General features: G+C 70.5%; 56 protein-coding genes (1 of these 56 running past the window's edge). 22 read left to right on the top strand and 34 right to left on the bottom strand.

The window, feature by feature from the left end:
* Nucleotides 1–947, top strand: the 3' portion of a protein-coding gene (locus ACZ561_RS35795) for a hypothetical protein (RefSeq protein ID WP_471003513.1). Its footprint begins 592 nt before the window's first position; the window shows 947 of its 1539 coding nt (coding positions 593–1539); the start codon falls outside the window, past its left edge; it ends in the stop codon at nucleotides 945–947.
* Between the two features lie 62 nt (nucleotides 948–1009).
* Here the strand turns inward: ACZ561_RS35795 and ACZ561_RS35790 are convergent, their stop codons facing one another.
* Nucleotides 1010–1588 carry an RICIN domain-containing protein gene (locus ACZ561_RS35790; RefSeq protein WP_376436340.1) on the bottom strand — a complete coding sequence of 193 codons (579 nt, stop codon included), beginning with the start codon at nucleotides 1586–1588 and terminating at the stop codon, nucleotides 1010–1012.
* Nucleotides 1589–1710: 122 nt separating this feature from the next.
* On the opposite strand from ACZ561_RS35790, the gene ACZ561_RS35785 reads away from it, so the two are divergent.
* Nucleotides 1711–2841 (top strand): sensor histidine kinase, encoded by a 1131-nt coding sequence (locus ACZ561_RS35785; RefSeq protein WP_471003509.1) that lies wholly within the window; start codon nucleotides 1711–1713, stop codon nucleotides 2839–2841.
* Entirely contained in the window at nucleotides 2838–3713 is an 876-nt protein-coding gene (locus ACZ561_RS35780) for a response regulator (protein ID WP_471003506.1), read from the top strand. The genes ACZ561_RS35785 and ACZ561_RS35780 overlap by 4 nt, the downstream gene beginning before the upstream one ends.
* A gap of 13 nt (nucleotides 3714–3726) precedes the next feature.
* On the opposite strand, the gene ACZ561_RS35775 is transcribed toward ACZ561_RS35780, so the two are convergent.
* The 8 genes from ACZ561_RS35775 to hemL form a co-directional block, all read right to left on the bottom strand.
* Nucleotides 3727–4254, bottom strand: a complete 528-nt coding sequence (locus ACZ561_RS35775) for an SRPBCC domain-containing protein (RefSeq protein WP_471003503.1) — start codon at nucleotides 4252–4254, stop codon at nucleotides 3727–3729.
* Between the two features lie 55 nt (nucleotides 4255–4309).
* Nucleotides 4310–5395, bottom strand: a complete 1086-nt coding sequence (gene ccsB, locus ACZ561_RS35770; RefSeq protein ID WP_471003501.1) for a c-type cytochrome biogenesis protein CcsB — start codon at nucleotides 5393–5395, stop codon at nucleotides 4310–4312.
* A gap of 11 nt (nucleotides 5396–5406) precedes the next feature.
* Nucleotides 5407–7083, bottom strand: coding sequence for a cytochrome c biogenesis protein ResB (resB, locus tag ACZ561_RS35765; RefSeq protein ID WP_471003499.1), 1677 nt, complete (start codon nucleotides 7081–7083; stop codon nucleotides 5407–5409).
* Nucleotides 7084–7091: 8 nt separating this feature from the next.
* Nucleotides 7092–7829, bottom strand: coding sequence for a cytochrome c biogenesis CcdA family protein (locus tag ACZ561_RS35760; protein ID WP_471003496.1), 738 nt, complete (start codon nucleotides 7827–7829; stop codon nucleotides 7092–7094).
* A gap of 4 nt (nucleotides 7830–7833) precedes the next feature.
* Entirely contained in the window at nucleotides 7834–8439 is a 606-nt protein-coding gene (locus ACZ561_RS35755; protein WP_471003493.1) for a TlpA family protein disulfide reductase, read from the bottom strand.
* 95 nt (nucleotides 8440–8534) lie between these two features.
* Nucleotides 8535–9782, bottom strand: coding sequence for a polysaccharide deacetylase family protein (locus ACZ561_RS35750; protein ID WP_471003490.1), 1248 nt, complete (start codon nucleotides 9780–9782; stop codon nucleotides 8535–8537).
* Nucleotides 9783–10239: 457 nt separating this feature from the next.
* On the bottom strand, nucleotides 10240–10929 hold the full coding sequence (locus ACZ561_RS35745; protein ID WP_471003724.1) for a histidine phosphatase family protein: 690 nt from the start codon (nucleotides 10927–10929) through the stop codon (nucleotides 10240–10242).
* Between the two features lie 11 nt (nucleotides 10930–10940).
* Entirely contained in the window at nucleotides 10941–12248 is a 1308-nt protein-coding gene (gene hemL, locus ACZ561_RS35740) for a glutamate-1-semialdehyde 2,1-aminomutase (RefSeq protein WP_471003487.1), read from the bottom strand.
* Between the two features lie 256 nt (nucleotides 12249–12504).
* On the opposite strand from hemL, the gene ACZ561_RS35735 reads away from it, so the two are divergent.
* Entirely contained in the window at nucleotides 12505–13089 is a 585-nt protein-coding gene (locus tag ACZ561_RS35735; protein WP_471003484.1) for a hypothetical protein, read from the top strand.
* 17 nt (nucleotides 13090–13106) lie between these two features.
* Here the strand turns inward: ACZ561_RS35735 and ACZ561_RS35730 are convergent, their stop codons facing one another.
* Nucleotides 13107–15068, bottom strand: coding sequence for an APC family permease (locus tag ACZ561_RS35730; protein WP_471003481.1), 1962 nt, complete (start codon nucleotides 15066–15068; stop codon nucleotides 13107–13109).
* Between the two features lie 95 nt (nucleotides 15069–15163).
* Here ACZ561_RS35730 and ACZ561_RS35725 point away from each other — a divergent pair, with 95 nt between their 5' ends.
* Nucleotides 15164–15595, top strand: coding sequence for a MerR family transcriptional regulator (locus ACZ561_RS35725; RefSeq protein ID WP_471003721.1), 432 nt, complete (start codon nucleotides 15164–15166; stop codon nucleotides 15593–15595).
* Here ACZ561_RS35725 and ACZ561_RS35720 read toward each other — a convergent pair.
* Nucleotides 15586–16416 carry a substrate-binding domain-containing protein gene (locus tag ACZ561_RS35720; RefSeq protein WP_471003478.1) on the bottom strand — a complete coding sequence of 277 codons (831 nt, stop codon included), beginning with the start codon at nucleotides 16414–16416 and terminating at the stop codon, nucleotides 15586–15588. The two genes, ACZ561_RS35725 and ACZ561_RS35720, sit on opposite strands and share 10 nt — an antisense overlap.
* Nucleotides 16417–16672: 256 nt before the next feature.
* Between ACZ561_RS35720 and ACZ561_RS35715 the strand changes: the two genes are divergently transcribed.
* Nucleotides 16673–16918: a hypothetical protein gene (locus ACZ561_RS35715; protein ID WP_471003475.1), complete on the top strand. Its 246-nt coding sequence runs from the start codon at nucleotides 16673–16675 to the stop codon at nucleotides 16916–16918.
* A gap of 385 nt (nucleotides 16919–17303) precedes the next feature.
* On the opposite strand, the gene ACZ561_RS35710 is transcribed toward ACZ561_RS35715, so the two are convergent.
* On the bottom strand, nucleotides 17304–17894 hold the full coding sequence (locus ACZ561_RS35710) for a TIGR03086 family metal-binding protein (RefSeq protein ID WP_471003472.1): 591 nt from the start codon (nucleotides 17892–17894) through the stop codon (nucleotides 17304–17306).
* A 78-nt stretch (nucleotides 17895–17972) separates the two neighbouring features.
* On the opposite strand from ACZ561_RS35710, the gene ACZ561_RS35705 reads away from it, so the two are divergent.
* Entirely contained in the window at nucleotides 17973–18815 is an 843-nt protein-coding gene (locus ACZ561_RS35705) for a DUF6597 domain-containing transcriptional factor (protein ID WP_471003470.1), read from the top strand.
* A gap of 14 nt (nucleotides 18816–18829) precedes the next feature.
* Entirely contained in the window at nucleotides 18830–19399 is a 570-nt protein-coding gene (locus tag ACZ561_RS35700) for a GNAT family N-acetyltransferase (RefSeq protein WP_471003467.1), read from the top strand.
* Between the two features lie 52 nt (nucleotides 19400–19451).
* Here the strand turns inward: ACZ561_RS35700 and ACZ561_RS35695 are convergent, their stop codons facing one another.
* Nucleotides 19452–19901, bottom strand: coding sequence for a GNAT family N-acetyltransferase (locus tag ACZ561_RS35695; protein WP_471003464.1), 450 nt, complete (start codon nucleotides 19899–19901; stop codon nucleotides 19452–19454).
* Between the two features lie 159 nt (nucleotides 19902–20060).
* On the opposite strand from ACZ561_RS35695, the gene ACZ561_RS35690 reads away from it, so the two are divergent.
* Both ACZ561_RS35690 and ACZ561_RS35685 read left to right on the top strand, forming a co-directional pair.
* Nucleotides 20061–20912: an NmrA family NAD(P)-binding protein gene (locus ACZ561_RS35690; RefSeq protein ID WP_471003462.1), complete on the top strand. Its 852-nt coding sequence runs from the start codon at nucleotides 20061–20063 to the stop codon at nucleotides 20910–20912.
* A gap of 61 nt (nucleotides 20913–20973) precedes the next feature.
* Nucleotides 20974–21711, top strand: a complete 738-nt coding sequence (locus ACZ561_RS35685; RefSeq protein WP_471003459.1) for a Mut7-C RNAse domain-containing protein — start codon at nucleotides 20974–20976, stop codon at nucleotides 21709–21711.
* 19 nt (nucleotides 21712–21730) lie between these two features.
* On the opposite strand, the gene ACZ561_RS35680 is transcribed toward ACZ561_RS35685, so the two are convergent.
* Both ACZ561_RS35680 and ACZ561_RS35675 read right to left on the bottom strand, forming a co-directional pair.
* Nucleotides 21731–22216 (bottom strand): MarR family winged helix-turn-helix transcriptional regulator, encoded by a 486-nt coding sequence (locus tag ACZ561_RS35680; protein WP_471003456.1) that lies wholly within the window; start codon nucleotides 22214–22216, stop codon nucleotides 21731–21733.
* Nucleotides 22217–22248: 32 nt separating this feature from the next.
* Nucleotides 22249–22809 carry a TetR/AcrR family transcriptional regulator gene (locus tag ACZ561_RS35675; RefSeq protein ID WP_471003454.1) on the bottom strand — a complete coding sequence of 187 codons (561 nt, stop codon included), beginning with the start codon at nucleotides 22807–22809 and terminating at the stop codon, nucleotides 22249–22251.
* Between the two features lie 124 nt (nucleotides 22810–22933).
* Here ACZ561_RS35675 and ACZ561_RS35670 point away from each other — a divergent pair, with 124 nt between their 5' ends.
* From ACZ561_RS35670 to ACZ561_RS35660, 3 genes are all read left to right on the top strand, one after another.
* Nucleotides 22934–24313, top strand: coding sequence for an FAD-dependent monooxygenase (locus ACZ561_RS35670; protein WP_471003451.1), 1380 nt, complete (start codon nucleotides 22934–22936; stop codon nucleotides 24311–24313).
* Nucleotides 24314–24395: 82 nt separating this feature from the next.
* A complete protein-coding gene (locus ACZ561_RS35665) occupies nucleotides 24396–24731 on the top strand; it encodes a YnfA family protein (protein WP_376436269.1) in 336 nt (111 codons plus the stop codon).
* Nucleotides 24732–24797: 66 nt separating this feature from the next.
* Nucleotides 24798–25562, top strand: a complete 765-nt coding sequence (locus tag ACZ561_RS35660; protein WP_471003448.1) for an SDR family NAD(P)-dependent oxidoreductase — start codon at nucleotides 24798–24800, stop codon at nucleotides 25560–25562.
* Between the two features lie 95 nt (nucleotides 25563–25657).
* On the opposite strand, the gene ACZ561_RS35655 is transcribed toward ACZ561_RS35660, so the two are convergent.
* A complete protein-coding gene (locus ACZ561_RS35655; RefSeq protein ID WP_471003445.1) occupies nucleotides 25658–26851 on the bottom strand; it encodes an RtcB family protein in 1194 nt (397 codons plus the stop codon).
* Nucleotides 26852–27025: 174 nt separating this feature from the next.
* Between ACZ561_RS35655 and ACZ561_RS35650 the strand changes: the two genes are divergently transcribed.
* From ACZ561_RS35650 to ACZ561_RS35640, 3 genes are all read left to right on the top strand, one after another.
* Nucleotides 27026–27889 carry a DUF3558 domain-containing protein gene (locus ACZ561_RS35650; RefSeq protein ID WP_471003443.1) on the top strand — a complete coding sequence of 288 codons (864 nt, stop codon included), beginning with the start codon at nucleotides 27026–27028 and terminating at the stop codon, nucleotides 27887–27889.
* Between the two features lie 130 nt (nucleotides 27890–28019).
* A complete protein-coding gene (locus ACZ561_RS35645; RefSeq protein ID WP_471003440.1) occupies nucleotides 28020–28745 on the top strand; it encodes a DUF3558 domain-containing protein in 726 nt (241 codons plus the stop codon).
* 150 nt (nucleotides 28746–28895) lie between these two features.
* Nucleotides 28896–30170 carry a DUF2637 domain-containing protein gene (locus ACZ561_RS35640; protein ID WP_471003438.1) on the top strand — a complete coding sequence of 425 codons (1275 nt, stop codon included), beginning with the start codon at nucleotides 28896–28898 and terminating at the stop codon, nucleotides 30168–30170.
* 18 nt (nucleotides 30171–30188) lie between these two features.
* Here ACZ561_RS35640 and ACZ561_RS35635 read toward each other — a convergent pair whose 3' ends face one another.
* Nucleotides 30189–30395, bottom strand: coding sequence for a hypothetical protein (locus ACZ561_RS35635; protein WP_471003435.1), 207 nt, complete (start codon nucleotides 30393–30395; stop codon nucleotides 30189–30191).
* 175 nt (nucleotides 30396–30570) lie between these two features.
* Nucleotides 30571–32298, bottom strand: coding sequence for a lysine--tRNA ligase (gene lysS, locus ACZ561_RS35630; protein WP_471003433.1), 1728 nt, complete (start codon nucleotides 32296–32298; stop codon nucleotides 30571–30573).
* Between the two features lie 181 nt (nucleotides 32299–32479).
* Here lysS and argS point away from each other — a divergent pair, with 181 nt between their 5' ends.
* Nucleotides 32480–34252 carry an arginine--tRNA ligase gene (gene argS / locus ACZ561_RS35625; protein ID WP_471003430.1) on the top strand — a complete coding sequence of 591 codons (1773 nt, stop codon included), beginning with the start codon at nucleotides 32480–32482 and terminating at the stop codon, nucleotides 34250–34252.
* A 66-nt stretch (nucleotides 34253–34318) separates the two neighbouring features.
* Here the strand turns inward: argS and ACZ561_RS35620 are convergent, their stop codons facing one another.
* Together ACZ561_RS35620 and ACZ561_RS35615 are read right to left on the bottom strand one after the other, a co-directional pair.
* Entirely contained in the window at nucleotides 34319–35782 is a 1464-nt protein-coding gene (locus ACZ561_RS35620; protein ID WP_471003427.1) for a helix-turn-helix domain-containing protein, read from the bottom strand.
* A 309-nt stretch (nucleotides 35783–36091) separates the two neighbouring features.
* Entirely contained in the window at nucleotides 36092–36361 is a 270-nt protein-coding gene (locus ACZ561_RS35615; RefSeq protein WP_376436416.1) for a DUF1876 domain-containing protein, read from the bottom strand.
* A 173-nt stretch (nucleotides 36362–36534) separates the two neighbouring features.
* Here ACZ561_RS35615 and ACZ561_RS35610 point away from each other — a divergent pair, with 173 nt between their 5' ends.
* Nucleotides 36535–37419 (top strand): NAD(P)-dependent oxidoreductase, encoded by an 885-nt coding sequence (locus tag ACZ561_RS35610; protein WP_471003424.1) that lies wholly within the window; start codon nucleotides 36535–36537, stop codon nucleotides 37417–37419.
* 40 nt (nucleotides 37420–37459) lie between these two features.
* The gene (locus ACZ561_RS35605) at nucleotides 37460–38026 is read left to right on the top strand and encodes a hypothetical protein (RefSeq protein ID WP_471003421.1); all 567 of its coding nucleotides are present in this window, start codon (nucleotides 37460–37462) and stop codon (nucleotides 38024–38026) included.
* On the opposite strand, the gene hemB is transcribed toward ACZ561_RS35605, so the two are convergent.
* The 6 genes from hemB to ACZ561_RS35575 form a co-directional block, all read right to left on the bottom strand.
* On the bottom strand, nucleotides 38010–39011 hold the full coding sequence (hemB, locus tag ACZ561_RS35600) for a porphobilinogen synthase (protein WP_376436233.1): 1002 nt from the start codon (nucleotides 39009–39011) through the stop codon (nucleotides 38010–38012). The genes ACZ561_RS35605 and hemB overlap by 17 nt on opposite strands.
* A 228-nt stretch (nucleotides 39012–39239) precedes the next feature.
* Entirely contained in the window at nucleotides 39240–40910 is a 1671-nt protein-coding gene (locus ACZ561_RS35595; RefSeq protein ID WP_471003417.1) for a bifunctional uroporphyrinogen-III C-methyltransferase/uroporphyrinogen-III synthase, read from the bottom strand.
* Nucleotides 40907–41893, bottom strand: a complete 987-nt coding sequence (gene hemC, locus ACZ561_RS35590) for a hydroxymethylbilane synthase (RefSeq protein WP_376436227.1) — start codon at nucleotides 41891–41893, stop codon at nucleotides 40907–40909. Before hemC ends, ACZ561_RS35595 begins: the two co-directional genes overlap by 4 nt.
* Nucleotides 41890–43245, bottom strand: coding sequence for a glutamyl-tRNA reductase (locus tag ACZ561_RS35585; RefSeq protein WP_471003414.1), 1356 nt, complete (start codon nucleotides 43243–43245; stop codon nucleotides 41890–41892). The genes hemC and ACZ561_RS35585 overlap by 4 nt, the downstream gene beginning before the upstream one ends.
* Nucleotides 43242–44033, bottom strand: coding sequence for a redox-sensing transcriptional repressor Rex (locus tag ACZ561_RS35580; protein ID WP_471003412.1), 792 nt, complete (start codon nucleotides 44031–44033; stop codon nucleotides 43242–43244). The genes ACZ561_RS35585 and ACZ561_RS35580 overlap by 4 nt, the downstream gene beginning before the upstream one ends.
* Nucleotides 44034–44305: 272 nt before the next feature.
* Nucleotides 44306–44602, bottom strand: coding sequence for a glutaredoxin family protein (locus ACZ561_RS35575; RefSeq protein WP_471003409.1), 297 nt, complete (start codon nucleotides 44600–44602; stop codon nucleotides 44306–44308).
* Nucleotides 44603–44739: 137 nt separating this feature from the next.
* Here ACZ561_RS35575 and ACZ561_RS35570 point away from each other — a divergent pair, with 137 nt between their 5' ends.
* The 3 genes from ACZ561_RS35570 (at nucleotide 44740) to ACZ561_RS35560 (ending at nucleotide 48433) form a co-directional block, all read left to right on the top strand.
* On the top strand, nucleotides 44740–45690 hold the full coding sequence (locus tag ACZ561_RS35570; RefSeq protein ID WP_471003406.1) for an HAD family hydrolase: 951 nt from the start codon (nucleotides 44740–44742) through the stop codon (nucleotides 45688–45690).
* 453 nt (nucleotides 45691–46143) lie between these two features.
* Complete coding sequence (locus ACZ561_RS35565) at nucleotides 46144–46935, top strand: ECF subfamily RNA polymerase sigma factor, BldN family (protein WP_137988687.1); 792 nt, start codon at nucleotides 46144–46146, stop codon at nucleotides 46933–46935.
* Between the two features lie 298 nt (nucleotides 46936–47233).
* On the top strand, nucleotides 47234–48433 hold the full coding sequence (locus ACZ561_RS35560; RefSeq protein ID WP_471003403.1) for a DUF5667 domain-containing protein: 1200 nt from the start codon (nucleotides 47234–47236) through the stop codon (nucleotides 48431–48433).
* A 99-nt stretch (nucleotides 48434–48532) separates the two neighbouring features.
* On the opposite strand, the gene ACZ561_RS35555 is transcribed toward ACZ561_RS35560, so the two are convergent.
* The 8 genes from ACZ561_RS35555 to ACZ561_RS35520 form a co-directional block, all read right to left on the bottom strand.
* Nucleotides 48533–49567 carry a lysophospholipid acyltransferase family protein gene (locus tag ACZ561_RS35555; RefSeq protein WP_471003400.1) on the bottom strand — a complete coding sequence of 345 codons (1035 nt, stop codon included), beginning with the start codon at nucleotides 49565–49567 and terminating at the stop codon, nucleotides 48533–48535.
* 2 nt (nucleotides 49568–49569) lie between these two features.
* Nucleotides 49570–50610, bottom strand: coding sequence for an NAD-dependent epimerase/dehydratase family protein (locus ACZ561_RS35550; protein ID WP_471003397.1), 1041 nt, complete (start codon nucleotides 50608–50610; stop codon nucleotides 49570–49572).
* A 195-nt stretch (nucleotides 50611–50805) separates the two neighbouring features.
* On the bottom strand, nucleotides 50806–50904 hold the full coding sequence (locus ACZ561_RS35545; protein ID WP_003948845.1) for a 30S ribosomal protein bS22: 99 nt from the start codon (nucleotides 50902–50904) through the stop codon (nucleotides 50806–50808).
* A gap of 132 nt (nucleotides 50905–51036) precedes the next feature.
* A complete protein-coding gene (locus ACZ561_RS35540; protein ID WP_158988220.1) occupies nucleotides 51037–51246 on the bottom strand; it encodes a helix-turn-helix domain-containing protein in 210 nt (69 codons plus the stop codon).
* A 128-nt stretch (nucleotides 51247–51374) separates the two neighbouring features.
* Nucleotides 51375–52190: a phosphatase gene (locus tag ACZ561_RS35535; RefSeq protein WP_376446606.1), complete on the bottom strand. Its 816-nt coding sequence runs from the start codon at nucleotides 52188–52190 to the stop codon at nucleotides 51375–51377.
* A gap of 84 nt (nucleotides 52191–52274) precedes the next feature.
* Nucleotides 52275–53453, bottom strand: a complete 1179-nt coding sequence (locus ACZ561_RS35530; protein ID WP_471003394.1) for an acetoin utilization protein AcuC — start codon at nucleotides 53451–53453, stop codon at nucleotides 52275–52277.
* Nucleotides 53422–54636 (bottom strand): MFS transporter, encoded by a 1215-nt coding sequence (locus ACZ561_RS35525; RefSeq protein ID WP_471003392.1) that lies wholly within the window; start codon nucleotides 54634–54636, stop codon nucleotides 53422–53424. The genes ACZ561_RS35530 and ACZ561_RS35525 overlap by 32 nt, the downstream gene beginning before the upstream one ends.
* 43 nt (nucleotides 54637–54679) lie before the next feature.
* On the bottom strand, nucleotides 54680–55327 hold the full coding sequence (locus ACZ561_RS35520; RefSeq protein WP_471003389.1) for an HAD family hydrolase: 648 nt from the start codon (nucleotides 55325–55327) through the stop codon (nucleotides 54680–54682).
* Nucleotides 55328–55439 lie beyond the last annotated feature (112 nt).

Below are 55439 nucleotides of genomic sequence, written 5' to 3'. Positions count from 1 at the left end.
GCACCACCATCACCGCCGACGACATCGCCAACGGCCCCGGCGCCGGCAACAACCGCTTCCCCGGCCTCGCCCGCGTCTCCCCCACCAACGGCGACGAGGCCAAGGCGCTCGCGCACTTCGGGAAGGTCGAGGCGTCCAAGGCGCTGCTGGTCCAGGACACCCGGACCGGCGACCACTACACGGACACCCTGAAGTCCGCGTTCGCGGCCTCGCTGAAGGGCGCGCCGTACGAACCGCAGCTGTTCACCTCGCCCGCCGACCCGACGGAGGAGGGCACGACGGCGAACACCTTCCGTCAGATCACGCATCTGATCTGCGACACGAACGCGGAGACGGTCTTCTTCGCGGGCCGGCACACCCAGCTGCGGCAGTTCATCAACGCGCTCGGCTCGCGCGGCTGCGCGGAGCGGGCGTTCACGATCCTGACCGGTGACGAGGGCTCGTACCTGGGAGCGGACCGCAAGCTCAACCGGGCCGCGCTGAAGGCGAAGCTGACCGTCCGCTACGCCTCGCTGGCGCACCCGGACGCCTGGAAGCCGGCGCCGGGCCGGCCGGTGCCGGGGACGGGCGGTTCGACGGCCGCGTACGACACGTTCCTGACGGACATCGCCCGCGCCTCGAAGGAGCCGGTCGCGCTCGCCGACGGGCAGGCGATCGTCGCGTACGACGCGATGGCGACGGCGGTGCACGCCATCCGCCAGGCGACCCCGCAGGGCGCGCAGTACCCGGAGCTGGCGGACGTGGTCACCCAGTGGCCCCAGGTCAAGGGCTCGCTCCGGGTCGACGGCGCGAGCGGCTGGATCTGCCTGGACAACTACGGCAACCCCTTCAACAAGGCGGTCCCGATCGTGGAGCTGGCCCAGGACGGCTCGCAGAGATTCGTCCAGATGGCCTGGCCGGAGGGCAAACCGCCCACGAAGAACTGCCTTCCGCCGCAAGGGGGTTGAGGCCTCCGGCCGGATATCGGCCAGCCGCCGGGTACCACCTGGTACCCGGCGGCCGTCTCCGGCTAGAAGCCGCCGGGGTAGTTGAAGTAGCCGTCGAACCTCGGGGTCCACAGGGACGGCCAGGGCTCGCCGACGCCGCCGCAGGCACCGAGCACCACCTGGCTGCGCCGTCCGGTGTCGAGCAGGCACTGACCGGTGCCCACCTCGACCATCTCCCAGTGGTTGGAGCCGCGGTCCTTCCAGCGCAGGGTCAGACAGTTGCCGCCGGTGGCCTGGATGACGCCGGTCCCCGGGGCCTTGCTCGCGTTCGGGGTTCCCAGGCACATGGCGCCGCCGTAGGTGCCGACGGCGAAGTTCTCCCCGCCCATCGGGTAGAAGACGAAGCGCTGGTGGTGCCGGCCCTTGCAGTCGTACCTCTGGATGACCGCGCCGACGCTGGTCGACTCGCCGCGGATGTCCAGGCACTGCCAGCTGTAGGACGCCCGGATCTCGTGGATCGCCGCGTTGTACGGGGAGCTCGTGTAGCGCACGTTCGGGTTGTAGTCGGCGTGTGCCGCGGTCGGGATCAGCAGAGTGAAGAGCGCGACCAGCGAGGCCACGAATCCATGCCTGCCGAGCCGACGGAACGTTCTTCGAGCCACGTTTTCCTCCTGGCTGGGGATTGCCTTGACGCCAAGGAAGCTAGCGAGATCCACTGAGCCCCCGGTACCCGTCTTTTCAGGGGGGTTTGGTGGGGTCAGGGCTGCAACGGGCGCAGCGATTCATGCTTCTTGCCACCGGTCTGTACCGGGCCAGTCATCTGACAGCCGGCATCACCGCCCTCGTACACGCCCCCACCGCCGGGGTTGCCGTCCGGGCGCTTCTCGGCGTGGCGCTGGGCACCAGCCTCCTGCTGTACGGGGCGGGGTACGCGCGGGGAGGGTTCGGCCCCCGTCTCGTGTGGGCCGATGTGCTGCTGACGGGCTGCCTGCTGCCGCACGCGGTGCTGTGGGCGAGCGGCGGGCATGTGGCGGACCCGGGGTTCTGGGCGCTGCTGCTCGGCGGTTCGGCCGCCGCGGCGGCGGCGGCCGGGCTGACGGCGCGGCAGGCGGGTTGCGCGGTGGTGCTGATCCTCGCCGCCCATGTGGCCGCCCAGCTGCAGACGGACGCGGCACGGCCGCTGACCGGGCACCTCGTGTCGGTGGTCTCCTCCGCCGTGATGGCCCGCGTCTTCTGGTGGTACCTGCACCGCCAGGGCACCCTGCTCGACGAGGCGCGCGAGCAGGCGGTACGGGCCGAGGCCGAGCGGGCCCGGCAGGCCGAACGGATGGCCCACCACCGGGCCCTGCACGACACGGTCCTGGCCACGCTGACCACGATCGCCTCCGGCCGGGTGGACGCGAACGCGCCGGGGGTGCGGGAGCGGTGCGCCCGGGAGGCGGCCTATCTCCGCCGGCTGGTCCAGCGGTCGGAGCAGGCGGAGGCGGGAGACGAGAGGGAGGGTGCCGAGGTGCCGGCGGGCGAAGCCCTGGAGGACGTGGTGGCGGCCGCGGAGTGTCTCGGCCTCATGGTCACCGCCCAGTACCACGAACTGCCCCCGCTCCCGAGCCCTGTGGCGGCCGCGCTGACCGCCGCGGTGACGGAGGCGCTGAACAACGTACGGCGCCATGCCGGGACATCGTCCGCGTACCTCACCGCGACCGGGCGGGGCGGCGGCGTCACGGTCACCGTCGTGGACCGCGGCCGGGGCTTCGACACCGAGGCGGTCCTGGTGGGCGGTCGAGGGACGGGAACAGGCACCGGGACCGGGCTGCGGCGGTCGATGCACGCGCGGATGCGGGAGATCGGCGGCGCCGCCGAGGTGGACAGCGCCCCGAGCGAGGGCACCCGGGTCGAGCTGCGGTGGCCGGCATGAGGGACGACACGACGGCCACGACGACCGGCCCGAGTACGGCGGGAGCGTCGGATGGCCCGAGCACGGCGGGGGCGTCGGACGACGCGAGCACGGCGACCGGCCCGAGCGCGGCCGGCGCATCGGACGACCCGAGCACGACGGCCGAGTCGGCCACGTCGGACGACCCGAGCACGGCCGGCTCTCGCGGGGTCGCGGGCGCGACGGGCGGGCCGTGCGGGCCGGTTGTGGCGGGGCGGCCCGTGACCGGCGTGGCGGCGGTCGACGACGACCGGATGCTCCTCGACGGGCTGCGCTCCTGGTTGGAGCCGGTGGCGCACCTGCGGATGCTCGGCTGCGCGGCCACCGTGGACGAGCTGCTCGCCGGCCCCGGCCGCCACGCGGACGTGGTCCTGCTCGACCTGGTGCTCCAGGACGGCTCCGTGGCCGAGGAGAACGTCCGGAGGCTGCGGGCGGCGGGACCGCGGGTTCTCGTCATCAGCACGGTCGCCGACCGGTCCCGTATCGTCGCCGCGTTCTCCGCCGGGGCGGACGGCTATCTGACCAAGGACCATGCCCTGGACTCCCTGGTGACGGCCATCGGGGAGGTCGCCTCGGAAGGTCGTGTGCACTCCGCCGAGCTGGCCTTCGCGCTGGCACACGACACACGGCCCGAGCGGCCCCGACTGGCCCCACGGGAGCTGCAGGTGCTGCTCGACTACGCCTCCGGGCTGACGCTCAAGGCGACGGCCCGCCGAGCCCGGATCAGCCCCAACACCGCCAAGTACTACCTCGATCAGGTCAAGGAGAAGTACCAGCGCGCGGGCCGCCCCGCCCACACCAAGATCGACCTGGCGGTACGGGTCCGCGAGGACGGCCTCGACGCCCTGCCGTGACCCGAGCGGGCGCTCACGGCTCCCACTTGGGCCACGGCGCCTCGTCCCGCTCGTACAGGTCCCGGAGGTGCTGCCAACGCTCGGCGGTCCACTCCCGCCAGTCCGTCGGACGACCGTCCAGCGCCGCCACCAGCCGCTCGAAGTGGTCGTGCCACCCCGCCAGGACGTCCAGCTTCTGCTCCTGCGTCCCACGCATCTCGTTGGTGAAACGCAGCACGGTCGACCCGCCGCGGTCGTCCGGTTCCAGATGGAACCGGATCCGACCGTGCGGCGGATCGACCGTGTACTCGGCCACGAGCTCCGGATCCCAGGCCGTCACCCGCCCCGAGACCACCGTGTCTCCGTTCAGCCAGCGCAGCGTCACCGCTCCGCCGAGCCTCGGCTCCAGCGGATCCGCCGCGCAGAGCCACTGCGGCAGACCCTCGGGAGTCGCGACGGCCGCCCAGACCCGCACCGCCTGGTGCGGGAGATCCACCACGAACCGCAGCAGATGAGCGTCGCCGTCATGGGTCTCGTACCTGCCCCGAGGTATCTCGCTCATACCTCCAGCGTCGCGCCGGGACCGGGGAAGCGCTAGCTCACACGCCCGCGCCCGCTCACACGCCCGCGTAGGAGTGCTTGCTGCTCACGAAGATGTTGACGCCGTAGTAGTTGAAGAGGAAGCAACCGAAGGCGATGAGCGCGATGTACGCGGCCTTGCGGCCCTTCCAGCCGGCCGTCGCGCGGGCGTGCAGATACGCCGCGTAACCGACCCACGTGATGAAGGACCAGACCTCCTTGGCGTCCCAGCCCCAGTAGCGGCCCCACGCGTCGCCGGCCCAGATCGCGCCGGCGATGATCGTGAAGGTCCACAGCGGGAAGATCGCCGCGTTGACCCGGTAGGAGAACTTGTCCAGCGAGGCCGCGGACGGCAGCCGCTCGAGCACGGAGCGGGCGAAGGCACCCGGCTTGCCGCCGGTCGCGAGCTTGTTCTCGTACGAGTCGCGGAAGAGGTACAGCAGGGTGGCGACCGCGCCCAGGTAGAAGACCGCGCCGCAGAAGATCGCGGTGGAGACGTGGATCCACAGCCAGTACGAGTCGAGCGCGGGCACCAGCTGGTCGCTCGGCGTCTTCAGCCAGGTGGTGGCCACACCGAGGTCGAGCAGGACCGTGGTGACCAGCGGCAGACCGAGCCAGCGGACGTTCTTCCCGGCGAAGAGGAAGCCGAGGTACGCGCCGACCGCCACCGTGGAGAAGGTGGTGGAGAACTCGTACATGTTGCCCCAGGGGGCCCGCTGCACGGAGAGCGCGCGGGTGACGACGCCCGCCGCCTCGACGAGGAAGGCGAGCACGGTCAGCGAGACGGCGATACGGCCGTACAGATCGCCCTTGACCGTGCCGCCGGCCGCGCCGGGGCCGTCGGGCACATCGCGGACACCGGCGCCGGACCGGGTGACGACCTTGGGCTTGTCGAGGACGGCGGTGCCGCCGGCCGTCTTGACCTGGACGGTGACGGCGGGGGCGGAGGCCTCCCCGGCCGGCCGGGTCAGCGCGGCGGCCGTACGGCCGACCTTGCTCCGGCTTCCGAGCACCCACTCGGCGATGTGCGCGAAGAAGGCCAAGGTGTAGACGGCCATCGACGAGTAGATGAGCATGTCGCTCATCCGCGCCAGGCTCTCGTTGGTCTCGGCTGCGAGACTCACGGCGGCGAGATTCACTTCTCAGCCCCTTCGGCTTCTGCTGTGGCAGGTTCGGGCGCGGTCGGCGCCTGTGCGTTGAGCGTGACCGCGAGTTCGGCCAGCTCCTCCGGGAGCTTGGCGGACTCGCTCCGGCCAAGACCCGCCATCTCGACGACGGTGACGCCGTCCTTCCCCCGAACGGCCCGGACCCAGACCCGGCGCCGCTGGATGAACAGTGAGCCGGTCAGGCCGGCGATCGCGGCGATCGCGCCCGTGAGAGCGAGACCGTTGCCGGGCTGCTGGGAGACCTGGAAGCTCGCCCACTCCTTGATGTCCTTCTCGAAGGTGATCGAGCCGGCACCGTCGGGCAGCTTCATCGTCTCGCCGGGCAGCAGCCGGTTGGCCGTGCCCGTGCCGCCCTCGACCTCGAACTGGGTCATCTTGGACTTGTCCAGCTGGTACACGTTCTGCGGCAGTCCGGAGTCCACGCGCAGATCGCCGTGGAAGCCGGTGAGCGCCATGACGGGGAAGTCGAGCGCCGGGAACTGCGAGAACATGTCGCCCTTGCCGGCGCCCGCGAAGGTCGGCACGAAGAAGGCCTGGAAGCCCAGCTGCTCCTTCTTGCCGTTCTTGTCGCGGTAGCCGTCCATCACCTTGATCGCGCCGGTGGAGGTGATGTTGTTGTCGAACGGCAGCAGCGGTACGGCGCCGTGGAAGACGACCTTGCCCCGGCCGTCCTTGACGGTGACCACGGGGGCGTACCCGTGGGAGATCAGGTAGACCTTGGAGCCGCCGACCTTCAGCGGCTCGTTGACGCGGATGACCGCCTTCTTCTCGGCGCCGCCCGCCTCGGAGTACGTGACGGCGGCCTCGAAGGTGCGCGGGGTGCCGCGCTGCGGGCCGCTCTTCTCGTACGTACCGGTGAAGCTGTCCAGCTGGAAGCCGAACGGCTCGAGGTCCTCCGTGCTGTACAGCGAGCCGGAACGGAAGTCGTCGTACTGCGTGAGGGTGTTGGAGAAGCCGTCGCCCTCGACGATCAGCTTGCCGCCCTCGGACTTGAACAGCTGCCCCCAGGCGAAGGCGACCAGCATCACGATCAGGGCGATATGGAAGAGCAGGTTTCCGGCCTCGCGCAGATAGCCCTTCTCGGCCGCGACGGCGTCCTTGACGGTGTGCGCGCGGAACCGGCGCCCCTTGAGCAGGGCGAGCGCGGCCTCCCGGACCTGCTCGGGCTCGGCCTCGGTGCGCCACGTCGTGTACGCGGGCAGCCGGGTGAGGCGGCCGGGGGCGCCGGGCGGCAGGCCGCGGAGCTGGCCGACGAACTGCCAGCTGCGCGGCACGATGCAGCCGATGAGGGAGACGAACAGCAGGATGTAGATCGCGGAGAACCACACCGAGCTGTAGACGTCGAAGAGCTGGAGCTTCTCGTAGATCGGCGTGAGCGTCTCGTGGGCTTCCTTGAAGGTCTGCACCTTCAGCTCGTCCGCGCTGGTCTGCGGGATGAGCGAGCCGGGGATCGCGCCGAGGGAGAGCAGGAAGAGCAGGATCAGCGCGACCCGCATCGAGGTCAGCTGCCGCCAGAACCAGCGGATCCAGCCGACGACCCCGAGGGCGGGACCGCCGACGACGGTCTCCTCCTTGGGTGCGGTGGAGAGCTGCGCCCCGGCCTCGCCGAGATTGTCCTGCTCCTGGGTTGTGTCGGTCGTACTCATCGGAAGTCTCAGATCCCCACCGTGAAGCCGCTGGACCAGCCCTGCATCGTGGCGACCATGCTGTCCCACGCTCCTGTGAGCAGCAGGAGACCGGTCAGAATCATCATGCCGCCGCCGATTCTCATCACCCACACATAGTGCTTCTTGACCCAGCCGAAGGTTCCCAGCGCCTTGCGGAAGGCGACCGCGGCGAGGATGAAGGGGACGCCGAGGCCGATGCAGTACGCGACGGTCAGCAGCGCTCCGCGGCCTGCGCTGGCCTCCTGCGCGGCGAGCGCGTTGACGGAGGCGAGCGTCGGGCCGATGCACGGGGTCCAGCCGATGCCGAAGAGCGCGCCGAGCAGCGGAGCGCCGACGAGTCCGGTGACGGGCTTCCTGTGGAAGCGGAACTCCCGCTGGGTGAACCAGGGCATGAGGCCGAGGAAGAAGACACCGAGCGCGATCATCAGCACACCGAGCACGGTGGTGAGCGTGTCGCGGTACTCCTGGAGCGTCGAGCCGAAGTAGCCGAAGAGGGCGCCGCCGGAGACGAAGACGGCGGAGAAGCCGAGGACGAAGAGGGAGGCGCCGAGCGCCATCCGGCCGCGCTTTGCCTCGGCGAGGTCGGTGCCGGTGACGCCGGTCACGTAGCTCAGGTAGCCGGGCACGAGCGGCAGGACGCACGGAGAGAAGAAGGAGACCAGGCCGCCGAGGACGGCGATGGGCAGGGCGAGCAGGAGGGCCCCGCTGAAGACCGTCTCGTTCACCGGATCACTTCTCCGCGAGAAGCGGCTCGATCATCGAGCGGAGCTTCTTCTCGTCGAGGGCCATCAGCGAGCGGGCGGCGATCTTCCCGTCCTTGTCGAGGACGACGGTGGAGGGGATGGCCTGCGGGTTGAGCGTGCCCTTGGGGAAGCCGTTGACGATCAGCTTGCCGGCCGAGTCGTAGAGGCTCGGGTACGGGACTTCGTAGTCCTCTTCGAAGGCGAGCGCGGGCTGCTTGTTGAAGTCGCGGGTGTTGATCCCGACGAACTCCACACCCTTGCCCTTGAGGTCGTTCGCGACCTTGGTGAAGTGCGGGGCCTCGGCGCGGCAGGGCGGGCACCAGGAGCCCCAGACGTTCATCACGACGACCTTGCCCTTGAGGTCGGCGATGTCGAGCCGCTCGCCCTGCAGCGTCTCGCCCGCGATCGTGTTGGTCGCCTTGCGCTCGCCCTTGGCGACCGTGGAGATACCCCCCGTGTTGGTCACGAAGTTGGTTCCACCGCCACCGCCGGACTTGCCGTTGTTGTCCGATGTGCAGGCGGACAGCGCGAGGGCGGCCGACAGCGTTCCGACGGCGAGCAGGGTGCGACGCGAGGCGCGGCTAAGGCTCATGTGAAAAGTTTCGCATGGGCGTTTGGGGGATCTTGGGCACCCCCCTGGGTGCCCGTAAAGCCCCTTGTCAAGGGGGCTTAAGGGACGTACGAGGCCTAAGCGGTCTTCAGGAAGGTGTTCCAGCCGCCCGCGGGCGACTGTCCGACCTCGAGGGTACGGAGCTTGGCGAGGATCTTGGGGTCCTGCACGTCCAGCCAGTCCACGAACTGCCGGAACGAGACGAGCCGGACGTCCTTCTTGCCGGCCATGCCCTTGAGCGCGTCCTCGACGGCGTCCATGTAGATGCCGCCGTTCCACTGCTCGAAGTGGTTGCCGATGAAGAAGGGTGCGCGGTTGGACCCGTAGGCGCGCCGGAAGCCCTCGAGGTACGCCTCGGTGGCCTGCTTGCGCCAGCCCGGGTAGCGCGACGGCATCCCCTTGGTCGTGTTCTTCGACTGGTTGGCGAGGATGTTGTAGTCCATCGAGAGAACCTCGAAGGAGTGGCCGGGGAAGGGCACGGCCTGCAGCGGGAGGTCCCAGATCCCCTGGCGCTTGTCCGGCCACATCTGGCGGCCGCCGGGGGAGCTGGCGTCGTAGCGCCAGCCGAGCCGCTTCGCGGTGGGAAGCAGGTTGTCCTGGCCGAGGAGACACGGGGCGCGGCCGCCGACGAGCTCCTTGCGGTAGTCGAAGGGCAGCGGGTCGAGGTCGGTCCAGCCGCTGTTGGTCTTCCACTCGGTGACGAACTTGGTCGCCTGGTCGATCTCGCTCTGCCACTGGGCCGGGGTCCAGTTGCCGACGGAGCCCGAGCCGGCGCAGAAGTGTCCGTTGAAGTGGGTGCCTATCTCGTGCCCGTCGAGCCAGGCCTGGCGGACGCTCTTGAGGGTGTCCTTGATGTGGTCGTCGGTGAGGTAGCCGATGTCGGAGGCGCCGACGCGGTTGTTCGGCGGGCGGTAGAGGTCCTTCTTCGACTCCGGAAGGAGGTAGATCCCGGAGAGGAAGAAGGTCATCGCGGCGTCGTGACTCCTGGCGAGTTCGAGGAAGCGCGGGAAGAGGCCGTTGCCGACCTCGCCGGCGCCGTCCCAGGAGAAGATCACGAACTGCGGCGGGGTCTGCCCGGGTTCGAGCGGCACGGGGGCGTCGGGCTGGTTCGGCTGCTTTCCGGTGTCGGAGGTGGAACCGTCACCGATGAGCTCGGCCTCCTTCTCGGTGGGTGCGGGCGCACTCGGGGATCCCGAGGCGTCACCACCCTTGCCGGGTATTGAATCGCCCGATTTGCCCTTGTTGTTGGTACTGCACCCGGCCACCCCCAGCGCCGCCGCCCCAACGCCCGCCCCCAGTAGTCCCCTTCGACTGATCCCTCGCATGACGTCCCCATTCGCACTCACGTCTGACCGAATGGTCATCCAAACCGACAATGAGTGAGATGCAGGGAGGAACAAGGAGGTTCCGGGAATTAGCACAAAAATTTCAGGGCGACCAGATGACTTCACGTCATCCGATCGCCCTGGCGGTGTACCCGGCGAACCACGCCTCGAACGTATCGGCGCAGAACCTTCACGCGCCTCCCGCGCCGTCGCGGGCGCACCCGGATCTCGGTGCGCCGAGGGCCGCGACAGGACCTGCCTGCGCCGGCTCGGCCGCGCGGGGGGCGCGGGGAACCGCGTGCGCCTCCCGCGCCGTCGCGGGCGCACCCGGATCTCGGTGCGCCGAGGGCCGCGACAGGACCTGCCTGCGCCGGCTCGGCCGCGCGGGGGGCGCGGGGAACCGCGCGACCGGCTTCGACCGGCCGGCGGCTGTCCTACCACGCTCTCCGTGGAGCGCTCACGCGCCGAAGGCCTTCGCCCCACCCTTGACCGGCTTCGCGCCCGCGAGCAGATGCGCCGGTACGAGATCGCGGGCCGGCTCGCTGTAGCCGACCGAGACGATCTTGTCGCCCTGGTACGTGAACGAGGTCAGCGAGGCCAGCGTGCACTGGCGCCGCCGCGGGTCGTGCCACAGCTTCCGCTTCTCGACGAAGCTGCGCACGATCCAGATCGGCAGCTGGTGGCTGACGCAGACCGCCTCATGGCCACGGGCCGCGTCCTTCGCCGCGTCCAGCGCCCCCATCATCCGTACGACCTGCTCGACGTACGGCTCGCCCCAGGACGGCTTGAACGGGTTGGTGAGGTGCTTCCAGTTGCCCGGCTTCCGCAGGGCCCCGTCGCCGACACCGAAGGTCTTGCCCTCGAAGACGTTGGCGGCCTCGATCAACCGCTCGTCCGTGGCCAGGTCCAGGCCGTGCCCCTTGGCGACCGGCTGCGCCGTCTCCTGGGCACGCTCCAGCGGGGACGACACGACGTACGTGATGTCCCGGGCGGACAGATGCTCGGCGACCCGGTCGGCCATCTGCCGGCCGAGCTCGGACAGGTGGTAGCCCGAGCGGCGGCCGTAGAGCACACCGTCGGGGTTCTCGACCTCGCCGTGGCGCACCAGGTGGACGACGGTGATGTCGTCGCCGTCGGGGCGGCTCATGCCGGTGGCGCTCATGCGGTGGCCTCCGCGGCGGCGCGGGCGGCGGCCGGCAGCGCGGCGGCGATCCGCTCGATCGCACGCTCGTCGTGGGCCGTGGAGACGAACCAGGACTCGAAGGCGGACGGCGGCAGGTAGACCCCGTCGGCCAGCATCGAGTGGAAGAAGGCGTTGAAGCGGAACGCCTCCTGCTTCTTCGCGTCGTCGTAGTTCCGGACCTCGTCGGCCGTGAAGAAGACCGAGAACATGTTGGAGGCGGTCTGCAGCCGGTGCGCGACACCCTCCTTCGTGAGCGCGCCGGTCACCAGCCCCTGGATCTCCTTCGAGACCGCGTCGATCGTGTCGTAGGCGGCGTCGTCGAGCAGGCGCAGCTGCGCGAGGCCTGCGGCGGTCGCGATCGGGTTACCGGAGAGCGTGCCGGCCTGGTAGACCGGGCCCGCCGGGGCGAGGTGCCCCATGACGTCGGCACGGCCGCCGAAGGCAGCGGCCGGGAAGCCGCCGCCCATGACCTTGCCGAAGGTCATCAGGTCCGGCTTCACCCCGTCGACGCCGTACCAGCCGGCGCGGGAGGTACGGAAGCCGGTCATGACCTCGTCGGAGATGTACAGCGCGCCGTTCGCGGAGCAGAGCTCCTTCAGGCCGGCGTTGAAGCCGTCCGCCGGCGGGACGACGCCCATGTTGCCCGGCGAGGCCTCCGTGATCACACAGGCGATCTCGCCCGGGTGCGCGGCGAACGCGGCCCGGACCGCCTCCAGGTCGTTGTACGGCAGGACGATCGTGTCGCCGGCCTGCGCGCCGGTCACTCCGGGCGTGTCGGGCAGGCCGAAGGTGGCCACACCGGAGCCTGCCGCGGCCAGCAGGGCGTCCACGTGCCCGTGGTAGCAGCCGGCGAACTTCACGACCTTCGCCCGGCCCGTGAAGCCTCGGGCGAGCCGGATCGCCGACATCGTGGCTTCCGTACCGGATGAAACCAGCCGAACCTGCTCGACGGGCTCGATACGGGAGACGATCTCCTCCGCGAGGGCGACCTCGCCCTCGCCGGGGGTGCCGAAGGAGGTGCCGCGGGCGACGGCGGCCTGCACCGCGGCGATCACGTCAGGGTGAGAATGGCCGAGGATCATCGGCCCCCACGAGCAGACGAGGTCGACGTACTCACGACCATCCGCATCGGTGAGGTACGGGCCGGTACCGGACACCATGAACCGGGGCGTTCCGCCCACGGCCCGGAAGGCGCGCACCGGTGAGTTCACGCCGCCGGGCGTCACGAGGGACGCGCGGTCGAAAAGCGTCTGTGAGACTGGGGCTTCGTATGAATACGGCACTGTGGTCCTGACCTGCGAGTAAGTCTGCGAGTACGGAGAGAAGGCGTGGGCACCCTGTGAATTACGCCAAGGCGTGGGTCCTCCGCGTCTGCGAAACTGGGGCGTCATAGGGATGGCTCACGGAATCCATGGTGTCAGAGGGCCGGACGTTCTTGCGGACAGGTGTTTCACCGCGAGAGCGTGGGGGAGGTCACTGTCACGATGATCGGGTTGCGCGGCGGGGGTCGTGTTGCCTAAAAAGCAGTCGGGTGGAGATATGCATCGCGGTGGCGGACTGGGTGAGGGGACGGACGATCTGGGTCCCGAGCCTGCCCGGCGGGGGCGGCACCGGCGACGGCGTACGGAAGATCCCATACAGTCCTCGGAAACCACGGGACCCACGACGGGGGGCGGGAGTGGCCGGTTGGGGGTGACGTACAAGTACTTCGGCGCACCCGATGGCGCCACGGCGGCCCGCGTCCCGATCTCGATGCGCCCGGAGGAGCTGGGCGGCGACGAGCTCGGCATGGGCGGCATGTTCACCAAGATCAAGCCCGAGACCATAGCCGCGATGGTCCTCACGGGCATCCAAGGGATGCCCCTGCACAAGGTGCCCCCGCTGGAGCTGGTGGTCCTCCACCCCGACTACGCCGTGGTGAAGCTGCCCATGACCGTGGTCGACCCGCTGCGCGGAATCGGCGAGGAATCGGTCGGCGCGGCGGCCTTCATCTGGTCCACGGTCCCGGACCGCGGCGGCCCGCGCGACGCGTTCAACGTCTACCAGCTGCTCCACGAGTGGCAGGACTTCTCGGTCCGCCTCCACGAGGCGGGGCACCAGCCGTACTGCCTGGTCTGGCCGTAGGGCCCCGGGGCTCGGCTTCACTGCTCCCGTGCGTCCGCGGCGGCCTTCGCGCGCTCGGCCGCGAGTTCGCGGGCCGAGGCGAGCCGGTACGGGACGTCGATGACCACGACGTTCTTCATGAACAGCAGCCGGGTCTTGAGCCGTAGCGCGCTCTGGTTGTGCAGCGGCTGCTCCCACCAGTGACCCACCACGTACTCGGGGATGACGACCGACACGACCGAGTCCCCCGTCCGCTCGGGTGCCTCCCGGATGTGCCGCAGGACCGGCTGCACGATCGAGCGGTACGGGGAGCTGAGCACCCGGAGCGGTACGTCGATGCCATGGGCCACCCAGGTCGCCCTGAGCACCTCCACCTCCGCCGGGTCCTCGGCGACCGTGACCGCGGTCAGCGAGGCGGGCCGCAGGGTCTTCGCGTACGACAGGGCCCGCAGGCTCGGTGCGTTCACCGAGGCCACCAAGACCATGACGTGGTTCTCCGCGAGGGTGCGCGGGTGGGCGCCGGGCTCGACGGCGACCTCGGCGGCCACGGTCTCGTAGTGCCGGCGTACGCCCTTCATCCCGGCGAAGAGCACCGGCATCGCGATCACGACGATCCAGGCGCCGTGCGTGAACTTGGTGATCAGCACGATGACGAGGACGACCGCCGTCAGGCACGCGCCGAAGGCGTTGATGGCCAGACGGGGCATGATCCGGCGCCGGTCGGCGGCGCCCGCCGGCGTGGCGAGTTCTCGCCGCCAGTGCTTGACCATGCCGGCCTGGGACAGAGTGAAGGAGACGAAGACGCCGATGATGTAGAGCTGGATGAGGCGGGTGAGGCTGGCGTCGAAGGCGACGATCAGGGCGATGGCGGCCAGCGCGAGCAGGACGATGCCGTTGGAGTAGACGAGCCGGTCGCCGCGGTGGAAGAGCTGGCGGGGCGCGTAGCGGTCGCGCCCGAGGACGGAGGCGAGCATCGGGAAGCCGTTGAAGGCCGTGTTGGCCGCCATGATCAGGACCGCGGCGGTGACGGCCTGGAGCAGATAGAAGAGGAAGTGCCAGCTGCCGAAGGTGGCGCGGCCGATCTGGGCGAGCGCGGTGGGCATCGCGGTGCCGGGGGCGAGGCCGAGCTCGGTGGGGTCCTCGGCGACATGCACCTCGTAGACCATGGCGAGGGTGGTGATCCCGAAGAACATGGTCACCGCCACCGCGCCCATGATCGCGAGCGTCGTGGCGGCGTTGCGGCTCTTCGGCTTCTCGAAGGCCGGCACGCCGTTGCTGATGGCTTCGACACCCGTCAGCGCCGTACATCCCGAGGCGAAGGCGCGCATGGCGAGCAGCACGAGCGCGAGACCGGTGTAGCTGGAGACCTCATGGATCGGCAGGTCGGCCGATTCGGCGCGGATCGTCGCCCCGGTCGCCATCCGCACCGCCGCCACGGCGAACATCAGGTAGATCGTGGCGATGAAGGCGTACGTCGGGATGGCGAAGTACCGCCCCGACTCGCGGACACCGCGCAGATTGAGCCAGGCCAGGACCGCCACGAAGGTGACCGACATGGCCACCGCGTGTCCGTCGAGCGCGGGCACGGCGGAGGTGATCGCCGCGACGCCGGAGACGACCGAGACGGCGACGGTCATCACGTAGTCGATGAGCAGCGCGCTCGCGGCGGTGAGCGCGGCGGTCTGCCCGAGGTTCTCGGCGGAGACGACATAGGCCCCGCCGCCGCCCGGGTAGGCGTAGCAGGTCTGCCGGTAGGAGGCGACGACGACCACCAGCAGGATGACGATCGCCACCGCCGCGTACCAGGCCAGATGCAGCACGGCGAGCCCGCCGAGGGCGAGGATCAGCAGGATCTCCTCGGTGGCGTACGCGACGGACGAGAGCGGGTCGCTGCAGAAGATCGGCAGGGCGAGCCGCTTGGGCAGAAGGGTCTCGCCGAGCCTGCCGCTGTCCAAAGGGCGCCCCACCAGCAGGCGTTTCGCCGCACTTCCAGCTCTCATAAGTGCTGAAGTTAGGACAAACAGAATGAACGGGGCGGGAGCCGCGCCCGTTGGTGCCAGCACAAGGAAGGACGGACGACGTGAGAAGACTGCGCCTGGCCGGCGAACCCATGCAGATCGGCGAGGTCGCCGCACGGACGGAGCTGTCCCTGCGGTCCATCCGCCAGTACGAGGACACCGGTCTGGTCGTCCCCTCCGCATCCTCCCCGGGCGGATTCCCCCTCTACACCGAAGCCGACGTGGACCGGCTGATGGTGATCGGCCGGATGAAGCCACTCGGCTTCACCCTCGAAGAGACCCGAGAGCTGCTCACGGCGATGGACCGCCTCGCCACGGACCACCCCGGCACGGACGGGGAACTCCCGCCCGACGAGCGGTCCGCCCTGGCCGCACGCGTACGACGCTACGAGCGGGCCGCCACCGAGCGGGTCGCCGAACTGCGTGCCGAGCTGGCCCGCGCCGAGGAGTTCGCCGGCTCCCTGCGGGCCCGCCTGGTCGGCCGCGCCGAAATCCCCGTCTACTCCTGAAGCAAGGCGGCCAGCTCCGCGAAGAAGCGGGCGTACGCCGCCGGGCTCGGCGGAGTCTCCGGATTCCACGGCGCCACCCGCGCGTGCGCAACGGGCGGGAACGCGTCGGGCCCGACGGCGTTGGCGCGGCTGTCGTAGAGCACGAGGCCCGGGTTCAGCCGGGCCGCGTGCTCCCAGTCGGCGGTGAGCCAGTTCGCGCCCGCGCCGGGACCGGGATCGAGCAGGCGGACGCCGAGCTCCTGGAGCCGGGCCAGCTCGGGCCAGGCATGGGGCCGGGCCAGATGGACCTGATCGGGCCCGGCACCGGAGAGAGCGAGGACGGTGACGTCCGAACGCGCGGCGACGGAGCGAAGCACGGCCTCGGGATCCTGGTGCGCGGCGGGAGCCGCCGAGCCCCCGAGCGCCGCCCCCAGCTCACCGAAACGCCCGATGATCGCCGACAGTGTGAGCTCGTTGCCCACGGAGAGCACCAACAACGGCACGCCGAGCCGCTCGGCGACGGCCTCGTCCAGCGCGTACGCGCTCTTCCCGTCGTACGTGACGTCCACGATCAGATCGGGGCGCAGCCCCCGCACGGCTTCCTCGTCCAGGGTCCGCCCCGGCCCCAGATAGGGGACACCGGCCACCGCCAGCTCCCCCGCCTTGACCGGATCGAGCGCCCCGCCGTCGTGCCCGGAGCCGTACACCCCCACGGACGTCACCCCCAGATCCCGCAGCGCCGCCCCGGCCCGCACATAGGCCACGACCCGCTCGGGCGGCTGTACGGCGGTCAGCTCCGTCCCCCTGTCGTCGGTGAACCCCCACACCTCTGCGTCCGACATGCGGCTGCTCCCTCCCCGGCCGGAATGGCTCCCTGTCCCGGCCACCTTGAAGCGCTTCCCCGACCCGCACAAGAGGGCCTCGCGCCCCTCCGGGCCGGGCGGGACTTCGGTCCCGGACCCCCCTGCCGAAAGTCCCCCGCGGTGGTGTTAACTGAACAGGTCGGGAGGAAGCAGTAGGAATCGTCAGCGCCGTGCGCAGGCGCCGTCCCATGCAGGACGTGCCTCCCGTACCGGCCCTCGCGCCCTGGAGTCAGCCATGTCGTCCTTGCCCGGCCAGTTCTCGGACCCCCGTGTGATCACCCTCTTCGGGCTGCTCGCCGTCTCCGCCGCCGTGTGGGTGGCGCTGGGGCTGCGCTCCCGTGCCCGCCGCGCGCAGGCGGACGCGCCGCTGGAGCGGGTCTGGCACCCCCAGGAGACCGTGCCGCTCACCCCGGCCGAGGAGCACGCCTTCGGCCAGGTCGTCTCACGCCTCTCGGTGGGTTCCGCGGGCCGCCTGCGGTAGCCGACCGGATCCGACCGACCGCGGGTCGAGCGGATCCGGCGCGCCCGAGGGCGGCGTCACCGGGCGCCGCAGGTCGGGCGCCGCATGCGATAGCCGACCGGATCCGACCAACCGCGGGTCGGGCGGATCCGGCGCGCCCGAGGGCGGCGTCACCGGGCGCCGCACGTCTGGCGGATCCGGCGCACCTGAGGACTGGGACGCACCTGAGGACTGGAGAGATCCGGCATACCCGGAGGCGGGGCGAGCCACCGCGGGGCGGGCGTCACCGGCTCCCTCACGTCGGGTCGATCCGGCCCAGATGCGGCCCAGGTCCGGCCTAGGCCCGGCCTAGGTCCGGCCCAAATCCGGCCCAGGTCCGGCGGACCAGGCGGCCGCATGGCCAGGGTCACTGCACCGCGGCCGCCCAGTCGCGCGGGTTCCGTCCGGTCGCCGCGAGAAGTCGCTCGAACGCGGAGGCGCCCTCCGGCGGCTCCACCTCCTCGCCGAAGACATTCATCTTCCGGGCCGTCGGAGCCATCTGCTCCACCAACTCCGCCAGGTTCTCCACGACGTCCGGGTCCGGCTCGAAGGACCGGCCGGTGGCCTGGGCGAGGTCCCAGATGTGCACGGTCAGGTCGAGCAGCACCATCGATCCGACGGTGCGGGCCGGCAGCCCCATCCCCGCCGAGACACCCTCCTCCGCACCCGGTGCCGCCCACGCCGCGACGAGCTTCGCCGTCTCGGCATCGAAGCGGGTGCGCCAATCGGCGTCGGCCAGGTAGTCGGGGTTCGAGGCGAAGTCGGCGGGCTGCTTGGCGGCCAGGGCCTGGAAGTTCACGACGATGTGGAAGAGGTGGTTGAGCAGCTCGCGCACGTCGTACTCGGAGCACGGCGTGGGCGCGGCGAAGCTGTCGTCGGCGATACCGCGCACCACGGGGGCGGCCTGGGCGGCAGCGGTACCGAGCAGCTCACTGATGGGTTGCGTACGGTTCGTCATGAATCGACGCTAGGTGATCCTGCCCAGGACGTCTTGAAGAAACACGCCAACGGCAGGTCGGCGCCTACGCTGGGTGGCATGGCTCCCTCCGGTCCGCGCCGCGACACCCGGGGAATCGTCGACCCCGACGAACTCCTCGCCCGCGTCCGCTTCCGCCGTCACGAGCCGGCGCCGGAACTGCGCCCGTATCTGGAGCACTACTGGTTCATCGACTGGGCGCTCTCCGAGCCGTACGCCAGTCATGTCGTCCCGCACCCGTCCGTGAACATCGTCTTCCAGCGGTACGAGGGCGACGGCCAGGAGGTCGTCTTCGGGGAGGTCGCCGGGATCGGGCTCGAACTGTTCACGAAGAAACTCACGGGCGTCGGCCGGGTCTGCGGAGTGCAGTTCCGGCCGGGCGGCTTCCGGCCGTTCGCCCCCGCGTGGCCGGTCTCGGAGTGGACGGGCCGCCGCGCCCCGCTCGACGAGGTGTTCGCGGACGCCGACGAGGCCTCCGTGAAGACCGTGCTCGCCCCGGAGGCCGACCACGCGCGCGTGGCGGCGCTCGACGCCTTCCTGATGGCCCGTGGCCCCGCGCCCGATCCGCAGGCGGCGCAGGCCATGGCGCTGGTGGACCTGGTCCGTACGGACCGTACGATCCGGCGGGTATCCGAACTGGCCCGCGCGGAGGGCCTGTCGAGCCGCTCGCTGCAGCGGCTCTTCTCCAACTGCGTCGGCGTCGGCCCGAAATGGGTCATCCTGCGCTACCGCATCCACGAGGCTCTGGAGCGCGCCGAGGCCGCGGGCGTCGAGGAGCCCCCGGACTGGGCCGGGCTCGCCGCCGAGCTCGGTTACAGCGATCAGGCCCACCTCGTACGGGACTTCACGGCGACGGTCGGAGTGCCGCCGACCGCGTACGCCCGCCAGGTGTCCGACCCCTGACCTACAGTGCGGGCATGGATGCCGACACCACACCCGCCTCGTCATCTTCACCCCCCTCGCCCGCCTCGCCCGCCCGGCCGGTGCGGCTGGAGCCTTGGTCCGAGGACGACTTCGGGCTGTTGCGCGCGATGAACGCACCCGAGTTGATGGAGCACCTCGGCGGCCCCGAGACCGAGGAGGCGCTGATCAAGCGGCATCGACGCTATGTGGATCTGAGTGCCGCGGGTACGAGCGCGGGCCGGATGTTCCGGATCGTGCTGCTCCCCGAGGAGGTCGTGGTCGGCAGCATCGGCTTCTGGGAGCAGACCGCGGACGAGGAGCCGGTCTACGAAACGGGCTGGACGGTACTTCCCGGGTTCCAGGGGCGGGGCGTCGCGACCGCGGCCACGCGCGCCGTCGCGGGGCTGGCGCGCGCCGCGCGCTCGCACCGCTTCCTGCACGCCTTCCCCTCGACGGACAACGGCCCGTCGAACGCGGTGTGCCGCAAGGCCGGCTTCGAGCTGCTCGGGGCGCGCGACTTCGAGTATCCGCCCGGCCATCCGCTGCGCTGCAACGACTGGCGCCTCGACCTGGAGGCCCTCTAGCGCTCGACCGGCCCGCTGTCGGTCCTCCGCCGGCCCCGCCCTCAGCCCTTCCTCAGCTCTCCGCGCCGTCCGTGGGCAGCGACTTGGTGAAGTGGAAGGCCACGATGTCGAGGCGCTCGCGCAGGTAGAAGCGGTGGGCTCCGGTGCGGTGGGTGCCGGAGTCCAGGTTGAGCTCGCGGCAGCCGGCGGCGCGCGCGTGCTCCTCCAAGTGGGCCAGGAGCGCGTGACCGACACCGGTGGAGCGCGCGGTGGCGGCGGTGACCAGGTCGTCGACGTAGAGCTTGCGGACCGAGCTGGTGTTGTCGATGATCCGCCAGCCGGCGGCGCCCACGCAGGTGCCGTCATCGCCGTAGGCCGCGCTGAAGCGCAGGCCCTGCGGCCGGCCGTTGCGGTGGATCTCATGGAAGAGCTCGGGCGTGAGGTGCGGGCGCAGCTCGCGCAGGACGGGGAGCATGTCGGATTCCAGGCGCGGGTCACCCGGCTCGAGGTCGATGATCTTCATGGCGGGACGGTATCCCAGGGTCGGCGCCCCTGACGGGGCCGTCGGGGTTTTATCAGGGTTGACGAACGGGGCACGCTCACGAATAGTTATCTGCGTGACACAGATTATTCTTTGCGCAGCCAACTGCGTGAGGACCGCCTCGACGAAGGGACCCCTGCCATGACCGTCCTTGTCACCGGAAGCCGCGGCCGCGTGGGCTCCGCCCTCCTCGAACTGCTCCACGGCGCCGGCATCAAGGCCAGAGCCGCCTCCAAGAACCCCGCGGCCCTCTCCCCACCCGACGGCATCGACACCGTCCGCTGCGATCTCTCCGATCCGGCGGACTTCGAGGCCGCTCTCGACGGCGTCGACTCCGTCTTCCTGTACGCAGAGCCCTCGCATGTCGACGCCTTCGTCTCGCGAGCCCGGGTGGCCGGCGTCCAGCACATCGCTCTGCTCTCCTCCAGCTCAGTCCTCGCCCCCGACGCCGCCGAGAACCCGATCGCCGCCTCCCACCTGGCCGTCGAGCGGGCCCTCGCGGCCGCGGCGGCCGACGGCACCTTCGAAGCGACCCATCTCCAGCCGGGCGCCTTCGCGACGAACGCCCTGCAGTGGTCGTGGGCGATCAGGTCCGCACGCGCGGTGGAGCTTCCGTATCCCGGGTCGCACAGTGATCCGATCCACGAGAAGGACATCGCCGAGGCCGCGTTCGCGGTCCTGACCGAGCCCACGCTGCGCGGCTCCTCGTATCTGCTGACCGGCCCCGAGTCGCTCGACTTCACCGAGCAACTGGCGATACTCGCCGAGGCGACGGGCCGGCCGACGGCCACAGCCGCCATCCCTCCCGAGCAGTGGAAGCAGTCGGTCGCCGACTACATACCGGAGACCTTCGCCGACGCCCTGCTCTCCTACTGGGCCTCGCACGACGGCCGGCCGGTCACTCCGACCCGGACGGTCGAGGAGCTCACCGGACACCCGGCCCGCACCTTCGCCGAATGGGCCACCGACCACGCGGACGCCTTCCGCCCGTAGGAACGGGAGCCGCGGCCGAATTCCCTGGCCGCCCGGCCGTTCTCGGTGACATCCTGTCCCCGTGAACGGACCGGAGATCCAGATCAGCTTCGCCCCCGACCTGCGGCTCTTTGTCTCGGCGGATCGCCGCCCGGGACGCACGGCCGTCGCGACGGACGGCGCCTCGACGCTCGGCCATGTCGTGGAGTCGCTGGGCGTTCCGCTGACCGAGGTCGGACGGCTGTCGGTGGACGGACGCGCGGTGGAGGTCTCCCACATCCCCGCGGCGGGCGAGACGGTCGAGGTCGAGGGCGTGGAGCGCCCTCAGCAGGTCCCCGGGGCTCCGCTCCGGTTCCTCCTCGACGTGCACCTGGGCACGCTGGCGCGGCGGTTGCGACTGCTCGGGGTGGACGCGGCGTACGAGAGCGAGGACATCGGCGATCCCGCGCTGGCCGCGCTCTCCGCGAAGGAGCAGCGCGTGATGCTCTCCCGGGATCGCGGGCTGCTGCGCCGCCGGGAGCTGTGGGCCGGTGCCTATGTGTACAGCGACCGGCCCGACGACCAACTCCGTGACGTGCTGGAGCGGTTCGCGCCCCCCTTGGCGCCCTGGACCCGCTGCACCGCCTGCAACGGGCAGCTCACTGACGCCGACAAGGACTCGGTGCGCGAGCGGCTGGAGCACGGCACGGAGAAGACGTACGACGTCTTCGCGCGGTGCACGGAGTGCGAGCGGGTGTACTGGCGGGGCGCCCACCACGCCCGCCTGGAGGCGATCGTCACCGACGCGCTGCGGGAGTTCGGCGGCGCGACGACGCGCTGAGCCGGCCGGCGCGGCGGGGTCAGCCGATCTCCCCCTTGCGCAGCCGCTCGACCTGCTCCGCACTGAGCTCGACGGTCCGGCGCATATGGGCGATGAGCAGGGCGACCTCGTCGTCGCTGTAGGCGTCGAACATCGTGCCCCAGGCCCCGTTGAGCCGCCGCCAGAAGGCGCCCAGCTCGGCCATCCGCTCCGGCACGGCGGTGACGAGTACGCGCCGCCTGTCCTCGGCGTCGCGCTCGCGCGTGACGTAGCCGGCCCGCTCCAGCCGGTCGACGAGCCGGGTTGCGGATCCGGTGGTCAGCCCGGTCAGCTCGGCGATCCGGCCGGTGGTGACGGGGCCGGATTCCAGGGAGAGCAGGTTGAGGCACTGCACGTCCGTCGGGTGGAGCTTCAGACGGTCGGCGACGGCCTGGTTGAACAGCGCGTACGCGGCCATGTAGTGGCGGGCCTCGCCGTACAGCTCGGCCATCAGGCCGTCCCGCCGGGCGGAGCTCTTCTGCGTCATGCAGAGATTGTACGAAGCAGCATCCCGCGGCCCTACGGCTCCGGGGCCGTCAGATACCGCTGAACGGTCGGCCCCAGCCAGGCGACGATCTCGTCCGTGGACATCTCGACCGCGGGCGGCAGCCGCAGCACATAGCGGGTGAGCGCCATACCGAGGATCTGCGAGGCGACCAGCGCGGCACGGCGCGGCGCCTCGGCGGGGTCGGGACAGACGCCGCGGGTGATCGGACCGAGCTGCCCGGCGAAGATCGCCTGCATCCGCTCCATACCGGCGGGGTTGGTGACACCGACGCGCAGGAGCGCGGTCAGGACGTCGTCGCGCTCCCAGCGGTCGAGGAAGTGCGTGACCAGAACCACACCGATGTGCCGGGACGGCAGCGCGGCGAGCTCGGGAAGCTCCAGCTCGAAGTCGGACGCCGCGGCGAACAGCCCCTCCTTGCTGCCGTAGTAGCGCATCACCATCGACGGATCGATTCCGGCGTCGCGGGCGATGGCGCGGATGGTGGCACGCTCGTAGCCGTCGGAGGCGAAGCGTTCACGGGCGGCTTCGAGGATCGCGGCGCGGGTGGCGTCGGAGCGGCGGGCGGTCGTCATGCCAACGACTGTAGGCCAACGGGTGTTGACAGTCCATCGGAGGCAGATCTAGCGTTGCCAACAAGCGTTGACCAAGAGGTGTTGGCCAACGATCGTGGGCACCACCTTCGGTCAGGAGTGAGCCATGAACCACCTGGACGCGGACGTCCTCGTCGTGGGCGCGGGCCCCACCGGAATGCTGCTCGCCGGCGATCTCGCCGCCGCCGGTCTGCGCGTCACCCTCGTCGAGCGCCGCCCGCACGGCATCAGCAACATGACCCGCGCCTTCGGAGTGCACGCCCGCACCCTGGAGCAGCTCGACGCCCGCGGCCTCGCCGACGAACTGATCGCAACCGGCACCCCCATCACCGAGCTGCGACTCTTCCGCCGCCTCACCCTCGGCCTGACCCGGCTCCGCTCCCGCTTCCCGTACCTCCTCATCACCCCGCAGTACGAGGTCGAGCGACTCCTCGAACGGCGCGCGCTGTCCACAGGTGTGGATTTCCGGTACAGAACGGAACTGCGCGGACTGAGCCAGGACGGCGATCACGTCACCGCCGAACTCACCGACGCCGACGGCACACCCCTCACCCTCCGGGCGCGCTACCTCGTCGGCACCGACGGGGTGCGGAGCGCCGTACGGACAGCCCTCGGCCTGCCCTTCCCCGGCGCCTCGGTGATCCGCTCCATCGTCCTCGCCGACGTTCGCCTCACCGAGAAGCCCGAAGGACTGCTCACGGTCAACGGCGTCGGGGACGCCTTCGCCTTCATCGCCCCCTTCGGCGACGGCTGGTACCGCGTCATGGGCTGGGACCGCACCCGCCAAGTCCCCGACAGCGAGCCCGTCGACCTCGAAGAGGTCCGCACCATCGCCCGCCGCGCACTCGGCAGCGACTACGGAATGCACGACGCCCGCTGGATCTCCCGCTTCCACAGCGACGAACGCCAGGCCCCGTCCTACCGCATCGGCCGCGTCTTCCTCGCCGGAGACGCCGCCCACGTCCACTCCCCCGCCGGCGGCCAGGGCATGAACACCGGCCTCCAGGACGCCGCCAACCTCTCCTGGAAGCTCGCCGCCGTCCTGCGCGGCGACGCCCCCGACCCCGAGGCCCTGCTCGACAGCTACCAGTCCGAGCGCCACCCCGTCGGTGCCATGGTGCTCCGCAGCAGCGGCGCCATCGTCCGGCTCGCCATGGCCCGCGGCCCGCTCCAGCGCACCGCGCGCGCCCTCGCCGCACGGATCCTCGACACCGTCCCCGCCGCCTCCGCCAAGGCCCTGGGCATGATCAGCGGGCTCGGCATCTCCTACGGCCGAGACACCCGACGCGTCCCCGACCTGAAGCTGCGCGAGGGCAGGCTCTACGAACTGCTACGCAAGGGCGAGTTCGTCCTCGTCGCCCCCGAGGGCACCACACCCGCCCTGCCGACCTCCCCCACCACCCCCGCCCGGCTCGTCCGGGCCACCTGGACCGACCCCACCCGCCGCTCGACGCTCCTGGTCCGCCCCGACGGCTACACCTTCTGACCACACGACCGGAAGCGACCTCTGACTATCCGTCAATCTGCGTGTCCCCTGAACCCCCGACGCCCCATGGCACCCTGGCCCCATGGTGATCGCCCGCTCCGCCGCCCTCTTCGCCGTCGCCGCACTCTTCGAGATCGGCGGAGCCTGGCTCGTCTGGCAGGGAGTCCGCGAGCACCGCGGCTGGATCTGGATCGGCACCGGAGTCCTCGCCCTCGGCATCTACGGCTTCGTCGCCACCCTCCAGCCCGACGCCGAATTCGGCCGGATCCTGGCCGCCTACGGCGGAGTGTTCGTCGCCGGATCCCTCGCGTGGGGCATGGTCGCCGACGGCTACCGCCCCGACCGCTGGGACGTCGTCGGCGCCCTGATCTGCCTCGCCGGCATGGCCGTGATCATGTACGCCCCGCGCGCCCGCTGACCTCCACCCGCCACCTATCCTGACCACGCGATCGACACAATCGACCACACGCGCGAGGAGCACGTCATGACTGCCGCCGGTACCCCCATCGCCGTCGTCACCGGAGCGAGCAGCGGTATCGGCGCCGCGACGGCCAGGCAGCTCGCCGCCGCCGGATACCGGGTGGTCCTCACCGCCCGCCGCAAGGACCGCATCGAGGCACTGGCCGCCGAGATCGTCGAGGCCGGTCACCAGGCGACCGCCTACGCCCTCGACGTCACCGACCGCGAGGCCGTCCAGACCTTCGCAACCGCCTTCCGCACGATCGCCGTCCTCGTCAACAACGCGGGCGGCGCCCTCGGCGCGGACCCCGTAGCCACCGGCGACCCGGACGACTGGCGCCAGATGTACGAGGTCAACGTCATCGGCACCCTCAACATCACCCAGGCCCTGCTCCCCGCCCTCACCGCCAGCGGCGACGGCACGGTCGTCGTCCTCTCCTCCACCGCCGGCCACGCCACCTACGAGGGCGGCGCCGGCTACGTCGCCGCCAAGAACGGCGCCCGCGTCCTCGCCGAAACCCTCCGCCTGGAGATCGTCGGCACCCCGGTCCGCGTCATCGAGATCGCCCCCGGCATGGTGAAGACGGACGAGTTCGCCACCACCCGCTTCCGCGGCGACACCGACAAGGCCGCCAAGGTCTACGCGGGCGTGGCCGAACCCCTCACCGCCGACGACGTCGCCGACACCATCACCTGGGCCTGCACCCGCCCCCCGCACGTCAACATCGACCTCCTGGTCGTCCGCCCGCGCGCCCAGGCCTCCAACACCAAGGTCCACCGCGAGCTGTAGGCGCCGCGGGCAGACACCGACCGGCAAGGCCGGCGAAGAGACACACAGGCGAGGAGGGGCCGACGCCATCGCGTCGGCCCCTCCTCGTACGTCCCTCAGCCCTTCACACAGATGACCTGCTTCAGCTTCGCGACCACCTCGACCAGGTCCCGCTGCTGCTCCATGACCTTCTCGATCGGCTTGTACGCGCCCGGGATCTCGTCGACGACACCGGAGTCCTTGCGGCACTCCACGCCCCGCGTCTGCTCCTCCAGGTCCCGCGTCGAGAAGCGCCGCTTCGCCGCGCTCCGGCTCATCTTCCGGCCGGCGCCGTGCGAGGCCGAGTTGAAGGACGCCTCGTTGCCGAGACCCTTCACGATGTACGAACCGGTGCCCATCGAGCCCGGGATGATCCCGAAGTCGCCGGAGCCGGCCCGGATCGCGCCCTTACGGGTGACGAGCAGGTCCATGCCCTCGTACCGCTCCTCCGCCACGTAGTTGTGGTGGCAGGAGATGACCGGATCGAAGGTCACCTTCGCCTTGCGGAACTCCCGGCGGACGACCTCCTGGAACAGCGCCATCATGATCGCGCGGTTGTACTTCGCGTACTCCTGCGCCCAGAAGAGATCGTTGCGGTACGCGGCCATCTGCGGGGTGTCCGCGACGAAGACCGCCAGGTCCCGGTCGACGAGCCCCTGGTTGTGCGGCAGCTTCTGCGCCTCGCCGATGTGGTGCTCGGCGAGCTCCTTGCCGATGTTCCGGGATCCGGAGTGCAGCATCAACCAGACAGACCCTTGGCCATCGATGCAAAGTTCGCAAAAGTGATTTCCGCTGCCAAGTGTTCCCATCTGCTTCTCCGCCCGCTCCCGCCGGAACTTGACCGGATCGGCGACCGTATCGAAGCCCGCCCAGAAGTCGCCCCACCCCGCCGTAGGGAACTGGTACAACCGCCCCGGGTCCACCATCTCCCGGTGCATCCCCCGCCCCACCGGAATCGCCTGCTCGATCTTCGATCGCAGCCGGGACAGATCCCCCGGCAGGTCGTTCGCCGTCAGCGACGTCTTCACCGCCGACATCCCGCAGCCGATGTCCACACCCACCGCCGCCGGGCACACCGCCCCGCGCATCGCGATCACCGAGCCGACCGTCGCGCCCTTGCCGTAATGCACGTCCGGCATCACGGCCAGGCCCTTGATCCACGGAAGGGTGGCCACGTTGTGGAGCTGGCGCATCGCGCCGTCGTCGATCATGGAAGGATCGGTCCACAGCCGGATGGGCACCTTCGCACCCGGCACCTCTACATACGACATACTTCCTCGATTCCCCCAAAAAGCCTGATAACGCAAAAACCGGCTCCAAGGCCCGTACAGGTGACAACGGACCGGCATCAACGGCAGCGCGTGCGATAGACATTGTGTCCACCCACCGGTCTCCGGCGGCAAACAGTTTTCGGGGAAGTCTTCGGGAGAAGGGAGCCTGGGAGCGTGCAGCGACAGGCGTACGTACCCGGTCTGACAGCGCTCGCGGCGGCGCTCACCTTGGGCCTCACCGGATGCTCCTCGGGCGGTGGAACCGGCGTGGACGCCGTCGACTCCAAGGCCGGCCCCGCCGCCGCCCCCGCCCCGCCCGGCCGCTACCGCACCCTTTTCGAGCCCTGCGGCTCCGTCCCGCAGGCCACGCTCCGGGACCTGCTCCCCGGCGCCGCCCAGCTTCCCGACAAGGAGCGCGAGCAGGCGTACCGCGGTTCGGCCGCCGTCACCTACGACACCGATCGCCGGGTCGGCTGCAGCTGGAAGGCCGACACCCCCGACGCTTCGCACCGGCTGCGTCTCGACATCGAGCGGGTGGTGTCGTACGACTCCGCCGTCAGCGACGACGACCGGGCGCAGGCGGTGTTCTCGGGCAAGCAGATCGCGGCAGACCTCCCCGAGCCCCCGAAGCCCACGCAGGCGCCGCAGAGTCCGCAGACCCCGGCAAGCCCCACGGGCAGCGCAGGCAGTGCAGGCAGTGCAGGCGGGGCCGGCACCACGGCTCCCGCCGTTCCCGCCGACGCCTCTTCCGGTTCGGCCGACCCGACGCCCACCCCGTCCGTCGCCCCCACCACCGGTCTGGAGCCCCGCGTCCTGGAGGGTCTGGGGCAGGTCGCGTTCCTCGACGACGTGCTCAGCTCGGGCGGTCCGAACGGCCGGCACCGCACCGTGAGCGTGGTGTTCCGCACATCCAACGTGATCGTGACGGTCGAGTACGTGGAGCAGACGAGCGGTTCCGCGGAGCCCCCGGACAGCCAGGAACTGCAGGAAAAGGCCCGGAATCTGGCCCGGCTGCTCGCCGAGCGGCTGGAGGAGTAGCGGCGCGGAGCCGCCGTGTGGGGCCCTCGCGGGCCCATCGCGAGCACGTAACGTGTCGGCGTACCGTGGCCGCCGGCCGGACTGTACGACAAGCGACTGCCGGACCGTACGACAAGCGACTGAAGGAACCATGCACCGATCAGCCCCGCGACTCACCCGCATACTCGCCTGCGCAGCCGTCCCGGTGATGCTCGTCGTCGCCGGCTGCTCCTCGGACTCCGACGGTGGTTCGGACACCCCGGACAAGGGCAAGGGCTCGGCGTCGGCCACCCCCGGCGCTCAGCAGTCGACGAAGACGGTCGAGCCGGCGAAGTTCTCGAAGCTGCCCGACGTGTGCAAGTCGATCTCCGCGAAGACGACCGCGAGCCTGGTGCCCAAGGCGAAGGCGAAGAACGGTACGACCGCGCCCTCCAGCGACACCTTGAGTCGTGGTGGCTGCTCGTGGAACGGTCTCGACGACAAGGGTGTGAAGGGCTCGCACTACCGCTGGCTGGATGTGTCGTTCTACCGCTACGAGTCGGACGCCGCGCTGGGCAGTGGCCAGGAGCGGGCCGAGGAGAACTTCACCAAGGAGCTGGCCAAGCTCCAGGCGACCGAGGGTGCGCAGAAGCTGCGTACCACGGACGCGCCGGGCGTCGGTGAGCAGTCGAAGGCCGTCGCGTACGACCTGAAGAAGACGGGTGAGGACTTCAAGTACGCCTCGGTCGTGGCGCGGACCGGGAATGTGCTGGTGCTGCTGACGTACAACGGCGCCGGTTACGCGGGTGCGGCGGCTCCCACGGACAAGGTCGTGATGGACGGCGCCGTGAAGGCCGCGAAGGAGGCTGTCGCGGCGGTCGCCGCCACGGCCGGGTAACAAACTCGCGGCGGCCCCGCGGGCCGTACGTCGCGAACACCCGCATTTGCGCATGTTTTCGAGGAGTCCGTCCCTCCCCCGGGGGCCGGGCTTCTCGCGCATGTGCCACGCTGTGCCCGCGAGATGTGGATTGACGGGAGGGGATCGCGGGTGGCCGCGGTGCAGCTGACACGCACGCACAAGATACTGATCGGTGTGGTGGTCGCCGGTGCGGTGATCATCGCCGGTATCGGTTTCGCGGGTTCGTACGCCGCTGTGCGCGAGCTCGCCGTCGAGAAGGGCTTCGGCGACTTCTCGTACTTCTTCCCCATCGGCATCGACGCCGGCATCTGTGTGCTGCTCGCACTGGACCTGCTGCTGACCTGGATCCGGATCCCGTTCCCGCTGCTTCGGCAGACGGCGTGGGTGCTGACGGCGGCGACGATCGCGTTCAATGGCGCGGCCGCCTGGCCGGACCCGCTGGGTGTGGGTATGCACGCGGTCATTCCGGTGCTGTTCGTGGTCGCGGTGGAGGCGGCGCGGCATGCGGTGGGCCGGATCGCCGACATCACGGCCGACAAGCACATGGAGGGCGTACGGCTCACGCGTTGGCTGTTGTCGCCGATACCGACGTTTCGGCTGTGGCGGCGGATGAAGCTGTGGGAGCTGCGCTCGTATGAGCAGGTCATCAAGCTGGAGCAGGATCGGCTGATCTACCAGGCTCGGCTCCAGGCGCGCTTCGGACGGGCGTGGCGGCGGAAGGCGCCGGTGGAGGCGCTGATGCCGCTGCGGTTGGCGAAGTACGGGGTGCCGCTGGCAGAGACGGCGGCGGCGGGGCTCGCAGCAGCGGGTGTGGAGCCGGCGCTGATACCGGCGCAGCCGACGGTGGCGCAGCCGCAGCCGGTGCAGGCGGTCCAGGCGCCGGTCCAGTTGGCCGCGCAGCCGCAGCCGCAGCTCCCCCAGGGCCAGGGCGAGGGCCGGAGTCAGGGCCAGGCGCCGGGCCAGGGGCCGGTCGGTCCGGAGCTGCCCGCGAACCACGACAGCCCGTGGTTCCACGCGCAGACCCTGCCGCCGGAGGCGTACGAGACGGCCTTCGACCCTCGGTATGTGGAGGGGCTGGAGCCCACGCCCGTGGCGGTGCCGCAGGGTCCGGAGGATGTGGTGATCCCGGGCCCGCGCCAGGAGCAGGGCGCGGAGCAGTTCGAGGAGTACCCGGAGTTCGTCGAGCCGGAGCCGCCCGTGGACGAGTTCTCCGAGGCGGCCTACAAGGCGATGTGGGACTACGTCGAGGAGCGGCAGGACTTCCCCAATGCCGAGCAGCTCGACATATGGCTCAGTGACATGTACGGGGTGCAGCACCCGCGCAGTGCGTCGATCCTGCGGGAGCTGACTCCGCAGCTGCGGCACCGTATCGAGCGGGAGATGGCGGAGAACCACATCCCGTGACCGGCGGCGGGTCGGGGCTCAGGCCTTGGCCCGCTTTTTCGCGGTCTCGCCCCACAGGGCGAGCGCGATTCCGGCGAGGGCCAGGACGACGTAGCCGGGGGTGGGGATGTCCCACCACTGCTGGAGCACTCCCCAGGCCTTGTCCCCGAAGATCTGCCCGCCGGCGCCGAGTCCACCCTGGACGAGGGTGATCCATCCGATGACTGCGATGACTTCGTTCTTCATGCCTTCACGGTCTCCCGCGGGTTCCCCGTTTTCGTCGTGCCCACGTCGGAAGCGGGTCTAGTCCCAAGGATGGAGAAGGGCTGCCGCCGGCCTCGTCCGCGATCCGCGCCGAGGACGGCGAAGGGCCGCCACCCAACCGGGTGGCGGCCCTTGCCGATGACCGATCCGTGTACCGCTACGCGCCCAGCAGCTTGCGCACGCGGTCCGCGCCGACCGCGAGAAGGAGCGTGGGCAGGCGGGGCCCGGTCTCGCGGCTGACGAGGAGCTTGTAGAGCAGGGCGAAGAACGCGCGCTGGGCGATCTTCAGCTCCGGGGTCGGCTTGGCCTCGGGGTCGAGACCGGCCATGACCTTGGGGACGCCGTAGACGAGCGTGGTGAGGCCGTCCAGGGACCAGTGCGTGTCCAGGCCCTCCAGGAGGAGGCGCAGGGATTCGCGGCCCTGGTCGTCGAGGGAGCCGAGGAGCTCGGCGTCGGGCTCGTCGCGGACGATGGTGCGCTGGTCGGCCGGGACCTGGGTGGTGATCCAGTTCTCGGCGCGGTCCAGACGCGGGCGGACCTCGTCCAGGCTGGTGACCGGCTTCTCCGGGTCCAGGTCGGTCAGGATCCGCAGGGTCTGCTCGTCGTGGCCGGCCGTGATGTCCATGACCGAGGCCAGGGTCCGGTAGGACAGCGGCCGCGGCGTGCGGGGCAGCTCGCCGGCGGCGGTGCGGGCGGCGCGCGTGTACGCGGCCGCGTCCGCCGGCAGCACGGAGCCGTCGGCGACCTTGGCCTCGAGCTTGTCCCACTCGTCGTAGAGCCGCTGGATCTCCTGGTCGAAGGCGATCTTGAAGGACTGGTTGGGCTTGCGGCGCGCGTACAGCCAGCGCAGCAGCGGCGCCTCCATGATCTTCAGGGCGTCGGCGGGCGTCGGCACGCCACCCTTCGACGACGACATCTTGGCCATGCCGCTGATGCCGACGAACGCGTACATCGGGCCGATCGGCTGGACGCCGTCGAAGATCTCGCGGACGATCTGGCCGCCGACGACGAAGGACGAGCCGGGCGACGAGTGGTCGACGCCCGAGGGCTCGAAGATCACGCCTTCGTACGCCCAGCGCATCGGCCAGTCGACCTTCCAGACCAGCTTGCCGCGGTTGAACTCGCTCAGCTTGACGGTCTCGGAGAAGCCGCAGGCCGTGCAGGTGTACGCGAGCTCGGTGGTCTCGTCGTCGTACGACGTGACGGCCGTCAGGTCCTTCTCGCACTGCCCGCAGTAGGGCTTGTACGGGAAGTAGCCGCCGCTGCCGCCGGAGCCGTCGTCCTCGTTCGCCGCGCCGGAGCCCTCCTCGGCCTCCAGTTCGGCCTCGTCGAGGGGCTTCTGCGACTGCTTCTTCGGCGCCTTCTTCGTCCGGTACTGGTCGAGGATCGCGTCGATGTCGCCGCGGTGCTTCATGGCGTGCAGGATCTGCTCGCGGTAGGTGCCCGCCGTGTACTGCTCGGTCTGGCTGATCGGGTCGTACTCGACCCCGAGCTCGGCGAGCGACTCGACCATGGCGGCCTTGAAGTGCTCGGCCCAGTTCGGGTGGGCGGACCCGGGCGGGGCCGGGACCGAGGTGAGCGGCTTGCCGATGTGCTGCTCGTAGCCGTCCTTGTCGACACCGGGGATGCCGTTCGGCACCTTGCGGTACCGGTCGTAGTCGTCCCAGGAGATCAGGTGCCGGACCTCGTACCCACGGCGGCGGACCTCGTCGGCGACCAGGTGCGGGGTCATGACCTCGCGGAGGTTGCCCAGGTGGATCGGGCCGGAGGGGGAGAGTCCGGAGGCGACGACGACCGGTTTGCCAGGCGCACGTCGCTCCGACTCGGCGATGACCTCGTCCGCGAAACGGGAGACCCAGTCGGTCTCGGTGCTGCTCTGAGCCACGGTCGGTACGTCCTTCTTCCTTGATTCCCTCGAAAGCCTTGCAGCCTTACGTCAGCCATTCTCCCAGACGGAACGGCGCACTCTGTGGTTGTCCACAGGTGGAGAAAACACGTTGCCCGCCCGTGGGACACTTGACAAGCGATAAAGCCCACCACTGAACCATCGACAGGAACGGAAGCTCATGGCCTCGGTCCCTTCCCTCGCTTCGACCGTGCAGCAGCGTCTCGCGGAAGGTCTCTCGGCAGCACTGCCGGAGGCCGGTTCCGCCGACCCGCTGCTGCGACGAAGCGACCGGGCCGACTTCCAGGCCAACGGCATCCTGGCCCTCGCCAAGAAGCTCAAGGGCAACCCGCGTGAGCTGGCGACGAAGGTCGTCGACGGCATCCCGGCGAACGACGTGCTGCGGGAGATCGAGGTCTCGGGCCCCGGCTTCCTGAACATCACGGTCACCGACCAGGCGATCATCAAGACCCTCGCCGCCCGTGCCGCCGACGACCGTCTCGGCGTGGCGTTCGGGGAGAACGCCGGCACGACGGTGATCGACTACGCGCAGCCGAACGTGGCCAAGGAGATGCACGTCGGCCACCTCCGCTCCGCCGTGATCGGCGCCGCGATGGTCGAGATCCTGGAGTTCACGGGCGAGAAGGTGGTCCGTCGCCACCACATCGGCGACTGGGGCACCCAGTTCGGCATGCTCATCCAGTACCTGGTCGAGCACCCGCACGAGCTGGACCACAAGTCCGAGGACGAGGTCTCCGGCGAGGAGGCCATGTCGAACCTGAACAGGCTCTACAAGGCCTCGCGCGCGCTGTTCGACTCCGACGAGGAGTTCAAGACCCGGGCGCGGGCGCGGGTCGTGGACCTCCAGGCCGGTGACGAGCAGACGCGTGCCATGTGGCAGCGGTTCGTCGACGAGTCGAAGATCTACTTCTACTCGGTCTTCGACAAGCTCGACATGGACATCCACGACCCGGACGTGGTCGGCGAGTCGGGCTACAACGACATGCTGGTGGAGACCTGCCGCATCCTCGAGGAGTCGGGCGTCGCGGTCCGCTCCAACGGTGCGCTGTGCGTGTTCTTCGACGACGTCAAGGGCCCGGACGGCAACCCGACGCCGCTGATCGTCCAGAAGTCCGACGGCGGTTTCGGCTACGCGGCCACGGACCTGTCCGCGATCCGTGACCGGGTGCAGAACCTGAAGGCGACGACCCTGCTGTACGTGGTCGACGCGCGCCAGTCCCTGCACTTCAAGATGGTCTTCGAGACCGCCCGCAGGGCCGGCTGGCTGAACGACGAGGTCAAGGCGGTCCAGCTGGCGTTCGGCACGGTGCTCGGCAAGGACGGCAAGCCGTTCAAGACCCGTGAGGGCGAGACGGTGAGGCTGGTGGACCTGCTGGACGAGGCCGTGGACCGGGCGACCGCCGTGGTCCGGGACAAGGACAAGGACCGCGGCCTGCTCACCGAGCAGGAGATCGTCGAGAACGGCCAGTACGTCGGCATCGGCGCGGTCAAGTACGCCGACCTGTCGACGTCCGCGGCGCGGGACTACAAGTTCGACCTGGACCAGATGGTGTCGCTGAACGGCGACACGTCGGTGTACCTCCAGTACGCGTACGCGCGTATCAGGTCGATCTTCGGCAAGGCGGGCGAGCTCACGCCGCTGGCCCACCCCGAGCTGGAGCTGGCCCCGGCGGAGCGCGCGCTCGGTCTGCATCTGGACCAGTTCGGCGAGACGCTGGCCGAGGTCGCCGAGGAGTACGCCCCGCACAAGCTGGCCGCGTATCTGTACCAGCTGGCGTCGCTGTACACGACGTTCTACGACCAGTGCCCCGTCATCAAGCCGGCGCCGCCGCAGGAGATCGCGGAGAACCGGCTGTTCCTCTGCGACCTGACCGCCCGCACGCTGCACCAGGGCCTGGCCCTGCTGGGCATCCGGACGCCCGAGCGCCTCTGACGACGCGCCACAGCACGACGAAGGCCCCGGCTCCGTTCCGTACGGCGCCGGGGCCTTCGCCTTCGCTCACTGCGGGGCGGCCCACTCGCCCTTCTCGGGCCGGTAGATGTACTCCTTCTTCCCTTCGATCGCGCTCGTACGGAACGGCTTCCCGCCGTCGTCGACGCGTGCCTTCCCGCGCCGCTCGCCGCTGCTCCACTCCACTTCCAGGTACCAGGAGACGGCGTACGACTCGGTGTGCACGTCGAGGTTGAGGACCTGCGGGTCGCTGGTGGAGACCTTGTACGGGAAGTCCTTGGCCGGCACCCGGTGTTCGCCGTCGAGGCCGGCGACCGGCTTCGCGGTGGGGTGCGGGGCGTCGAGGTCGATGTCGAAGGCCTGCGGGGTGATGCCGCCGCCGCAGCCGTCCCCCATGAAGTACGCCGCCCGGTCCAGGGGTGCGGCGCGCTCGACCACCCGTACGCGGACGGCGTTGAGGACCGTGGCCTCCTCGGTGCGGCCGGTGACGGTGAGCTGGAGCTGCATATGGCCGCCGTCGACCCCGCCGAGCGCCCGCGCCCAGCCTCGGCTGTCCTGCGGGGCGGGCGGGGGCGGGACCTGCCCGGGCGGCTGGCCGAGCACGTAGTGCTGGCCGCAGGCCCCGGCCCAGTTGTAGGAGCTGATGCCCACGCTCACGGGGTCGCCCGTCGGCTGTCGGGTCGTCCGGGCGGATGGGTTCGCCCGGGACGCGGTCGCCGGCGCACTCGGCGTCGTGGCGGCGGAGGAGGCGGAGCCCGAGGTGGAGGCGGAGGCCTTCACGTGCGCGGAGATGCTCGCCGCGGGCGGCTCGACGGATCCGTTCGCGTGCTGTCCGGAGGTCTTCGCGTCGTCGGCGCCCTTCTCGTCGGGGCGGCCGACGGCGTACGCCACGGGCACGGCGAGCGCGACGACGGCGGCCGCGGCGACGGCTGTCCGCAGCCGCTTGCGGGCGCGGGCGGACGCACCGGGGGCGTCCGAGGGTCGCGGATGCGCCTGCACGGTCACGACGACCTCGGGCTCGCGGTCGGCTCCGGGTTCGGCTGCGGGCTCAGGGGCTGTGGGCGTCGCGGCGGTGTCCGAGCCGGAGCCCGAGGCGGCGTCCGAGCGGGCATCCGAAACGGCGTCCGGCGCAGCTTCCGGAGCAGTCACCGCCATGGTTTCCGCCGTGGATTCCGCCGTGGTCTCCACTGCGGCTGCCGTCGAGCTTCCCGCCACGGTTTCCGCCGGACCCTGCGGCTCAGGAGCCGCCGGTCCGTTCTTGCCCCGCCGGCGGGCCTCGTCCGCCAGGATCCAGCTACGGTGCAGTGCGATCAGCTCGTCGCGGGAGGCTCCGCACAGCCGCCCCAGTCTCTCCACCGGTGCGAACTCGGCCGGAACGGCGTCGCCGTTGCAGTACCGGTGCAGCGTCGACGTACTGACATGCAGCTTCTTCGCCAACGCCCCGTAGCTGAGCCCGGATCGTTCTTTCAGACCGCGCACCAGCTCCGCGAAACCATCGGCCTCCGTTGCCACCCGCCCCGTCCCCCTCGTCTCGACCGTCCCAGGAACGCATTCCAGGGGTGGGTCATTTCCCCAGGTCACGGCAGGTCCGCGCGTTCCAGCTTCCCCCATTGTCCCGTGACCGTTGCCGCGAGATCACCCCGCCCCGCAGGGTGAGGCCATGCCCAGCAGCCGTCTGACGGACGTCGTAGCCGTCGCAGTCCTGATCACATGCACCGCGATCGTGATCACTCTGATCACCCGAAGCTGACCGCTCTCGCGGCATCGGCGGCGAGGCCGACGCGTTCACGTCGCCCTCGCCGCCGACGTGCTGACGCAATGTCAGCTGATGGGGCGGGATGTCCTGCCCGACACCTCGTCGATCTCCGTGTGCGCCTTCTGCAGCAGCTGCGAGGCGAGATCCATGAGCGCGCGTGCGCCCGCGATCTCCTCGCCGACCCGCAGCTGCTCCGGGTCCGACGGGTGCCGGTGGGCGTTGCCCTGGGCGCGGAACTCGGTGCCGTCACCGAGCCGCACCATGGCGGCCGCCCTCGTCCGGTCGCCCTCCTCCTGGAACTCCATCTCGACGTGCCATCCCACGAGCGTGTGCATCATGAGGACCACCTCCTGAGGTACTTCCAGGGTGCGCCGCCCGGCGCATCCTTACCAATCGGTGCGTAGCTGACGATTAAGTCGGTACTTGTGGGATGAACCGCCCCGGAGAAGGATCGAAAGCGAGCCGCAGGACGGCTCGAACCCCCGATTCCAAGCCCTGGAGCACACTCATGTCCGCAACCGTTCCCGCAGCCGCCTCCGCCCCGGTCTCCGTCCTCGGCCTGGGCATGATGGGCACGGCCCTCGCCACGGCCCTCCTGAACGCGGGCCACCCGGTCACCGTCTGGAACCGTTCCCCGGCCAAGACGGGCCCGCTGGTCGCGCAGGGCGCCCTGCCCGCCGAGACACCGGTGAACGCGGTGGCGGCGAGTCCGCTCGTCGTCCTGTGCCTGCTGACGAACGACAACGTCGACGAACTGTTCACGGCCCTCGGCGACTCCGTGGCCGGAAAGACGCTGGTCAACCTCACGAACGGCACGCCCGAGCAGGCACGGACGCTCTCCGCCCGGGCAGAGAGGCTCGGTGCCCGCTACCTCGACGGCGGGATCATGGCCGTCCCGCAGATGATCGCGGGCCCGGACGCGTACGTCTTCTACAGCGGCGACGAGCAGGCGTACGAGACTCACCGCACGACCCTCGCGGCGCTGGGCGGCACCAAGTGGACAGGCACCGACCCCGGCCTCGCGGCCCTGTACGACCTGGGCCTGCTCACGGGCATGTACGGAATGTTCACCGGCGTCATGCAGGCGCTGGCCCTGGTCCGTACGGAGAACGTCGGCGCCGAGGAGTACGCCGAACTCCTGGTCCCCTGGATCACGGCGATGCTCGGCGGCGTCCCCGAGATCGCCCGGGACATCGATTCCGGGAAGCACCTCACCGATGTCTCCAGCCTTGCCGTGAGCCACGCGGCGTTCCCCAACTTCATCTCGACGTTCGAGGCGCAGGGCGTCAGCACCGAGCTCTTCGAGCCCCTCCAGGGCCTCCTGGACCGCGCGATCGAAGAGGGCTACGCGGCGGACGGCATGTCGCGGCTGGTGGAGATGCTGACGCGATAACCGCTTGCGCGGGAGGCGAGCGCCCCCGAAACTGTTAGTCATGACTAACGATTCATGGGGAACGAAGCTCGTGGAGTCCGACGACCTCCCGGCCTTAGCCAGGCCGGATGCCGGCCTCGTCCTGATCTCGGAGTGGTCCACGCAGGACGCCGAGCGGCAGCGGCTCGTGATGGACGCCGTCATGGACGCCTGGGCCCGGGCCGAGCTGCCGGAGGCGTTCCTCTCCCGCCACTGTCTGATGGGCTCGGACGGCCGCACGATCCTCAACTACGCCCAGTGGACGGACTCGGCCGCCCACTACGCCTTCACCGCCGACCCGGCCAACCAGCGGGCCATCGCCGCCTCCGTGCAGGCCCTGACCGCGGTGGGCCCGCCCGGCCGCTACACCCACGACCGCGTGGTACGGCTCCGGGAGGCTCCCATACGCACCCTCAGCACGACCCGCTCCGACGACGGAGTCGCCCAGTACTTCCACCGCCGCGAGGACAGCAGGCAGCTCCACGTCCTCACGGCCCACGACGACGAAGGGGACGGAACCGCCCTGCGGTTCCGTCCCTATCGAGGAATCGTGCGAGAGATCCGGGAAACCGTCAGACCCCGCGGCTGAGCTTCTGCGCGACCTCGGTCGCCCAGTACGTCAGGATCATCTGCGCACCCGCGCGCCTGATCCCGGTGAGCGTCTCGAAGATGGCCTTGTCGCGGTCGATCCAGCCCTTCTCGGCTGCGGCCTCGACCATCGCGTACTCACCACTGATCTGGTACGCGGCGACCGGCACGTCCACGGCCTCGGCGACCTTCGCCAGCACGTCCAGGTAGGGACCCGCCGGCTTCACCATCACCATGTCGGCGCCCTCCTCCAGGTCCAGCGCCAACTCGCGCAGGGACTCACGCACATTGGCGGGGTCCTGCTGATACGTCTTGCGGTCACCCTGCAGTGAGGACCCGACGGCCTCACGGAACGGCCCGTAGAAGGCGGAGGAGTACTTCGCCGTGTACGCGAGGATCGACACGTCCTCCTTGCCGATGGTGTCCAGCGCGTCCCGGACCACCCCGACCTGGCCGTCCATCATCCCGGAAGGCCCGACGACATGGACACCGGCGTCGGCCTGGACCTGCGCCATCTCGGCGTAACGTTCCAGCGTGGCGTCGTTGTCGACCCGTCCGCTCGCGTCCAGGACCCCGCAGTGCCCGTGGTCGGTGTACTCGTCGAGGCAGAGGTCCGACATGATGACGAGATCGTCGCCGACCTCGGCCTTCACGTCCCGGATCGCGACCTGAAGAATCCCGTCCGGGTCCGTACCCGCGGTACCGGCCGCGTCCTTCTTCTCGTCCTCGGGCACGCCGAACAGCATGATCCCGGAGACACCGGCCTCCAGCGCCTCCACGGCGGCCTTGCGCAGGGTGTCCCGCGAGTGCTGCACCACGCCGGGCATGGCGGTGATCGGCCGGGGCTCGTCGATCCCCTCCCGCACGAACGCGGGAAGGATCAGGTCGGCCGGGCTCAGCCGCGTCTCGGCCACCATCCGCCGCATGGCAGGAGTCGTCCGCAGCCGCCGCGGCCGCGCCCCGGGAAAGGTTCCGTACGAGTTCATAAACCGAGGCTACGCCCGCGAACCCAGTGCCTTTACCGACCGCCTGTGGGCATCACCCCCACCCCGTGCGGCCAATCACCCCGCACCCACCCCACCCGCGTGCGGGCGCCTCCGCCCCGACCGCCCCCACGCACCGGGGGCGGCGCCCTTCGCAAGGCCCCGCCCCAAGCCCCCAACGCACGGGGTGCGGGACCCCAAAAGGCCCCGCACCCCGTGCACCACACACGACTACGTCGTCCGACGCCTCCGCGCCCCCGGCCGCCGCTCCGACGGCCGCGTCACGGGATCCCCCGCCTCCAGCGCCGCCGCCCGCCGCCGCAGACCGAAGTCCGCCAGCGCCTCCGCGAGCTTGTGCACCGACGGCTCGGGCGAGAGCACATCCACCCGCAGCCCGTGCTCCTCCGCCGTCTTCGCGGTCGCAGGGCCGATACAGGCGATGACCGTCACGTTGTGCGGCTTCCCGGCGATACCCACCAGGTTCCGCACCGTCGACGACGAGGTGAAGAGCACGGCGTCGAAGCCGCCGCCCTTGATCGCCTCACGCGTGTCCGCCGGCGGCGGCGACGCCCGGACCGTCCGGTAGGCGGTCACGTCGTCGACCTCCCACCCGAGCTCGATCAGCCCGGCGACCAACGTCTCCGTCGCGATGTCCGCCCGCGGCAGGAAGACACGGTCGATCGGGTCGAAGACCGGGTCGTACGGCGGCCAGTCCTCGAGAAGACCCGCGGCCGACTGCTCGCCGCTCGGCACCAGGTCCGGCTTCACACCGAAGTCGACCAGCGCCGCGGCCGTCTGCTCGCCGACCGCCGCGACCTTGATCCCGGCGAAGGCCCGCGCGTCGAGCCCGTACTCCTCGAACTTCTCCCGCACCGCCTTCACCGCGTTGACCGACGTGAAGGCGATCCACTCGTAGCGGCCGGTCACCAGACCCTTGACCGCACGCTCCATCTGCTGCGGCGTCCGCGGCGGCTCGACGGCGATCGTCGGCACCTCGTGCGGCACCGCACCGTACGAACGCAGTTGGTCGGAGAGCGACGCGGCCTGCTCCTTCGTGCGCGGCACGAGCACCCGCCAGCCGAACAGCGGCTTCGACTCGAACCACGCCAGCTGGTCCCGCTGCGCCGGGGCGCTGCGCTCGCCGACCACGGCTATGACCGGCCGGTGGCCCTCGGGCGAGGGGAGGATCTTCCCCTGCTTGAAGACCTGCGCGATCGTCCCGAGCGTCGCGGTCCAGGTCCGCTGCCGGGTCGTCGTGCCGCCGATGGTCACGGTGAGCGGGGTGTCCGGCTTACGGCCTGCCGCCACCAGTTCACCGGCCGCGGCGGCGACCGAGTCGAGCGAGGTGGACACGACCACCGTGCCGTCCGAGGCGCCGACCTCGGTCCAGCAGCGGTCGTCGGCGGTACGGGCGTCCACGAAGCGCACATCGGTGCCCTGCGCGTCGCGCAGCGGGACACCGGCGTACGCGGGTACGCCGACCGCCGTGGCCACACCGGGCACGACCTCGAAGGGGATGCCCTCGGACGCGCAGGCCAGCATCTCCTGACCTGCGTTTCCGTCGAGGCCGGGGTCGCCGGTCACCGCACGGACGACCCGCTTGCCGCCCCTCGCGGCCTCCATGACAAGATTGGCCGCATCCCTCAACACGGGGACACCGGCGGTTGTTGACGCCTCGTCAACAACCGTCAGCTCAGGCGTGCTCACGCCCGCGCGCGCATGGACGCGAACGACTTCGAGCACCTCCGGCTCGGCGATCAGGACGTCCGCGCCGGCGAGGGCTTCGACTGCCCGGAGGGTCAGCAGTCCTGGATCGCCTGGTCCGGCGCCGAGGAAGGTGACGCTCCCTTGACCGAAGAAGGCCTGGGACGCGGGGCTGGTGGTCGGGCTGGTGGGGCTCAAAGTGCTCGCTCCCCCATAAGACCGGCCGCACCCTTGGCGAGCATCTCGTCCGCGAGTTCGCGTCCGAGCTGCATCGCCTCGTCGTGCGACGCGGGTACGGGACCGGTGGTGGACAGCTGCACCAGCGTCGAGCCGTCGGTGGTACCGACGACGCCGCGCAGGCGCATTTCAGTGACAATCTGCCCGCGGCCGGAATCCTCGGCCAGCAGGTCGGCCAGCGCACCCACGGGTGCGGAGCAGCCGGCCTCCAGAGCGGCGAGCAGGGATCGCTCGGCGGTCACGGCGGCCCGGGTGTCCGGGTCGTCGAGCTCGGCGAGCGCGGCGACGAGGTCGGCGTCGGACGCCACACACTCGATCGCCAGTGCCCCCTGGCCGGGGGCGGGCAGGACGGCGTCGACCGACAGGTGGTCGAGCGACAGGGAGCCGGTGAGCTCCTCCGTTCCGCCGATGCGGTTGAGGCCGGCCGCGGCGAGAACCACCGCGTCCAGCTCTCCACTGCGTACGTATCCGACGCGGGTGTCGATGTTCCCGCGGATCGGCACGGTCTCGATGGTCAGCCCGTGGCTGCGCGCGTACGCGTTGAGCTGAGCGGTCCGGCGCGGCGAACCGGTGCCGATCCGGGCGCCCTGCGGCAGCGTGTCGAGCGTCAGCCCGGCTCGGGCGACCAGCACGTCGCGCGGGTCCTCGCGGCGCGGAATCGCGGCGATGACCAGCTCGGGGTGCTGGGCGGTCGGCAGGTCCTTCAGGGAGTGGACGGCGAAGTCCACCTCACCGGCCAGGAGCGCGTCGCGCAGTGCGGCGACGAACACCCCCGTACCGCCGATCTGCGCGAGGTGCTCACGCGAGACGTCCCCGTACGTCGTGATCTCCACGAGCTCGACGGGTCGGCCGGTCAGCTGCCGCACGGCGTCGGCCACATGCCCGGACTGGGCCATGGCGAGTTTGCTGCGCCTGGTCCCGAGCCTCAGTGCCCTCTCGGTCATACTCGCCCTCGGTTCTTGACGTCGGCGTCATTCAGGTCGGCCCGGGAGACGGAGGCGACCGTCTCCGGGTCGAGGTCGAAGAGTGTCCGCAGCGCGTCGGCGTACCCGGCACCGCCGGGCTCGCTGGCCAGCTGCTTGACCCGCACGGTCGGCGCGTGCAGGAGCTTGTCGACCACCCGGCGCACCGTCTGGGTGATCTCGGCGCGCTGCTTGTCGTCGAGGCCGGGCAGCCGGCCCTCGAGCCGGGCGACCTCGCCCGCGACCACATCGGCGGCCATGGTGCGCAGGGCGACCACGGTCGGGGTGATGTGCGCGGCGCGCTGGGCGGCGCCGAAGGCGGCCACCTCGTCGGAGACGATCGCGCGCACCTGGTCGACGTCGGCGGCCATCGGGGCGTCGGCGGAGGCGTCCGCCAGCGACTCGATGTCGATGAGCCGGACGTTCGTCATGCGGTGGGCGGCGGCGTCGATGTCGCGGGGCATGGCCAGGTCGAGCAGTGCGAGCGGGGCCGTACGGCCCTTCATCGCGGCTTCCACGGCATCGCCGGTCAGGACGAGTCCGGTGGCTCCGGTGCAGGAGACGACGATGTCGGCACGTGTCAGTTCGTCGCCGACGGCAACCATCTCGACCGCGCGTGCGGCCACACCCGCGCCCCCGGGCTCGGTCAGGATCTGCACGAGTCGCTCGGCACGGGCGGTCGTACGGTTGGCGATCACGATCTCGGAGACCCCGACGCGCGCGAGCGTGGCGGCGGCCAGCGAGGACATCGAACCGGCTCCGATGACCAGGGCGCGCTTGCCGGCGGCCCAGGTGTCGACGTCGGTGCCGTCGGCCAGCTGCTCCAGGCCGAAGGTGACGAGCGACTGGCCGGCCCGGTCGATCCCGGTCTCGCTGTGGGCGCGCTTGCCGACCCGCAGCGCCTGCTGGAACAGGTCGTTGAGGAGCCGGCCCGCGGTGTGCAGGTCCTGGCCGAGCGCGAGGGCGTCCTTGATCTGGCCGAGGATCTGGCCCTCGCCGACGACCATGGAGTCGAGCCCGCAGGCCACCGAGAAGAGGTGGTGGACGGCCCGGTCCTCGTAGTGCACGTAGAGATAAGGGGTCAGCTCTTCGAGGCCGACGCCGCTGTGCTGGGCGAGCAGCGTGGACAGCTCGGCGACACCGGCGTGGAACTTGTCCACGTCGGCGTAGAGCTCGATGCGGTTGCAGGTGGCCAGGACGGCTCCCTCGGCGGCCGGTTCGGCGGCGAGGGTGTCCTGGAGCAGCTTGGCCTGGGTGTCCGCGGCGAGCGAGGCTCGCTCGAGGACGCTGACCGGGGCGCTGCGGTGGCTGAGGCCGACGACGAGGAGACTCATGCCGGCATCACGGCGGGGACGTCCCCGTCGGGTCCCTTGCGTCCGGTGCCCTTGCGCGGGGCGTCGCCCGTCGCGCCGAGGGCCGTGGGCGGCGTGGGTGCGGCGGTGGCCTCGGCCTCCGCCTCCTCGCCCGCCTTGCGCTGCTCGTGGAAGGCGAGGATCTGCAGCTCGATGGAGAGGTCGACCTTGCGCACGTCCACGCCGTCGGGCACGGAGAGGACGGTCGGGGCGAAGTTCAGGATGGAGGTGACGCCGGCGGCCACGAGCCGGTCGCAGACCTGCTGGGCGACCCCGGCCGGGGTCGCGATGACTCCGATGGAGACGCCGTCCTCCTCGATGATCTTCTCGAGGTCGTCACTGTGCTGGACGGGGATCCCGGCGACCGGCTTGCCGGTCATGGCGGGGTCGGCGTCGATGAGCGCGGCGACCCGGAAGCCACGGGAGGCGAAGCCGCCGTAGCCGGCGAGCGCGGCGCCGAGGTTACCGATACCGACGATGACGACAGGCCAGTCCTGGGTGAGGCCGAGTTCGCGGGAGATCTGGTAGACGAGGTACTCGACGTCGTAGCCGACACCGCGCGTGCCGTACGAGCCGAGGTAGCTGAAGTCCTTGCGCAGCTTCGCGGAGTTGACCCCCGCGGCGGCTGCGAGCTCCTCGGAGGAGACCGTGGGTACGGAGCGCTCCGACAGTGCGGTGAGCGCACGCAGATACAGCGGAAGCCGGGCGACGGTGGCCTCGGGGATTCCTCGGCTGCGGGTCGCCGGTCGGTGAGTTCGGCCAGTTGCCACGGTGCTCCTGCGGGATGAGCGGGGCTGCAGGCGGCCGTGTGTCCCAGGACCGCCCCGTCGAATGCAGGCTATGTCTTTGTGAACGCGTGCACAAAGATGGTGTCCGTTTTGTCCGGCCAAAGTGACCGGGGTCACGCGGTCGGTTCGCGTCATGACGGAACCGTGGAGCGCGTCAGCCCGTTGAGAACCCGAAGGGGGCAAAACCGCACACTCTCCTCACGATCACACCCCCGAACGTCAACAAAACGTCCACGATGGTAGCCGTCTTCCGCTCAACCACCCAGTTCACGCCGGAGCCGCCCGGCGTCCACACGCCAGAAGGTGTGCTGCTCGCCGTCGACCAGGACCACCGGAATCTGCTCCCAGTAGGCCCGGTGGAGCTCCTCGTCCTGAGTGATGTCCTTCTCCTCCCAGCGCGCCCCGGTCTCGGCGCAGACCGCCTCGATCACGACCCGGGCGTCGTCGCAGAGATGACAGCCCGGCTTCCCGATCAGCGTCACGGTCCGCGAGGCGGCGACGGGAGCGTCGGGGGTGTCCTTCTTCTTCGTCCGTCCAAACATGCCGTCCATTCTGCGCTGCCTCGCGCCGTGCTCCCTCTCTCCAGCTTGCTCCCCCCTTGTCCGTTTAACAGGAGAGTCGCGGAGTGTTCACGCCACCGCATCCCGAGACGTCGGGAAGTACCGAACAGAATGGCTATGCTCACGACATGGCCGCACTGGGATGGCTCACCCCCCGTAGGCGCTCCGCCACCGCGCGCAGCGTTCTGGCAGGCGAGGCCGCCGCCGAGGCGGCGCGCAAGACCTCGCAACAGCTCGAACTGGAACGGGAGCAAGCGGCGCGGGCCGAGCCCGCCGAGCCGTCCGAGCCCGAGTTCCCGGTCGTGGGCGACGCCGAGGCGGCCGCCTTCTTCGATCTCGACAACACCGTCATGCAGGGCGCCGCGATCTTCCACTTCGGTCGGGGCCTGTACAAGCGGAAGTTCTTCCAGCGCCGCGAACTGGCCCGCTTCGCCTGGCAGCAGGCGTGGTTCCGGCTGGCCGGCGTCGAGGACCCCGAGCACATGCAGGACGCCCGCGACAGCGCCCTGTCCATCGTCAAGGGCCACCGCGTCTCCGAACTGATGTCGATCGGCGAGGAGATCTACGACGAGTACATGGCCGACCGCATCTGGCCCGGCACCCGCGCGCTCGCGCAGGCCCATCTCGACGCCGGCCAGAAGGTCTGGCTCGTCACGGCCGCCCCGGTCGAGACGGCCACGATCATCGCCCGGCGGCTCGGCCTGACCGGCGCGCTCGGCACGGTCGCCGAGTCGGTCGACGGCGTCTACACGGGCAAGCTCGTCGGCGAGCCGCTGCACGGACCCGCCAAGGCCGAGGCCGTACGCGCCCTGGCCGCCGCGGAGGGCCTGGACCTGAACCGCTGCGCGGCCTACAGCGACTCGCACAACGACATCCCGATGCTGTCGCTGGTCGGCCATCCGTACGCCATCAACCCGGACACCAAGCTGCGCAAGCACGCCAGGGCGCGCGAATGGCGGCTGCGCGACTACCGCACGGGCCGCAAGGCGGCCAAGGTCGGCATCCCCGCCGCGGCGGGCGTCGGCGCACTGGCGGGCGGCACGGCCGCCGCGGTCGCCCTGCACCGCCGCCGCCGCTGACTTCAGCCGCGGGCGGGCGGCTCCGACCCGCCTGGAACACCCGGGGCGTCGCACACTGCCGATACGTTTCGGCTGCGACCGCCTGAGACAACCCGGGACCAGCGCGCCTCACCCGTACGTGGTCGAACACGACCGCACAGGTCGACTCAGAGGCATTCCCAGCTCCCTACCCAACAGCGGGCCGGATCACTCCCCCACCCGACACTCGGGCACAACAGAGCGCGCACGCAGTCACACCCGGAAGTAATCCGATCAACAATCGGTCACGAAGTGCGAATGATCTCGCCTACAAGCGGTAACAGGTGTGACGGAATCGGTGATTTCCGCAACTGGGTGTAGCGCTGCCTGTACGAAGCGTTATTCTCCTCAAACGCACAACGGAACCCACACGTCGCCACGACGAGTGAACGGTCCCGCACTGCACGTGATGGAAGCTCTGCCTCTGGGAGTCCCGTGTACCCACACGTCGGGGTTGACGCCTCGGGCCTGGCTACGCTGCGCGCAACGGTCCTCGACCACTTGCGCGGCTTCGTCCCCACCGCGTACGCCGGCCCTGTCCCCGCCTTTGCCTTCGCCGCACCGGCACCCGCCGGTCCCTGCTATGCCCTCGCCGAGAGCGGTGCCGCTGTCGGCAGACGGGGCAGCCGCGGCGGCACCGGAACCTCGACCGCCGCCCGCCGCCCCACCGCCGACAGCGACAGCGCCCGCATGATGGACCTCGTCGAGCGCGCCCAGGCCGGTGAGGCCGAGGCCTTCGGCCGCCTGTACGACCAGTACAGCGACACGGTCTATCGCTACATCTACTACCGCGTCGGCGGAAAGGCGACGGCGGAGGATCTCACCAGCGAGACGTTCCTGCGCGCCCTGCGCCGGATCTCCACCTTCACCTGGCAGGGCCGTGACTTCGGTGCCTGGCTGGTCACCATCGCCCGCAACCTGGTCGCGGACCACTTCAAGTCGAGCCGTTTCCGACTGGAAGTGACCACGGGCGAGATGCTCGACGCCAACGAGGTCGAGCGCAGCCCCGAGGACTCCGTCCTGGAGTCCCTCTCCAACGCGGCCCTCCTCGACGCCGTCCGCCGGCTCAATCCCCAGCAGCAGGAGTGCGTCACCCTGCGCTTCCTGCAGGGCCTCTCGGTCGCCGAGACGGCCCGGGTCATGGGCAAGAACGAGGGTGCGATCAAGACCCTCCAGTACCGGGCCGTGCGTACCCTGGCGCGCCTGCTCCCGGACGACGCCCGCTGACCGTTCCGCGCCCCCCACACGCGCCCCCCATCTACCGCGACGCACCCCTCCCCCCGCACCACCCCCCATGTCCCCCGACCCCCGCCCAACTCACAGTCGGTGACGCCTCGATGACGCACTGGTCCGATCATCCTTCGCGCGTAACCCAAGTGCCGCGCCGCTCGTTGTGCGGGATGCAGGCTCCCTGTGGTCACGCCATGTCCGCAACCACTCACTCGTTCGTGTGGATGTGCTCAAGGTGTGCAACCTTCCGGACACCCCGGGGAGTCGACCGTCATGACGAGAGGAGGTGCCGCCAGTGATCGCGAACGTATCGGCGCACCGGCGGGCGAACGCCTTCGCCCAGGCCCTGGATGATCGGACGCCCGAGGACGCGACGGCCGAACCGCCCGAGGCGTCGGCCGAACCGGCCGAACAAGGGCGGCTGTTGGCTCTGGCGAACGGCCTCGGCGAGCTGCCGAAGCCGACGATGGACCCCGAGGTCAAGGTGGTGCAACGAGCCCAGCTCGTCGCCGCCATGGAAGCGATGCTCGCGGAGGGGAGCGCGGCCGCGGGCCCTACGGTGCCCGAGCAGCGGACATCGAGCGGACGGGGAGCCCACCGGGCCTCCCCGCTCCGGAAATTGCGCCCCCGCTCCCGCTGGTCGAAGGGGCTCGCCGCGGGCGGCCTCACGGTCGGTGTGGCCGCGGGCGCGTTCAGCGGTGTGGCCGCTGCCAGCTCCGACGCCCTCCCAGGTGACTCGCTCTATGGGCTGAAGCGCGGCATGGAAGACATCAAGCGCGGGATGGCCGACGACGACTCCGAGCGGGGCGGGATCTTCCTGGACCAGGCGTCGACCCGGCTCAGCGAGGCCCGCAGACTCATGGAGCGGGGCCGCGCCGGCGACCTCGACCACGAGTCGCTCAGCGAGATCCGGCGCGTCCTCGGCGGCATGAAGCACGACGCCTCCGAGGGGCACCGGCTGCTGCGCCAGGCGTACGAGCGGGACGGCGAGATCGGCCCGATGGCCCGGCTCAACTCCTTCGCCCAGTCGCATCGCGGCACCTGGAACGGTCTGCGCGACCGGCTGCCCGTGCAGCTGGCCGACGTCGGCAGCCAGGTGGAGGGCGTGTTCGTCGCCATAGACGAAGAGGTCGAGCCGCTCCAGGGGATGCTTCCCCGCACCCCGGAGAAGGGCGCGGTCGGGACCAACACGCCGGGCTCGCCGCAGGACACCCCGCGTACGCAGACCCAGCGCCCGCCGTCCTCCCCGGCCGCCCCCTCCACGGGCGGCGAAGGCTCCACCCGGCCCCAGCCCTCGGGCTCCGGCTCGGGCTCACCGGAGAGCGACGGCCTGCTGGGCGGCAACACGGGCGGCCTGCTCGACAACCCGCCCGCGGGCATTCCCACGGCACCCTCCGTCGACCCGTCGACACCCGAGATGCCGGACGTCACGATCCCGCCCCTGCTACCGGGCCTGCTCCCCGGCCTGGGCATCGACAGCGAGGACGCTCGCTGAGACGACGATGGGGCGCCCCTCCATGGAGGGGCGCCCCATCGTCGTACCGCCGGCAGAACCACCGGAGGAACCGACGGCACCGTCGGCTCGACCGTCGGCTCAGAAGAACACCGACCTCCGCTGCACCAGCAGCTTGTAGAGCGTGTGCTGGATCTGCTCCCTGACCTGGTCCGTCAGGTTGAACATCAGCATCGGGTCCTCGGCGGCCTCGGGCGGATAACCGTCCGTCGCGATCGGCTCGCCGAACTGGATCGTCCACTTCGTCGGCAGCGGCACCGCACCCAGCGGCCCCAGCCACGGGAAGGTCGGCGTGATCGGGAAGTACGGAATCCCCAGCACCCGCGCCAGCGTCTTCGCGTTGCCGATCATCGGGTAGATCTCCTCCGCGCCCACGATCGAGCACGGCACGATCGGCACCCCGGCCCGCAGCGCCGTCGACACGAAGCCGCCCCGGCCGAACCGCTGCAGCTTGTAGCGCTCGCCGAACGGCTTACCGATGCCCTTGAACCCCTCCGGCATCACGCCCACGATCTCGCCGGCCTTCAACAGCCGCTCCGCGTCCTCCGCACAGGCCAGCGTGTGCCCGGCCTTGCGGGCCAGCTCGTTGACCACCGGCAGCATGAAGACCAGATCGGCCGCGAGCAGCCGCAGATGTCGCCCGGCCGGGTGGTGGTCGTGCACGGCGACCTGCATCATCAGGCCGTCCAGCGGCAGCGTCCCGGAGTGGTTCGCGACGACCAGCGCGCCCCCCTCGGCAGGGATGTTCTCGACACCCTTCACCTCGACGCGGAAGTATTTCTCCGCCAGCGGCCGCACCAGCGACATGAGGACCTGGTCGGTGAGCTCCTTGTCGTAGCCGAACTCGTCGACCTCGTACTCCCCCGTCACCCGCCGCCGCAGAAACGCCAGCCCGCCCGCGAGCCGCCGCTCCCACCCGCCGCGGCGCTCCGGCGCCTCCTCGGCGCCCTCCGGGGCCGTCACGGGCTCCACCGCAGGCCTGGACGGGAACTCGGTCTCCTCCGGCCTGTGCTGGCCCGGCAGCGCCCGCACAGAGGCGTCCCGGGCCGCCCTCGCGGGCCGCCGCCGCGCCCGTGACCGGTCGTCGTCGAACGGAATGACCTTGGCGTCCGCCATCGTTACCTGGGCTCCTTCTGATCCAGCCGGGCCGCGACCCGGTCCACGACCCCCGCGAGCGTCTCCGGCGGAAGCAGCCCCGGTCCACGGCTACGGGCGAAGTCCGCGAAGGTCTCGGCCGTCGTGTACCGAGGAGCGAACCCCAGCGTCTCGCGCATCTGGACCGTGGAGACCACCCGGCCGTGGGTGAGCAGCCGGATCTGCTCCGGCGCGAAGTCGGTCACGCCGACCGTCCGCAGCGCGGAGCCGACCCAGGTGACCGCCGGCAGCAGCACCGGCACCGTCGGGCGCCCCAGCCTCCGCGCGCACTGCGACAGCAGCAGCACCCCGTCGCCGGCCACATTGAACGTGCCGCTGTTCAGCGTCGCCCGGCGCGGCTCACGCGACGCGAGCTCCAGGACGTCGATGACATCGTCCTCATGCACGAACTGCAGCCTCGGGTCGTAACCGAAGACGGTCGGCATGAGGGGCAGCGCCAGATACTCGGCGAGCGGGGAGTCCACCCGCGGCCCGAGGATGTTCGCGAACCGCAGCACGCACACGGCCACGTCCGGCCGGCGCCGCGCGAAGCCCCGAACGTACCCCTCGACCTCTACGGCATCCTTGGCGAACCCACCGCTCGGCAGCGATTTGGGAGGCGTCGTCTCGGTGAAGACGGCCGGGTCTCGGGGCGCGGAGCCGTAGACGCTCGTACTGGACTTGATCACCAGCCGCGTGATCCGCGGCGACTTCTGACAGGCACCGAGGAGCTGCATGGTGCCGATGACGTTGGTCTCCTTGATCGACGACCGGCCCCCGGCGCCGAGCGCCGTACCCGTGACGTCCATATGGACGACCGTGTCCACGTCATGCTCCGCGAGCACCTTGGCGATCGCGGGCTGGCGGATGTCCGCCCGGACGAAATCGGCCCCGCCGAGATCGTGCGTCGGCGCGACCGCATCCACGGCGACCACCCGGTCCACCTCGGGATCCCGCTGGACCCGACGTACGAAACGGCCTCCGAGATGCCGAGCCGCACCGGTGACGAGCACGACCTTCCCCAAGATCAGCGCCTTCCGTCGGTCTCTCCCCCGAGTTCTCCCCCGGGGGGCCTGTGCGCCACCGTAGCGCCTTGTTGTTGCGCTGCGATGACTGCCGTGGGCAACCGGGTCGAACCGCGTCGAAAAAGGCGTGGCCCCCCACCGGAAACGGTGGGGGGCCACGCTCGACGCACAAACAGCCGTCGTTACAGCCGTCGCTTACTTCTTGTTGCGACGCTGAACGCGGGTGCGCTTGAGCAGCTTGCGGTGCTTCTTCTTGGCCATCCGCTTGCGCCGCTTCTTGATAACAGAGCCCACGACTACCCTCGCTCACTTCTCTTCACTCGGTGCGGGGCGTCTGGGCCCACACGACCTACGAGGGCTTAGCCTACCGGCCCGAGCGCCGCACTTGTAATCCGAGGGGCGAACGGACTCCCGGCCGCGCGCCCGCTACGCGGTCTCCACCCCCACGAAAGACTCCCTGAGGTACTCGTGAACCGCCTGTTCCGGGACCCGGAAGGACCTGCCCACCCGGATCGCCGGCAGATGACCGCTGTGCACCAAGCGGTACACGGTCATCTTCGACACTCGCATCACCGAGGCGACTTCCGCCACGGTCAGAAACTTGACCTCATTGAGAGGTCGATCGCCAGCAGCCATGACCCACCTGTACCTTCCGCACACGACGCCCACCGGCTTCCCCTCCGGTGACCCTGCGTCGCTGTGCGCTCACGCTCCAGACTAGGGGCGTGTGGTACGAGTGGGGAAGAGGAGCAGCCATCGGCCGTTTACCGTGACAGACTCGCTCGATTGAGTACATAGCGAGTAAGCGGCCGGTAGTAATCGGACCGCACCGCGTCATCAAGCGGAACGGCGACGGAGACCTGCCCCTCCGCCTCACCGACGAACAGCGCGGGATCGTCCGTATCCGCCAGACCGATGGCCTCGAAACCCAGCTGACCTGCACCGCAGACCCAACCGTGGTCCCCGACGACAAGCTCGGGGAGCGGCCAGCCACCCAGCACGGCACCCTCGAGAGCGGCCCTAACCGGCAGCGGCGAGTGGGTGTGCGCCCCCGTCTCACGCCCGGTTCCCGGCAGACCCGGTTCTCGCACCAACGCGACACCGCGTACGTAGTCGAGGGTGTACGTGCGTAGACCGAACCGGGTCGTTATGTCGACACATCGCCCCTGCGCCGGTGTGAGAACAAGACATCCCGCCGCCGACAAAGCGTCTGCGAGCCCGGCGTAGAATCCGAGCAAACGGTGCGGATGCCCCGTCCCGAACAACACCGGAGCCCGCCGCCCCGCCGCCTCACCCAGCCGCGCGGCGAACGCGTCGAGCCCGCCCAACGTCCGCTCCGGATCGATGACATCGGGCCCCGATCGGTGCGTCGGATCCCCCGACACCCCGCACTTGTCGGCCATCAGCCGTAACAACTCGCCCTCGCCCCAACCCCACTGAGGGTCGAGCCCCAGCATCACCCGCGGATCCCGCGCGGCGAACAGCCGGTAGCTCCGCAGGCTCACCTCCCGCGAGGTCGCCACCGTCCCCGCCAACCCCGCCGCCAACAAATGCGCCCGCAACGCCCCGGTACTCAGCACCCCATCGATGCTGCCCGAGCGGACCCGACAGCGGGTCAAAACACCAGGGAGACCCCACAGTTGGCGTAACCACGCCACTCAGGCCTACGGGAGCAGCCCCCTGAGCGGAAAGGCCGCCCGCCGCGTCGCCAACACCGCCTGGTCGAGCCGGTCGGCCGGGTCGTAGCCCTCTTCCCAGTCCCGCCAGCCCACCGGCCACAGCCCGTCCGTCATCCGCACCGGCCCCGGCTGCCGCGTCCGCGCGTACACCAGATCCCGCCAGGACGACGGAATCACCGACTCGGGATCGATCTCCGCGTGCCCGGCGATCCCCACCAGATGCGTCCATGAACGCGGCACCACATCCACCACCGCGTACCCACCGCCACCCAGCGCGACCCACTTCCCACCGTCCACATGCGCATGCGCGAGCTCATGACAGGCCACCTGCACGGCCCGCTGCGCATCCAGCGACACCGCCAGATGCGCCAGCGGATCCTCGAAGTGCGTGTCCGCGCCGTGCTGCGTCACCAGCACCTGCGGCCGGAAATCCGCCAGCAGCTCCGGTACGACGGCGTGGAAGGCCCGCAGCCACCCCGCGTCCCCTGTCCCCGCCGGCAGCGCCACATTCACCGCGGACCCCTGGCCCGCACCCGCCGCACCCGTCTCCTCCGGCCACCCCGTCTGCGGGAACAGCGTCCGCGGATGCTCGTGCAGCGAGATCGTCAGAACCCGCGGATCCTCCCAGAACGCCGCCTGCACCCCGTCCCCGTGATGCACGTCCACATCCACGTAAGCGACCCGCTCCGCGCCCAGCTCGAGCAGACGGGCGATGGCCAGCGACGCGTCGTTGTAGATGCAGAACCCGGACGCGCTCCCCGGCATCGCGTGATGCAGCCCGCCGGCGAAGTTCACCGCATGGGCGGCCTCGCCGCGCCACACCGCCTCCGCAGCACCCACCGACTGGCCGGCGATCAGCGCTGACGCCTCGTGCATCCCGGCGAACGCCGGATCGTCGACCGTCCCGAGCCCGTACGACTGATCCGCAGCCCTCGGGTTCTCCGAAGCGGCCCGAACCGCCGCCACATAGTCCTCACGGTGCACCAACCGGAGCGTCGAGTCCCCGGCCGGCTTCGCCGCCACCACGTCCACGGCCCGATCGAGCCCGTACGCCCGCACCAACCCCATGGTCAGCGCGAGCCGTACCGGATCCATCGGATGCTCGGACCCGAAGTCGTACCCCGTGACAGCTTCATCCCACATCAACAGTGCGCGGCCGCTCATGCCCGCCACCGTATCGGGCCGGTTGAGAACCGAACGACGTGGCGTACGCCACCGTCACCAGGACCAACACCATCGGCACCAGCATCGCCCCCCGGTAGCTCCAGGCATCACCGAGCGCCCCCACCAACGGGGACCCGATCAGGAAGCCCACGTAGTTGAAGACATTCAGCCGGGCCACCGCCGCATCGCTCGCCCCCGGGAACAGCCTTCCCGCGGCGGCGAAGGTCTGCGGCACGATCACACTCAGCCCGAGCCCCAGCACGGTGAACCCGGCCATCCCCGCCCACGCCCCCGGCGCCACCGCGACGACCGCGAACCCGATCGCGGCAAGCACGGCCCCGCCCCGCACCACCATGGCCGCCCCCAGCCGCCGCACCCCGAAGTCACCCACCGCCCGCCCGAGCAGCGTGGTGACCATGTACGCGTTGTACGGCACGGTCGCCAGCTCCTCCGAACCGCCGAGCACGTCCTGAAGGTACTTGGCACTCCAGTTGGAGACCGTCGAGTCCCCGATGTACGCGAACGTCATGACGAGACACAGCGGCAGCAGCAGCTTGAACGAAACCCCCACGCCGCCCTTCGTCGCCTCGCTCCCGGGCAGCTCCGCACCACCGTCGGGCGCCACCCCCGGCGTGTACCACCGGCTGCCGATGAACGCGGCCGGCAACAGGACGGCCACCACCGGCAGATAAGAGACGAACAGCGGCAGATGCCAGTGCGCGCCAGCCCACGCCAGAGACGCACCCGCGATCCCGCCCAGGCTGTACGCGGCGTGGAAACCGAGCATGATGCTCCGCCCGTACGCCCGCTGCAGGCTGACCCCGAGCATGTTCATCGACGCGTCCAGCGCACCGACCGCGAGCCCGAAGACCCCGAGCGCGACGGCCGCCTGCCACAACTCGTTCCCCGCCCCGACCCCGAGCAACGCCAGGAGAACGAGCGGCTGCGCCCACCGCAGCACCACTCCCGGCCCCACTCTGGCCACGACCTTCTCCGTGCCCACACTGGCCACACCGGCCAGGATCGGCACGGCGGCCAGGAAGACGGGCAACAGCCCGTCCGAGATCCCGTACCGGTCCTGGATCGCCGGTATTCGGGTCACAAGGAGCGCGAACGTGACTCCCTGCACGAAGAAACTGACTGCCAGGGATCCCCGCCCACGCCGCAACCGCGCATCCGTCATGGCGGCACAGCGTAGAACGCGGCCCTACCCATGGGTAGATGGATCACACGCCCAATATCGCCGGCAGCTCGTCCATCCTGCCGAAGAACCCGGTGGCACCGGCCAGCTTCTCCTCGGGCGTCATCGCGGTGAACCCGTACACGTCCATCCCGGCCGCAAGCGCCGCCTGGACCCCGAGCCGACTGTCCTCGACCACGACGCACCGCTCGGGCGTCACCCCCATCTGCTCAGCGGCGTAGAGGAACAGGTCGGGCGACGGCTTGCCGCGCCCGACGTCCTCGGAGCTGAAGATGTTCTCGTCCCGGAACCAGACGTCGAGCCCGGTCTTCCGGTGTCCGACCCGGATCCGCTCATGGCTGCCCGAGGAGGCCACACAGTACGGAACCCCGTCGTCGACGAGCCCCTTGAGCACGTCCCCGGCCCCGGGCACCGCTTCCAACTCCCGCTGAAAGGCGGCGAAGACACGCCCGTGGAACGTCTCGTCGAACTCCGCCGGCAGATGCTGCCCGGTCCGTTCCTCGACCAGCTCATGGATGCGGTGCATCGCGGACCCCATGTAGTCCCGCACGGACTCCTCGTACGTGGTGGGGTGCCCGACCTCCGTCAGATAGCCGGCCAACAGCCTGTTGGAGATCGGCTCGCTGTCCACGAGCACGCCGTCGTTGTCGAAGATCACCAGGTCGTAGCGCATACGCCCACGATAAGGGCCCCTGAACGCAGAAAAGCCCCGCACCATAAGGTGCGGGGCTTTCCCACAATGATTGTTCGGCGGCGTCCTACTCTCCCACAGGGTCCCCCCTGCA

The organism is Streptomyces sp. NPDC039609 (assembly GCF_055596705.1).
The sequence above is the reverse complement of the archived record's forward strand: the minus strand, read 5'-3'. Positions and strand labels throughout refer to the sequence as shown.

What these genes read in the sequence shown, in the direction of transcription:
- ACZ561_RS35785 (WP_471003509.1), top strand. Translation starts at nt 1,711, where the DNA reads ATGCTTCTTGCCACCGGTCTGTACCGGGCCAGTCATCTGACAGCCGGC.
- ACZ561_RS35655 (WP_471003445.1), bottom strand. Translation starts at nt 26,851, where the DNA reads ATGTCGTATGTAGAGGTGCCGGGTGCGAAGGTGCCCATCCGGCTGTGG.
- argS (WP_471003430.1), top strand. Translation starts at nt 32,480, where the DNA reads ATGGCCTCGGTCCCTTCCCTCGCTTCGACCGTGCAGCAGCGTCTCGCG.
- ACZ561_RS35585 (WP_471003414.1), bottom strand. Translation starts at nt 43,245, where the DNA reads ATGAGTCTCCTCGTCGTCGGCCTCAGCCACCGCAGCGCCCCGGTCAGC.
- ACZ561_RS35605 (WP_471003421.1), top strand. Translation starts at nt 37,460, where the DNA reads ATGACTAACGATTCATGGGGAACGAAGCTCGTGGAGTCCGACGACCTC.
- ACZ561_RS35705 (WP_471003470.1), top strand. Translation starts at nt 17,973, where the DNA reads ATGGCTCCCTCCGGTCCGCGCCGCGACACCCGGGGAATCGTCGACCCC.
- ACZ561_RS35540 (WP_158988220.1), bottom strand. Translation starts at nt 51,246, where the DNA reads ATGGCTGCTGGCGATCGACCTCTCAATGAGGTCAAGTTTCTGACCGTG.
- resB (WP_471003499.1), bottom strand. Translation starts at nt 7,083, where the DNA reads ATGAGTACGACCGACACAACCCAGGAGCAGGACAATCTCGGCGAGGCC.
- ACZ561_RS35695 (WP_471003464.1), bottom strand. Translation starts at nt 19,901, where the DNA reads ATGAAGATCATCGACCTCGAGCCGGGTGACCCGCGCCTGGAATCCGAC.
- hemC (WP_376436227.1), bottom strand. Translation starts at nt 41,893, where the DNA reads ATGACCGAGAGGGCACTGAGGCTCGGGACCAGGCGCAGCAAACTCGCC.
- ACZ561_RS35680 (WP_471003456.1), bottom strand. Translation starts at nt 22,216, where the DNA reads ATGACGCAGAAGAGCTCCGCCCGGCGGGACGGCCTGATGGCCGAGCTG.
- ACZ561_RS35570 (WP_471003406.1), top strand. Translation starts at nt 44,740, where the DNA reads ATGGCCGCACTGGGATGGCTCACCCCCCGTAGGCGCTCCGCCACCGCG.
- ACZ561_RS35720 (WP_471003478.1), bottom strand. Translation starts at nt 16,416, where the DNA reads ATGTCGGACGCAGAGGTGTGGGGGTTCACCGACGACAGGGGGACGGAG.
- ACZ561_RS35665 (WP_376436269.1), top strand. Translation starts at nt 24,396, where the DNA reads ATGGTGATCGCCCGCTCCGCCGCCCTCTTCGCCGTCGCCGCACTCTTC.
- ACZ561_RS35670 (WP_471003451.1), top strand. Translation starts at nt 22,934, where the DNA reads ATGAACCACCTGGACGCGGACGTCCTCGTCGTGGGCGCGGGCCCCACC.
- ACZ561_RS35750 (WP_471003490.1), bottom strand. Translation starts at nt 9,782, where the DNA reads ATGCGAGGGATCAGTCGAAGGGGACTACTGGGGGCGGGCGTTGGGGCG.
- ACZ561_RS35525 (WP_471003392.1), bottom strand. Translation starts at nt 54,636, where the DNA reads ATGACGGATGCGCGGTTGCGGCGTGGGCGGGGATCCCTGGCAGTCAGT.
- ACZ561_RS35610 (WP_471003424.1), top strand. Translation starts at nt 36,535, where the DNA reads ATGTCCGCAACCGTTCCCGCAGCCGCCTCCGCCCCGGTCTCCGTCCTC.
- ACZ561_RS35575 (WP_471003409.1), bottom strand. Translation starts at nt 44,602, where the DNA reads ATGGACGGCATGTTTGGACGGACGAAGAAGAAGGACACCCCCGACGCT.
- hemB (WP_376436233.1), bottom strand. Translation starts at nt 39,011, where the DNA reads ATGAACTCGTACGGAACCTTTCCCGGGGCGCGGCCGCGGCGGCTGCGG.
- ACZ561_RS35645 (WP_471003440.1), top strand. Translation starts at nt 28,020, where the DNA reads ATGCACCGATCAGCCCCGCGACTCACCCGCATACTCGCCTGCGCAGCC.
- ACZ561_RS35520 (WP_471003389.1), bottom strand. Translation starts at nt 55,327, where the DNA reads ATGCGCTACGACCTGGTGATCTTCGACAACGACGGCGTGCTCGTGGAC.
- ACZ561_RS35730 (WP_471003481.1), bottom strand. Translation starts at nt 15,068, where the DNA reads ATGAGAGCTGGAAGTGCGGCGAAACGCCTGCTGGTGGGGCGCCCTTTG.
- ACZ561_RS35745 (WP_471003724.1), bottom strand. Translation starts at nt 10,929, where the DNA reads ATGAGCCGCCCCGACGGCGACGACATCACCGTCGTCCACCTGGTGCGC.
- ACZ561_RS35690 (WP_471003462.1), top strand. Translation starts at nt 20,061, where the DNA reads ATGACCGTCCTTGTCACCGGAAGCCGCGGCCGCGTGGGCTCCGCCCTC.
- ACZ561_RS35635 (WP_471003435.1), bottom strand. Translation starts at nt 30,395, where the DNA reads ATGAAGAACGAAGTCATCGCAGTCATCGGATGGATCACCCTCGTCCAG.
- ACZ561_RS35660 (WP_471003448.1), top strand. Translation starts at nt 24,798, where the DNA reads ATGACTGCCGCCGGTACCCCCATCGCCGTCGTCACCGGAGCGAGCAGC.
- ACZ561_RS35755 (WP_471003493.1), bottom strand. Translation starts at nt 8,439, where the DNA reads ATGAGCCTTAGCCGCGCCTCGCGTCGCACCCTGCTCGCCGTCGGAACG.
- ACZ561_RS35715 (WP_471003475.1), top strand. Translation starts at nt 16,673, where the DNA reads ATGTCGTCCTTGCCCGGCCAGTTCTCGGACCCCCGTGTGATCACCCTC.
- ACZ561_RS35615 (WP_376436416.1), bottom strand. Translation starts at nt 36,361, where the DNA reads ATGCACACGCTCGTGGGATGGCACGTCGAGATGGAGTTCCAGGAGGAG.
- ACZ561_RS35675 (WP_471003454.1), bottom strand. Translation starts at nt 22,809, where the DNA reads ATGACGACCGCCCGCCGCTCCGACGCCACCCGCGCCGCGATCCTCGAA.
- ACZ561_RS35530 (WP_471003394.1), bottom strand. Translation starts at nt 53,453, where the DNA reads ATGAGCGGCCGCGCACTGTTGATGTGGGATGAAGCTGTCACGGGGTAC.
- ACZ561_RS35780 (WP_471003506.1), top strand. Translation starts at nt 2,838, where the DNA reads ATGAGGGACGACACGACGGCCACGACGACCGGCCCGAGTACGGCGGGA.
- ACZ561_RS35700 (WP_471003467.1), top strand. Translation starts at nt 18,830, where the DNA reads ATGGATGCCGACACCACACCCGCCTCGTCATCTTCACCCCCCTCGCCC.
- ACZ561_RS35735 (WP_471003484.1), top strand. Translation starts at nt 12,505, where the DNA reads ATGCATCGCGGTGGCGGACTGGGTGAGGGGACGGACGATCTGGGTCCC.
- ACZ561_RS35710 (WP_471003472.1), bottom strand. Translation starts at nt 17,894, where the DNA reads ATGACGAACCGTACGCAACCCATCAGTGAGCTGCTCGGTACCGCTGCC.
- ACZ561_RS35775 (WP_471003503.1), bottom strand. Translation starts at nt 4,254, where the DNA reads ATGAGCGAGATACCTCGGGGCAGGTACGAGACCCATGACGGCGACGCT.
- ACZ561_RS35555 (WP_471003400.1), bottom strand. Translation starts at nt 49,567, where the DNA reads ATGGCGGACGCCAAGGTCATTCCGTTCGACGACGACCGGTCACGGGCG.